General features: G+C 69.0%; 49 protein-coding genes (1 of these 49 only partly in view). 3 read left to right on the top strand and 46 right to left on the bottom strand.

The genetic code is table 11. The annotated features are described in order from the left end of the window. Nucleotides 1-99: 99 nt before the first annotated feature. A complete protein-coding gene (locus ACFVVX_RS26530; RefSeq protein ID WP_387949116.1) occupies nucleotides 100-6,570 on the top strand; it encodes an amino acid adenylation domain-containing protein in 6,471 nt (2,156 codons plus the stop codon). A gap of 127 nt (nucleotides 6,571-6,697) precedes the next feature. Here the strand turns inward: ACFVVX_RS26530 and truA are convergent, their stop codons facing one another. The 39 genes from truA to rfbB all read right to left on the bottom strand — a co-directional run bounded on the left by truA (nucleotide 6,698) and on the right by rfbB (nucleotide 32,566). Continuing rightward, a complete protein-coding gene (truA, locus tag ACFVVX_RS26525) occupies nucleotides 6,698-7,612 on the bottom strand; it encodes a tRNA pseudouridine(38-40) synthase TruA (protein ID WP_387949115.1) in 915 nt (304 codons plus the stop codon). 95 nt (nucleotides 7,613-7,707) lie between these two features. Continuing rightward, entirely contained in the window at nucleotides 7,708-8,187 is a 480-nt protein-coding gene (gene rplQ / locus ACFVVX_RS26520; protein ID WP_387949114.1) for a 50S ribosomal protein L17, read from the bottom strand. A gap of 125 nt (nucleotides 8,188-8,312) precedes the next feature. Then, nucleotides 8,313-9,335 carry a DNA-directed RNA polymerase subunit alpha gene (locus ACFVVX_RS26515; RefSeq protein ID WP_030232516.1) on the bottom strand — a complete coding sequence of 341 codons (1,023 nt, stop codon included), beginning with the start codon at nucleotides 9,333-9,335 and terminating at the stop codon, nucleotides 8,313-8,315. A 140-nt stretch (nucleotides 9,336-9,475) separates the two neighbouring features. Beyond that, entirely contained in the window at nucleotides 9,476-9,883 is a 408-nt protein-coding gene (rpsK, locus tag ACFVVX_RS26510) for a 30S ribosomal protein S11 (protein WP_030232513.1), read from the bottom strand. A gap of 72 nt (nucleotides 9,884-9,955) precedes the next feature. Continuing rightward, nucleotides 9,956-10,336 carry a 30S ribosomal protein S13 gene (gene rpsM / locus ACFVVX_RS26505; protein ID WP_387949113.1) on the bottom strand — a complete coding sequence of 127 codons (381 nt, stop codon included), beginning with the start codon at nucleotides 10,334-10,336 and terminating at the stop codon, nucleotides 9,956-9,958. A gap of 179 nt (nucleotides 10,337-10,515) precedes the next feature. Next, nucleotides 10,516-10,629: a 50S ribosomal protein L36 gene (rpmJ, locus tag ACFVVX_RS26500; RefSeq protein ID WP_003956441.1), complete on the bottom strand. Its 114-nt coding sequence runs from the start codon at nucleotides 10,627-10,629 to the stop codon at nucleotides 10,516-10,518. A 33-nt stretch (nucleotides 10,630-10,662) separates the two neighbouring features. Continuing rightward, complete coding sequence (infA, locus tag ACFVVX_RS26495; protein ID WP_003956442.1) at nucleotides 10,663-10,884, bottom strand: translation initiation factor IF-1; 222 nt, start codon at nucleotides 10,882-10,884, stop codon at nucleotides 10,663-10,665. 169 nt (nucleotides 10,885-11,053) lie between these two features. Continuing rightward, entirely contained in the window at nucleotides 11,054-11,479 is a 426-nt protein-coding gene (mscL, locus tag ACFVVX_RS26490) for a large conductance mechanosensitive channel protein MscL (protein WP_387949112.1), read from the bottom strand. Between the two features lie 108 nt (nucleotides 11,480-11,587). Further along, on the bottom strand, nucleotides 11,588-12,427 hold the full coding sequence (map, locus tag ACFVVX_RS26485) for a type I methionyl aminopeptidase (protein WP_387949111.1): 840 nt from the start codon (nucleotides 12,425-12,427) through the stop codon (nucleotides 11,588-11,590). Nucleotides 12,428-12,553: 126 nt separating this feature from the next. After that, a complete protein-coding gene (locus tag ACFVVX_RS26480) occupies nucleotides 12,554-13,207 on the bottom strand; it encodes an adenylate kinase (RefSeq protein WP_387949110.1) in 654 nt (217 codons plus the stop codon). Beyond that, nucleotides 13,207-14,517 (bottom strand): preprotein translocase subunit SecY, encoded by a 1,311-nt coding sequence (gene secY, locus ACFVVX_RS26475; RefSeq protein ID WP_387949109.1) that lies wholly within the window; start codon nucleotides 14,515-14,517, stop codon nucleotides 13,207-13,209. Before secY ends, ACFVVX_RS26480 begins: the two co-directional genes overlap by 1 nt. A gap of 314 nt (nucleotides 14,518-14,831) precedes the next feature. Further along, nucleotides 14,832-15,284 (bottom strand): 50S ribosomal protein L15, encoded by a 453-nt coding sequence (gene rplO / locus ACFVVX_RS26470; RefSeq protein WP_387949108.1) that lies wholly within the window; start codon nucleotides 15,282-15,284, stop codon nucleotides 14,832-14,834. Nucleotide 15,285: 1 nt separating this feature from the next. Next, entirely contained in the window at nucleotides 15,286-15,468 is a 183-nt protein-coding gene (rpmD, locus tag ACFVVX_RS26465; RefSeq protein WP_030300409.1) for a 50S ribosomal protein L30, read from the bottom strand. Further along, entirely contained in the window at nucleotides 15,468-16,091 is a 624-nt protein-coding gene (gene rpsE, locus ACFVVX_RS26460; protein WP_030055834.1) for a 30S ribosomal protein S5, read from the bottom strand. The genes rpmD and rpsE overlap by 1 nt, the downstream gene beginning before the upstream one ends. Nucleotides 16,092-16,139: 48 nt before the next feature. Continuing rightward, nucleotides 16,140-16,523 (bottom strand): 50S ribosomal protein L18, encoded by a 384-nt coding sequence (gene rplR, locus ACFVVX_RS26455; protein ID WP_360631627.1) that lies wholly within the window; start codon nucleotides 16,521-16,523, stop codon nucleotides 16,140-16,142. 3 nt (nucleotides 16,524-16,526) lie between these two features. After that, the gene (rplF, locus tag ACFVVX_RS26450) at nucleotides 16,527-17,066 is read right to left on the bottom strand and encodes a 50S ribosomal protein L6 (RefSeq protein WP_387949107.1); all 540 of its coding nucleotides are present in this window, start codon (nucleotides 17,064-17,066) and stop codon (nucleotides 16,527-16,529) included. A gap of 22 nt (nucleotides 17,067-17,088) precedes the next feature. Further along, nucleotides 17,089-17,496, bottom strand: coding sequence for a 30S ribosomal protein S8 (gene rpsH / locus ACFVVX_RS26445; protein ID WP_031063036.1), 408 nt, complete (start codon nucleotides 17,494-17,496; stop codon nucleotides 17,089-17,091). 277 nt (nucleotides 17,497-17,773) lie between these two features. Next, complete coding sequence (locus ACFVVX_RS26440; RefSeq protein ID WP_030393303.1) at nucleotides 17,774-17,959, bottom strand: type Z 30S ribosomal protein S14; 186 nt, start codon at nucleotides 17,957-17,959, stop codon at nucleotides 17,774-17,776. Between the two features lie 4 nt (nucleotides 17,960-17,963). Further along, a complete protein-coding gene (gene rplE / locus ACFVVX_RS26435; protein ID WP_030393302.1) occupies nucleotides 17,964-18,533 on the bottom strand; it encodes a 50S ribosomal protein L5 in 570 nt (189 codons plus the stop codon). Beyond that, nucleotides 18,533-18,844: a 50S ribosomal protein L24 gene (gene rplX, locus ACFVVX_RS26430; protein WP_371503333.1), complete on the bottom strand. Its 312-nt coding sequence runs from the start codon at nucleotides 18,842-18,844 to the stop codon at nucleotides 18,533-18,535. The genes rplE and rplX overlap by 1 nt, the downstream gene beginning before the upstream one ends. A 15-nt stretch (nucleotides 18,845-18,859) precedes the next feature. Further along, nucleotides 18,860-19,231, bottom strand: a complete 372-nt coding sequence (rplN, locus tag ACFVVX_RS26425) for a 50S ribosomal protein L14 (RefSeq protein WP_030300391.1) — start codon at nucleotides 19,229-19,231, stop codon at nucleotides 18,860-18,862. A gap of 103 nt (nucleotides 19,232-19,334) precedes the next feature. Beyond that, nucleotides 19,335-19,607: a 30S ribosomal protein S17 gene (gene rpsQ, locus ACFVVX_RS26420; RefSeq protein ID WP_030055826.1), complete on the bottom strand. Its 273-nt coding sequence runs from the start codon at nucleotides 19,605-19,607 to the stop codon at nucleotides 19,335-19,337. Then, entirely contained in the window at nucleotides 19,607-19,831 is a 225-nt protein-coding gene (gene rpmC, locus ACFVVX_RS26415; protein ID WP_030055825.1) for a 50S ribosomal protein L29, read from the bottom strand. The genes rpsQ and rpmC overlap by 1 nt, the downstream gene beginning before the upstream one ends. Further along, the gene (gene rplP, locus ACFVVX_RS26410) at nucleotides 19,831-20,250 is read right to left on the bottom strand and encodes a 50S ribosomal protein L16 (RefSeq protein ID WP_033824227.1); all 420 of its coding nucleotides are present in this window, start codon (nucleotides 20,248-20,250) and stop codon (nucleotides 19,831-19,833) included. The genes rpmC and rplP overlap by 1 nt, the downstream gene beginning before the upstream one ends. Nucleotides 20,251-20,255: 5 nt before the next feature. After that, nucleotides 20,256-21,077, bottom strand: a complete 822-nt coding sequence (rpsC, locus tag ACFVVX_RS26405; RefSeq protein WP_387949106.1) for a 30S ribosomal protein S3 — start codon at nucleotides 21,075-21,077, stop codon at nucleotides 20,256-20,258. Next, nucleotides 21,077-21,424: a 50S ribosomal protein L22 gene (gene rplV, locus ACFVVX_RS26400; RefSeq protein ID WP_033824229.1), complete on the bottom strand. Its 348-nt coding sequence runs from the start codon at nucleotides 21,422-21,424 to the stop codon at nucleotides 21,077-21,079. The genes rpsC and rplV overlap by 1 nt, the downstream gene beginning before the upstream one ends. Before the next feature lie 61 nt (nucleotides 21,425-21,485). Then, complete coding sequence (rpsS, locus tag ACFVVX_RS26395) at nucleotides 21,486-21,767, bottom strand: 30S ribosomal protein S19 (RefSeq protein ID WP_030055821.1); 282 nt, start codon at nucleotides 21,765-21,767, stop codon at nucleotides 21,486-21,488. 11 nt (nucleotides 21,768-21,778) lie between these two features. Then, nucleotides 21,779-22,615, bottom strand: a complete 837-nt coding sequence (rplB, locus tag ACFVVX_RS26390) for a 50S ribosomal protein L2 (RefSeq protein WP_387949105.1) — start codon at nucleotides 22,613-22,615, stop codon at nucleotides 21,779-21,781. Nucleotides 22,616-22,658: 43 nt separating this feature from the next. Further along, nucleotides 22,659-22,979, bottom strand: coding sequence for a 50S ribosomal protein L23 (gene rplW, locus ACFVVX_RS26385; RefSeq protein WP_387949104.1), 321 nt, complete (start codon nucleotides 22,977-22,979; stop codon nucleotides 22,659-22,661). Then, a complete protein-coding gene (gene rplD / locus ACFVVX_RS26380) occupies nucleotides 22,979-23,656 on the bottom strand; it encodes a 50S ribosomal protein L4 (RefSeq protein WP_387949103.1) in 678 nt (225 codons plus the stop codon). Before rplD ends, rplW begins: the two co-directional genes overlap by 1 nt. Nucleotides 23,657-23,660: 4 nt before the next feature. Beyond that, entirely contained in the window at nucleotides 23,661-24,308 is a 648-nt protein-coding gene (rplC, locus tag ACFVVX_RS26375; RefSeq protein WP_387949102.1) for a 50S ribosomal protein L3, read from the bottom strand. Nucleotides 24,309-24,322: 14 nt separating this feature from the next. Next, nucleotides 24,323-24,631, bottom strand: coding sequence for a 30S ribosomal protein S10 (gene rpsJ / locus ACFVVX_RS26370; RefSeq protein WP_012785157.1), 309 nt, complete (start codon nucleotides 24,629-24,631; stop codon nucleotides 24,323-24,325). A gap of 489 nt (nucleotides 24,632-25,120) precedes the next feature. Continuing rightward, complete coding sequence (locus tag ACFVVX_RS26365) at nucleotides 25,121-26,917, bottom strand: hypothetical protein (RefSeq protein WP_387949101.1); 1,797 nt, start codon at nucleotides 26,915-26,917, stop codon at nucleotides 25,121-25,123. Nucleotides 26,918-27,255: 338 nt separating this feature from the next. Further along, nucleotides 27,256-28,164 (bottom strand): glycosyltransferase family 2 protein, encoded by a 909-nt coding sequence (locus tag ACFVVX_RS26360; protein ID WP_387949100.1) that lies wholly within the window; start codon nucleotides 28,162-28,164, stop codon nucleotides 27,256-27,258. Nucleotides 28,165-28,169: 5 nt separating this feature from the next. Then, the gene (locus ACFVVX_RS26355) at nucleotides 28,170-28,568 is read right to left on the bottom strand and encodes a DUF2304 domain-containing protein (RefSeq protein WP_387949099.1); all 399 of its coding nucleotides are present in this window, start codon (nucleotides 28,566-28,568) and stop codon (nucleotides 28,170-28,172) included. After that, nucleotides 28,565-29,254, bottom strand: coding sequence for a glycosyltransferase family 2 protein (locus ACFVVX_RS26350; RefSeq protein ID WP_387949098.1), 690 nt, complete (start codon nucleotides 29,252-29,254; stop codon nucleotides 28,565-28,567). The genes ACFVVX_RS26355 and ACFVVX_RS26350 overlap by 4 nt, the downstream gene beginning before the upstream one ends. Nucleotides 29,255-29,322: 68 nt before the next feature. Then, nucleotides 29,323-30,660 carry a lipopolysaccharide biosynthesis protein gene (locus tag ACFVVX_RS26345; protein ID WP_387949097.1) on the bottom strand — a complete coding sequence of 446 codons (1,338 nt, stop codon included), beginning with the start codon at nucleotides 30,658-30,660 and terminating at the stop codon, nucleotides 29,323-29,325. Continuing rightward, the gene (rfbD, locus tag ACFVVX_RS26340) at nucleotides 30,657-31,592 is read right to left on the bottom strand and encodes a dTDP-4-dehydrorhamnose reductase (RefSeq protein WP_387949096.1); all 936 of its coding nucleotides are present in this window, start codon (nucleotides 31,590-31,592) and stop codon (nucleotides 30,657-30,659) included. Before rfbD ends, ACFVVX_RS26345 begins: the two co-directional genes overlap by 4 nt. Beyond that, nucleotides 31,589-32,566, bottom strand: coding sequence for a dTDP-glucose 4,6-dehydratase (rfbB, locus tag ACFVVX_RS26335; RefSeq protein WP_387949095.1), 978 nt, complete (start codon nucleotides 32,564-32,566; stop codon nucleotides 31,589-31,591). The genes rfbD and rfbB overlap by 4 nt, the downstream gene beginning before the upstream one ends. An 83-nt stretch (nucleotides 32,567-32,649) precedes the next feature. On the opposite strand from rfbB, the gene rfbA reads away from it, so the two are divergent. Both rfbA and rfbC read left to right on the top strand, forming a co-directional pair. Next, nucleotides 32,650-33,525: a glucose-1-phosphate thymidylyltransferase RfbA gene (gene rfbA, locus ACFVVX_RS26330; protein WP_387949094.1), complete on the top strand. Its 876-nt coding sequence runs from the start codon at nucleotides 32,650-32,652 to the stop codon at nucleotides 33,523-33,525. Next, on the top strand, nucleotides 33,522-34,130 hold the full coding sequence (gene rfbC, locus ACFVVX_RS26325) for a dTDP-4-dehydrorhamnose 3,5-epimerase (protein ID WP_387949093.1): 609 nt from the start codon (nucleotides 33,522-33,524) through the stop codon (nucleotides 34,128-34,130). The genes rfbA and rfbC overlap by 4 nt, the downstream gene beginning before the upstream one ends. 79 nt (nucleotides 34,131-34,209) lie before the next feature. On the opposite strand, the gene ACFVVX_RS26320 is transcribed toward rfbC, so the two are convergent. The 7 genes from ACFVVX_RS26320 to ACFVVX_RS26290 form a co-directional block, all read right to left on the bottom strand. Further along, a complete protein-coding gene (locus tag ACFVVX_RS26320; protein ID WP_387949092.1) occupies nucleotides 34,210-34,644 on the bottom strand; it encodes a GtrA family protein in 435 nt (144 codons plus the stop codon). Continuing rightward, nucleotides 34,641-35,600, bottom strand: coding sequence for a glycosyltransferase family 2 protein (locus ACFVVX_RS26315; protein ID WP_387949091.1), 960 nt, complete (start codon nucleotides 35,598-35,600; stop codon nucleotides 34,641-34,643). The genes ACFVVX_RS26320 and ACFVVX_RS26315 overlap by 4 nt, the downstream gene beginning before the upstream one ends. 213 nt (nucleotides 35,601-35,813) lie before the next feature. Then, complete coding sequence (tuf, locus tag ACFVVX_RS26310; RefSeq protein WP_387949090.1) at nucleotides 35,814-37,007, bottom strand: elongation factor Tu; 1,194 nt, start codon at nucleotides 37,005-37,007, stop codon at nucleotides 35,814-35,816. A gap of 221 nt (nucleotides 37,008-37,228) precedes the next feature. Next, nucleotides 37,229-39,334 (bottom strand): elongation factor G, encoded by a 2,106-nt coding sequence (fusA, locus tag ACFVVX_RS26305; RefSeq protein ID WP_387949089.1) that lies wholly within the window; start codon nucleotides 39,332-39,334, stop codon nucleotides 37,229-37,231. Nucleotides 39,335-39,373: 39 nt separating this feature from the next. Then, nucleotides 39,374-39,844, bottom strand: coding sequence for a 30S ribosomal protein S7 (gene rpsG / locus ACFVVX_RS26300; RefSeq protein WP_148644378.1), 471 nt, complete (start codon nucleotides 39,842-39,844; stop codon nucleotides 39,374-39,376). A gap of 2 nt (nucleotides 39,845-39,846) precedes the next feature. Then, entirely contained in the window at nucleotides 39,847-40,218 is a 372-nt protein-coding gene (gene rpsL / locus ACFVVX_RS26295) for a 30S ribosomal protein S12 (RefSeq protein ID WP_014144289.1), read from the bottom strand. A gap of 390 nt (nucleotides 40,219-40,608) precedes the next feature. Then, nucleotides 40,609-41,738, bottom strand: the 3' portion of a protein-coding gene (locus ACFVVX_RS26290; RefSeq protein WP_387949088.1) for a DUF2142 domain-containing protein. The gene runs 454 nt beyond the window's last position; only the last 1,130 of its 1,584 coding nucleotides appear in the window; its start codon lies beyond the right edge, outside the window; its stop codon occupies nucleotides 40,609-40,611.

Here is a 41,738-nt window from a genome sequence, read left to right as displayed (position 1 = left end):
GTCGCCCAAGCCCGCCTCCGCATCCCCCGCGAAGAACACCAGAACTTCTTCACCACCCTCCTCGGCGACATCACCGAACCCACCGCACCCTTCGGCCAGTTGGCCACCCGGGCGGACGAGGCGAGCACCGAGGCCACCGTGCCGATGGACGCCGGACTCTCCCAGCGGTTGAGGGACCAGGCCCGCCGGCTCGGCGTCAGCCCGGCCACCCTGTTCCACCTCGCGTGGGCGCGCGTGGTCGCGGCCACCTCCACCCGTGACGACGTCGTCTTCGGCACCGTCCTGTTCGGACGCATGCAGGCCGGCTCCGGCGCCGACCGCGTCCCCGGGCTGTTCATCAACACCCTCCCGGTCCGCGTCCGCACCGGCGACACGACCGCCATCGAAGCCCTGCGCGCCACCCAGACGCAGCTCGCGGACCTCCTCGTCCACGAGCACGCCCCCCTCGTCCTCGCCCAGCAGGCCAGCGACCTGCCCGCGCAGACGCCGCTGTTCACGTCCTTCCTCAACTACCGCCACAGCAGTGGCGCCGAGCACGGACCCGACTCCGCCCTTGAAGGCGTCGAGCTCCTCCACAGCCAGGAGGGCGCCACCTATCCGCTCGCGGTCTCCGTCGACGACACCGGCACCGGCTTCCTCCTCACCGTCCAGGCCAGCGCGCCCATCGACCCGGCCCTCGTCGCCACCCTGCTCCACACCGCCACCGACAACCTGACCGCGGCGCTCGACACGGCACCCCACACCCCCCTCCACAGCATCGGGATCCTCGACGACGCCGAGCGCCACCGGCTCCTCGCCGAGTGGAACGACACGGCGGCGCACACGCCCGCCGGGACGCTGCACCAGCTGTTCGAGGCCCAGGTGGGGCGCACCCCCGACGCCGTCGCGCTCACCCACCGGGACGACCGGTTCACCTACGCGGAGCTGAACGCCCGCGCCAACCGCCTCGCCCGACTGCTGGCCGGGCACGGCGTCGGCCCCGACAGCCTGGTCGGCGTCCTCATGGAGCGCTCCGCCGACCTGGTCGTCTCCCTGCTGGCGATCCTCAAGGCCGGCGGCGCCTACCTGCCCATCGACACCCGGGCGCCCGCCGACCGGATGAACCTGATCCTCCAGGACACCGCCGCGCGAATCCTGCTGGTCGACCCGGCCATGAGCGGACACGAGTTCGCGGCGACGGCGGCCGAGCAGGGCGTGGCCGTCCTGACCGTCGGGCCCGAGACCGGGAGCGGCATCGAGGACGCCACGGACCTGGCCCTCGCCACCCGGCCGGAGCACCTCGCGTACGTGATGTACACCTCCGGCTCCACCGGGACGCCGAAGGGCATCGCGACCACGCACCGTGATGTCGTGGAGCTGGCGTCGGACCGCTGCTGGCACCTCGGCCACACGGACCGGGTCCTCCTGCACGCCCCGCACGCCTTCGACGCCTCGACCTACGAGCTGTGGGTTCCGCTGCTCGCGGGCGGCGAGGTCGCGGTCGCCCCGGCCGGCGACCTGGACGCCGCTGCCGTGCGCTCGCTGATCGTGCGGCACGGGATCACCCACATCCACGTCACGGCCGGCCTGTTCCGGGTGATGGCCGAGGAGGACCCGGGGTCCTTCGCCGGCGTGCGCGAGGTCCTCACCGGAGGGGACGTCGTACCCTCCGGAGCCGTCCGACGCGTACTGGAGGCCAACGCCGGGATCGTCGTACGCCACCTGTACGGGCCGACGGAGGTGACGCTCTGCGCGACCCAGCACTCCGTGGACGCCGCCGCGAACGTCGGCAGCACCCTGCCGATCGGCCGCCCGCTGGACAACACCGCCGTCTACGTCCTCGACGGCGGGCTGCAGCTGGTCCCGGCCGGCGCCGTGGGTGAGCTGTACGTGGCGGGTGCGGGTCTGGCCCGCGGCTACCTGAACCGTCCGGAGCTGACGGCCGAGCGCTTCGTCGCCGACCCCTTCGGCGAGGCCGGCGAGCGGATGTACCGCACGGGTGACCTGGTGCGCTGGCGCGCGGACGGCAGCCTGGAGTTCGCCGGCCGTGCCGACGACCAGGTGAAGATCCGCGGCTTCCGCATCGAGCTCGGCGAGGTCGAGTCGGTGCTGGCCGGCCACCCGGCCGTGGCCCAGGCCACCGTCCTCGTCCGCGAGGACAACCCCGGCGACAAGCGCCTGATCGGCTACGTCGTCCCGGTCTCACCGGAGGCCGTGGACACCGAGCAGCTGCGCGAGCACCTCGCCTCGGGGCTCCCCGACTACATGGTCCCCAGCGCGATCGTGCTGCTGGAGACCCTGCCGCTGACGGCCAACGGCAAGCTCGACCGCAAGGCCCTGCCCGCACCGGAGTTCACGGCGGCCGGCTCCGGCCGCGCACCCCGCACCGAGCAGGAAGAAGCCCTCTGCGCCGTCTTCGCCGAGGTCCTCGGTGTCACCTCCGTGACCATCGACGACAGCTTCTTCGAGCTCGGCGGCCACTCCCTGCTGGCGACGCGGCTGGTCAGCCGCATCCGTACCGCGCTGGGCATCGAGGTCGGCATCCGCGCCCTGTTCGAGGCGCCGACCGTCGCCGGTCTGGCCGCCCGTCTGGGCGGGGCCGGTGCTGCCCGGCCCGCGCTGACCGCGGGCGAGCGCCCGGACGCGGTGCCGCTGTCCGCCGCCCAGCGCCGACTGTGGTTCCTCGGCGAACTCGAAGGCCCCAGCGCCACCTACAACATCCCGGCGGCCCTGCGGCTCAGCGGCGCCCTGGACCGTGAGGCCCTGCGGGCCGCGCTCGGCGACGTCATCGGGCGCCACGAGGTGCTGCGCACGGTGTTCCGCACCGCCGACGGCCGACCGCACCAGCACGTCCTCGACCCGGCGGCGGTCGCCTTCGAGCTGCCCGTCACCGAGGTCGCGGAGGCCGCGCTGGAGCAGGCCCTCGCCGACGCGGCCGGGTACGTCTTCGACCTGTCCGCCCAGGTGCCGCTGCGCGCCGAGCTGTTCAGCACCTCCGCGAACGAGCACGTGCTCGTTCTGGTCGTGCACCACATCGCGGGCGACGGCTGGTCCATGGGCCCGCTCGCCCGCGACATCTCCCAGGCCTACGCGGCCCGACTCAACGACAACGCGCCGGTGTGGCAGCCGCTGCCGGTGCAGTACGCCGACTACACCCTGTGGCAGCAGAAGCTCCTCGGGGACGACACCGACCCCGAGAGCGTCCTGTCCCAGCAGCTCGCCCACTGGCGCGAGGCCCTGGCCGGCCTCCCGGAAGAGCTCCAGCTGCCCACCGACCGGCCCCGCCCGGCCATGGCCACCCACCACGGCGCCACCCTGCCCGTCGAGGTGCCCGCCGACCTGCACCAGCAGCTCGCCGACCTCGCCCGCTCCCGCGGCGTCACCATGTTCATGGTCCTCCAGGCAGCCCTGGCCACCCTGCTCTCCCGCCTCGGCGCCGGCACCGACATCCCCGTCGGCACCCCCATCGCCGGACGCACCGACGAAGCCCTCGACGACCTGGTCGGGTTCTTCATCAACACCCTCGTCATGCGAACCGACCTGGACGGCGACCCGACCTTCGACGAGCTCCTCGGCCGCGTCCAGGACAGCGGCCTCGGCGCCTTCGCCAACCAGGACATCCCCTTCGAGCGCCTCGTCGAGGACCTCGCCCCCACCCGCTCCATGGCCCGGCACCCGCTGTTCCAGGTCATGCTCACCCTCCAGAACAACACCACCACCCAGCTCCACCTCCCCGGCCTCACCGCCACGGCGCTGCCCAGCGGTGAGCTCCCCGCGAAGTTCGACCTGGACTTCCAGTTCGGCGAACTCTTCGACGGACAGGGCCGGCCCGCCGGCCTCCAGGGAGCCATCACCTTCGCCGTCGACCTCTTCGACCGCGCGACCGTCACCGTCATGGGCCGACGCCTCACCCGCGTCCTGCGCGCCGCCGTCGCGGACCCGCAGCAGCCGGTCAGCCGGATCGAGATCCTGGACCCGGCCGAGCGCGAGCTGATCCTCACCGGCTGGAACGACACCGCCCGGGACCTGCCCGCCGCGACGCTGCCCGCGCTGTTCCAGGCCCAGGCCGCCCGCACCCCCGACGCCACCGCCCTCGTCCACCAGGGCACCGAGTCGACCTACGCGGAGCTGAACGAGCGCGCCAACCGCCTCGCCCACCTGCTGACCGAGCACGGCGTCGGCCCGGAGACCCTGGTCGCCGTCCACCTGGAGCGCTCCACCGACCTCGTCACCGCGCTCCTCGCGGTCCTCAAGGCCGGCGGCGCCTACCTCCCCATCGACCCCAACTACCCCACCGACCGCATCGGCTACATGCTGGCCGACGCCCGACCCGCCCTGGTCATCACCAGCGAGCGCACGCAGCAGACCCTGCCCGGGGCCACCACCCGGATCGTCCTCGACGACCCGGACACCCTCACCCGCCTCGCCGACCTCGACACCGGAAACCCCGAGACCGCCCTCCTGCCCCACCACCCCGCCTACGTCATCTACACCTCCGGCTCCACCGGCCGCCCCAAGGGCGTCGTGATCGAGCACAGCGCCCTGGCCCACTACCTGCGGTGGAGCGTCGAGGCCTATCCGTCCGTCCGGGGCGGGACCCTGCTGCACTCCTCGGTCGCCTTCGACCTCGCCGTGACGACGCTGTACGCACCGCTGATCAGCGGCGGCTGCATCGAGATCGCCCCCCTGGAGGACGGCGCGCGCGTCCGGGGCAGCGAGCGGCTGACCTTCCTCAAGGGCACGCCCAGCCACATACCCCTGCTCTCCGTGCTCCCCGAGGGCTTCTCGCCGAGCGGCGAGCTGGTCGTCGGCGGCGAGCAGCTGCTCGGCGAGGTCCTCGACGCCTGGCGCACCGTCCGCCCGGGGGCCACCGTGGTGAACGAGTACGGTCCGACCGAGGCGACGGTCGGGTGCATGGAGTACCGGGTCCTTACCTCGGACGCGGTACCGGACCGGGCCGTCCCCATCGGGCACCCGATCTGGAACACCCGGGTCTTCGTGCTGGACACGCGGCTCCAGCCCGTCCCGCCCGGCACCGTCGGCGAGCTCTACCTCGCCGGCACCCAGCTCGCCCGCGGCTACCTGGGCCGTCCGGGCCTGTCCGCCGAGCGCTTCGTCGCCAACCCGTACGGCCAGGCCGGCGAGCGGATGTACCGCACCGGCGACCTGGTGCGCTGGCGCGCCGACGGCAACCTGGAGTACGTGAGCCGCACCGACGACCAGGTCAAGATCCGCGGCTTCCGCATCGAGCTCGGCGAGGTCGAGTCGGTCCTGGCCGCACACACCTCCATCGCCCAGGCCACCGCCGTCGCCCGCGAGGACAACCCCGGCGACAAGCGCCTCGTCGCCTACGTCGTCCCCACCACACCGCACACCCTGGACACCGAGCTGCTGCGCAAGCACATCGCCTCGGAGCTCCCCGACTACATGGTCCCCAGCGCCATCGTGCAGCTGGAGGCCCTGCCGCTCACCGCCAACGGCAAGCTCGACCACCGGGCGCTGCCCGCACCGGACTACGCGGCCGGCGCCTCCGGACGGGCGCCCCGCACCGCCCAGGAAGAAGTCCTCTGCACGGTCTTCGCCGAGGTCCTCGGTCTGCCGGGCGTCGGCATCGACGACAACTTCTTCGAGCTCGGCGGGCACTCCCTCCTCGCGACCCGGTTGGTCAGCCGGATCCGTACCGTGCTGGGCATCGAGGTCGGCATCCGCGCCCTGTTCGAGGCACCCACCATCGCCGGTCTCGGCGCCCGGCTGGGCCTCGGCTCGACCCGGGACGCCATCGGCATGCTCCTGCCGATCCGGCCGCACGGGGAGCGCGCGCCCCTGTTCTGCATCCACCCCGGCGGGGGGCTGAGCTGGTGCTACTCGCCGCTGGCCCGCATCGTGCCGACGGAGCACCCGCTCTACGGGGTGCAGGCCCGGGGCCTCGACGGTTCGCCCGAGCTGCCCGGCTCCATCGCGGAGATGGCGGCGGAGTACGTCGAGCAGATCCGCACCGTCCAGGCGTCCGGCCCGTACCACCTCCTGGGCTGGTCCTTCGGCGGCGTGGTCGCGCACGAGATGGCGGCACAGCTCAGGGCCGACGGCGAGGAGGTGGCGGGGCTGACCCTGCTGGACTCCTACCCGTTGAACCTGCTGGAGACCATGGTGTCCGTCTCCCCGGACGGGACGCCGCTCGCGCCGCCGAGCGATTCCAGCGACCCGGCCGACCAGGCCGACCAGGCCGACCAGGCCGAGATGGCCGAGATGGCCGACCTCGCGGACATCATCCGCCAGGGGGGTGACTCGGCCATCGAGCTCACCGACGAGGAGGTGGAGACGGCCGCCCGGGTGATCCGGAACAACGCCAGGCTGATGCGCGAGCACACGCCCCGCACCTTCGACGGGGAGCTGCTGCTCGTCGTCGCGACCGACGACAAGCGGGAGAGTGCCCGCCCGGTCGAGATCTGGGAGCCCTACGCGGCCGGCGGGGTCCGGGAGCACCGGATCCCCTGCACCCACGCGGAGCTGGTCGAGCCCGACCGGCTGCTCGAAGCGTGGAACGCCATGGCGGGGCGGCCGGAGTCGGACGGCGAGGGGATCCTCGGCTGACCTGACACCGCGGACGGGGGTCGGCGAAGGCCGCCGGCCCTTGTCCGGGAACGACTGAAGGGTTCCGCCCGGTCGACCGGACCGGGCGGAACCCTTCGTTGCTAACCCCGGCCCTCGGCAGCCCCGGTCAGCCCGCCACCCGGTCGGCACCGGGCAGCGTCCGCATCCGCCGGGCGGCCCGGTTGCGCGCGGCGAGCTGGTCGTCCGGCGGGTAGCCGACCTCCTCCAGCGTCAGCCCGTACGGCCGGATCACGTTGACCGCGGAGTTGCGCACCCCGCCGGCGAGCACCTCCCCGGGGAAGTCCACCGGCCGGTGCCCGTCGCCGACCAGCAGCATCGCGCCGACCAGGGCCCGGACCATGTTGTGGCAGAAGGCGTCGGCCCGGACGGTGGCGACCGCGAGCGAGCCCTCCTGCGTCGCGTAGGCGTCCACCGGGACCCGGTCCCAGTGCAGCTCCAGCAGGGTGCGGATGGTGGTCGCGCCCTCGCGCTTCTTGCAGTACGCCGCGAAGTCGTGCTCGCCGAGCAGCAGCTCGGCGGCCTCGTTCATCCGGTCGACGTCCAGCGGCCGGTCGTGCCAGAGCACGTGCCCGCGCAGCAGCGGGTCGACCCCGCCGGGGTGGTCGGCGACCCGGTAGGCGTACCGGCGCCAGATCGCCGAGAACCGGGCGTCGAAGCCGGCCGGCGCCTCGCCCACCCGGTAGATCCGGATGTCGCCGGGCAGCCGCCCGGCCAGCCTGCGCAGCAGCTTCCCGCCGTGCTCGGCCCAGAGCTCGTCCGGGAGGTCGACGTGGGCGACCTGGCCGCGCGCGTGCACCCCGGCGTCGGTGCGGCCGGCGACCGTCAGCGGGTACGACTCGGCGCTGCGGGTGACGATCTGCAGCGCGCTCTCGATCTCCTCCTGCACGGTCCGGCGGCCACCGCGCTGGCGGGCCCAGCCGGAGAACTCGGCGCCGTGGTAGGCGAGGTCGAGCCGGATCCGGACGTACCCGTCGGCCGGGCCGTCCTTCACGGGGGGCTGCTCCACGCAATCGTTGGCCACTGCTACTACTCCCGGGGCTGCTTCTTCTGTCCAAGAACAACGAACGGGCCCGCTCTCCCACGAAGGGGAGAACGGGCCCGCAACACCTGAAGGTGTCAGGCCTGCTCGGCCTCGACAGCCTCGTCGGCCTTGGTCTCCTCGACCTTGGCCGCCTCGGCCTCCTTGACGGCGCGCTTGGTGGCGCCCTCGGCCTCGCCGACGGCGGTCTGCGCGACGGTCAGCGCCTCGACCAGCTCGATCACGGCCATCGGGGCGTTGTCGCCACGACGGGGACCGATCTTGGTGATACGGGTGTAACCACCCGGGCGGTTCTCGTAGCGCGGCGCGATCTCGGTGAAGAGGGTGTGCAGCACGGAGATGTCGGTGATCGTCTTGCGAACCAGGCGACGGTTGTGGATGTCGCCCTTCTTCGCCTTGGTGATCAGCTTCTCCGCCAGCGGGCGCATCCGACGGGCCTTGGCCTCGGTCGTGGTGATGCGGCCGTACTGGAACAGCTCCCGGCACAGACCGGCGAGCAGCAGCGGCTCGTGGTGCGGGCCGCCGCCGAGGCGGGCACCCTTGGTGGGACGCGGCATGGATTACTCCTTGAATCTCCGACTACGGCCGTATCAGGTACCGCAGCGGGCGTACGGGCACTGTTGCCCGCACGACTTTCCTGGTGGCGGGGGCGGCTCCGGGGAGCCGCCCCCGCCCCAAACTCTTAGTACTGCTCGGTCTCCGCGTAACCCGCGTCGTCCAGGTCGTCGGCGCCGAAGGCGTCGGCGGCGGCGGTCGGGTCGAACCCGGGCGGGCTGTCCTTGAGGGCCAGGCCCATGCCGGCCAGCTTCGCCTTGACCTCGTCGATCGACTTCGCACCAAAGTTGCGGATGTCGAGCAGGTCGGCCTCGGAGCGGGCGACGAGCTCACCCACGGTGTGGATGCCCTCGCGCTTGAGGCAGTTGTACGACCGAACGGTGAGCTCCAGCTCCTCGATCGGCAGCGCCAGGTCGGCGGCCAGGGCGGCGTCCGTCGGGGACGGGCCCATGTCGATGCCCTCGGCGTCGATGTTCAGCTCGCGGGCGAGACCGAACAGCTCGACCAGGGTCTTGCCGGCCGAGGCCATGGCGTCACGCGGGCGCATGGCGGGCTTGGTCTCGACGTCGACGATCAGCTTGTCGAAGTCGGTCCGCTGCTCGACACGGGTGGCCTCGACCTTGTAGGTGACCTTCAGCACGGGGCTGTAGATCGAGTCGACCGGGATGCGGCCGATCTCCTGGCCGGAGGCCTTGTTCTGGACCGCGGAGACGTAGCCGCGACCGCGCTCGACGGTCAGCTCCATCTCCAGCTTGCCCTTGCCGTTCAGCGTGGCGAGGACCAGCTCGGGGTTGTGCACCTCGACACCGGCCGGCGGCGCGATGTCGGCGGCGGTGACCACGCCCGGGCCCTGCTTGCGCAGGTACATCACGACCGGCTCGTCGTGCTCCGAGGAGACGACCAGCTGCTTGATGTTGAGGATGAGGTCGGTGACGTCCTCCTTGACGCCCGGCACGGTGGTGAACTCGTGCAGGACGCCGTCGACGCGGATGCTGGTGACAGCGGCACCCGGGATCGAGGACAGGAGGGTACGGCGCAGGGAGTTGCCGAGGGTGTAGCCGAAGCCCGGCTCCAGCGGCTCGATCACGAACCGCGAGCGGAATTCGTCGACGACCTCTTCGGTCAGCGAGGGGCGCTGAGCGATCAGCATGTTCAGATCCTCCAGTTGTCTTCGGCACCCACTATTTGATGCCGAACAGAACCAGCGTACGGGGTCCCGCCCGCAGCGACGTGCGCTGCGCGGGACCCCGTACGTGGTTTAAAGCAATACCGGTGCCCGAAGGCGCTGCGTCAGACGCGGCGGCGCTTCGGCGGACGGCAGCCGTTGTGCGGGGTGGGGGTGACGTCCTGGATCGAGCCGACCTCCAGGCCGGTGGCCTGGAGCGAACGGATCGCGGTCTCGCGGCCGGAGCCCGGACCCTTGACGAAGACGTCAACCTTGCGCATGCCGTGCTCCTGCGCGCGACGGGCAGCGGCCTCGGCGGCCATCTGCGCGGCGAACGGGGTGGACTTGCGCGAGCCCTTGAAGCCGACGTGACCGGCGGAGGCCCAGGAGATCACGTTGCCCGCGGGGTCGGTGATCGAAACGATGGTGTTGTTGAACGTGCTCTTGATGTGCGCGTGGCCGTGAGCGACGTTCTTCTTTTCCTTGCGGCGGATCTTCTTCGCGCCGGCAGCCTGACGACCCTTGGGGGGCATAAGTCTGTTCTCCTACTGAGGTGGTCGGTCCGCTGACCCGCGGGCCGGAGGGATGTCCGGTTACGGGACGGACTACTTCTTGCCCGGCTTCTTCTTGCCGGCAATCGCGCGACGCGGGCCCTTGCGGGTACGCGCGTTGGTGTGGGTGCGCTGACCGCGGACCGGCAGGCCGCGGCGGTGACGCAGACCCTCGTAGCAGCCGATCTCGACCTTGCGGCGGATGTCGGCGGCCACCTCACGGCGGAGGTCACCCTCGACCGTGTAGTTGGCGTCGATGTACTGGCCGAGCTTCACGAGGTCTTCCTCGGAGATGTCGCGAACGCGGACATCCGGGTTGACACCGGTCTCGGACAGGGTCTGCAGAGCGCGGGTACGGCCGATGCCGTACACGTACGTAAGGGCGATCTCGATCCGCTTCTCACGGGGGAGATCAACGCCGGCGAGGCGTGCCATTCATGGCTCCTGTGTTTCTTCAGAGGTCTTGCGTGCTACCTACTCCGACACCTCACGGTGAGGGAGCCCCGGCCTCTGACCGGGGGCGGCAGTCCGTCCTTCGTGGGACGGATCGGGCAGCCCGCTTATGACGTTTTCGCGTCGCGCGAAGTACTACGAGAAATGCTGGGGGAGAGCAATCAGCCCTGGCGCTGCTTGTGGCGCAGGTTGTCGCAGATCACCATGACCCGGCCGTGACGGCGGATCACCTTGCACTTGTCGCAGATCTTCTTGACGCTCGGCTTGACCTTCATGTCTCAGGTTCTCCGGGTCTAGATCTGGCGTTGTTACTTGTAGCGGTAGACGATCCGGCCGCGCGTGAGGTCGTAGGGGCTGAGCTCCACGACGACCCGGTCGTCCGGCAGGATGCGGATGTAGTGCATGCGCATCTTGCCGCTGATGTGCGCGAGGACCTTGTGACCGTTCTGCAGCTCGACCTTGAACATCGCGTTCGGAAGAGACTCGATCACGGTGCCCTCGATCTCAATGGCGCCTTGCTTCTTAGCCATGAACTGCGAGATCCACCTTCCGGGACCGGCTACCGTATGCGGCACGCTCGTGCGAACCTGGGTTCACCCCGACCCGCGAGGGAAGAGGGCGTGCTGAAGCACGCTACGAGTGAGCCGACGGTCCATCCTACGCCAGCGCGTCGGATGCACCAAAACGGAGCCCGCAGGCTCAGCGCTGGGCCGCGAACGCCACCGGCTCGACGTGGGCGGTGCAGGCCGAGCAGCGGCGGGCCGCCTCCGGGATCTCGGTCAGGCACTCCGGGCACGGGCGCTTCGGGGTCTTCGGCTTCTTCGGCAGGTAGCGGGCGGTCGCCTTGGTCACCGGCAGCACCACGCAGAAGTACAGCACCGCGGCGGTCATGACGAACGCGATCAGCACGTTCAGGAACTGCCCGTACGGGAAGGTGACCCCGGCCACGGTCGCCTTGTACGAGCTGAAGTCGCCGGCCGCGCCGACCACGACACCCACCAGCGGGGTGAGGAACGCCGACACGAAGCCGGTCACCACACCGGTGAAGGCGGCGCCGATGACGACACCGACCGCCATGTCGACGACGTTGCCGCGCATCATGAAGTCGCGGAATCCCTTGAACACTGCTGTCTCCTGGTCGTTCGAAGCCACTGCCAGCCGATAAAAATAGGACAAAAGCCCTGGAGGTCCAAACCTCCAGGGCCCTGATCCCTTGTCAGACGCGGCCTTCGGCTAGCCGAGGGGGTCCGGAGCTGCGGTGATGCCCAGCTTGGCCAGTTCGGCCCGGCCGCCGTCGAAGGAGGTCAGGACCAGCGGTCCCTCCTCGGTGACGGCCACCGAGTGCTCCCAGTGCGAGGCCCAGGTGCCGTCGTTGGTGACGACGGTCCAGTCGTCCTCCAGCACGGCGGTGTGCGGGGTGCCCAGCGAGACCATGGGCTCGATCGCCAGGACGGTGCCCGGGACCAGCTTGGGGCCCTTGCCGCGGCCGCGCTCGACGTAGTTCAGGACGTGCGGCTCCATGTGCATGGCCGTGCCGATGCCGTGGCCGCCGTAGCCCTCGGTGATGCCCCACTTGCCCTTGGGGGGCAGCGGCTGGCGGCGGATGAAGCCCTCGATCGCCTTGGAGACGTCGACCAGCCGGTTGTTCTTCTTCATCTGGGCGATGCCGGCCCACATCGAGCCCTCGGTGACCCGGCTGAGCATCTCCACCTCGGGGCGGACCTCGCCGACCGTGACGGAGATCGCCGCGTCGCCGTGCCAGCCGTCCACGATGGCGCCGCAGTCGATCGAGATGAGGTCGCCCTCCTGGAGCACCCGCTCCCCCGGGATGCCGTGCACGACCTCGTTGTTCACCGAGGCGCAGATCACCCCCGGGAACCAGAGGCCGCCGTGGTGGGCGCGGAAGTTGGAGGTGGCGCCGTGGCCGGTGATGACCTTGTCCGCGATGTCGTTGAGCTCCTGGGTGGTCACCCCCGGAGCGACCGCCTCCCGGCAGGCCTTCAGCGCCTCGGCGACGACCAGCCCGGCCACTCGCATCTTCGCGATCTGCTCGGGGGTCTTGATCTCCACCATCTGGTCACGCCTTCCTTGGGTTCCCGCCCGGTCCTTGCCGGGCGGCCGTGCACTCGTTCCACCGTACGACGCCGTACGGCCGCGCTGCCCCGGAGGGCGTGCGCGGCCGTACGTACGTTGTGTTGCTCAGCTGTTCTGCTTCAGCGCCTCGATCGCGCGCTGGGTGACCTCGCCCACCTTGCCGAGGGCCGGGATCGTCTCGACCAGGCCCTGCTGGCGGTAGTAGTCGATGATCGGCTCGGTCTCGGTGTGGTACACCTCGAGGCGCGTGCGCACCTTCTCCTCGGTGTCGTCCGAGCGCTGGTACAGCTCGCCGCCGCACTCGTCGCAGACGCCCTCGGTCTTCGGCGGGTTGTAGTCCACGTGGAAGACGTGGCCCCCGTCGTTGCGGCACAGCCGCCGACCGGCGATCCGGCGGACCACCTCGTCCTCGGGGACCTCCAGGTCCAGCACGCCGTCCAGCGCAATGCCGTGCTCGGCGAGGAACTCGTCCAGCGCCTTGGCCTGGCCGAGGTTGCGCGGGAAGCCGTCCAGCAGGAAGCCGTTGGCGGCGTCCGGCTGGAGCATGCGGTCCTTGGCCATCCCGATCGTGACCTCGTCCGGCACCAGCCGGCCCGCGTCCATGTAGCTCTTGGCCTCGAGCCCCAGAGGGGTGCCCTGGCCGATGTTGGCGCGGAAGAGGTCGCCGGTGGAGATGTGGGGGATGGACAGGGTCTTGGCGAGCAGGTGCGCCTGAGTACCCTTCCCGGCCCCGGGAGGCCCGACGAGGACGATACGCATCAGCGGAGGAACCCTTCGTAATTGCGCTGCTGGAGCTGGCTCTCGATCTGCTTCACAGTTTCGAGTCCGACGCCGACGACGATGAGCACGCTGGTGCCGCCGAACGGGAAGTTGGTCTGCTGTCCGAAGGCGACCAGGGCGATCATCGGGATCAACGCGATCAGGCCCAGGTAGAGCGAACCCGGCCACGTGATGCGGGTGAGCACGTAGTTCAGGTACTCGGCCGTCGGCCGGCCGGCCCGGATGCCCGGGATGAACCCACCATACTTCTTCATATTGTCGGCAACTTCTTCGGGGTTGAAGGAGATGGCCACGTAGAAGAAGGCGAAGAAGACGATCAGCAGGAAGTAGGTGAGCATGTAGACCGGGTGGTCACCCTTGACGAAGTTGGTCCTGATCCACGTCGCCCAGCCCGCCTGGCTGTTGGTCAGCTGGACCGCCAGGGCCGGAATGTACAGCAGCGACGAGGCGAAGATGACCGGGATGACACCGGCCTGGTTCACCTTGAGCGGGATGTACGTCGAGGTGCCGCCGAACGCCTTGCGGCCGATCATCCGCTTCGCGTACTGCACCGGAATCCGGCGCTGCGCCTGCTCCACGAAGATGACCAGCATCACAACGATGATTCCGACCGCGACCACGGAGAGGAACTCGACCCAGCCGCCGCCGATGGTGCCGGAGGTCTTGATCGCCCACATCGAACCCGGGAAGCCCGAGGCGATCGAGGTGAAGATCAGGATCGACATGCCGTTGCCGATGCCGCGGTCCGTGATCAGCTCGCCGAGCCACATGATGCACGTGGTACCGGCGGTCATCGTGATCACCATGACGGCGATCCGGAAGACCGACTGGTCCGGCACGATCTGGTTGGCGTAGACGCAGCCCGAGAACAGCGCCCCACTGGAGGCCGTCGCCACGATGCCGGTGCCCTGCAGGACTGCGAGGGCGATGGTCAGGTAGCGCGTGTACTGGGTGATCTTCGCCGTACCGGCCTGACCCTCCTTCTTCAGCGCCTCGAGTCGCGGGATCACGACGGTGAGGAGCTGGAGGATGATGCTGGCCGTGATGTACGGCATGATGCCGAGCGCGAAGATCGTCAGCTGAAGGAGCGCGTTACCGCTGAAAAGATTTACCAGCGCGAAGAGGCCGCTGTTCTTGGTGTCCTTCACACAAGCATTGACGGCCTCGAAGCTGACCCCCGGTACGGGAATGTGCGAGCCCAGGCGGAACAGCACCATGATGCCCAGCGTGAACAGCAGCTTCTTGCGCAGGTCGGGCGTCTGGAACGCCCGCGCGAACGCACTGAGCACGGTGCCTCCTGCGCCTCCCGCACGTCGTCGGCGGGAGGGTCGGTCCTGAATGGGGAGTTTGCGGTTCGGGCTCCCGTACAGACGGCACAGGCGAGCCTAAGCGCAGCCTACAAGGGAACTCCACGGACTCTAACAGTGCGCAGCCACTCGAAAGAAGCGCGTACGGCCCCTCCCCCACGCATGGGGTACGGGATGCCCGGGTTTGCCACACAAAAGAACGAGGCCCGTACCCGTTCGGGGGCCGCGGGGGAGAAAACACACGAGCCCCGCACCTCCCGAAGGGGAGGTGCGGGGCTCGTGGGAGGTCAGCGGGCTCAGACGAGCTCGGTGACGGTACCGCCGGCGGCGGTGATCTTCTCGGCGGCGGAGCCGGAGACGGCGTCCACCGTCACCTGCAGCGCAACCGAGATCTCGCCGGTGCCGAGCACCTTGACGAGGGAGTTCTTGCGAACCGCGCCCTTGGCGACCAGGTCCTCGACAGTGACCGCGCCACCCTGCGGGTAGAGCTCGGCCAGCTTGTCGAGGTTGACAACCTGGAACGTGATCTTGAACGGGTTCTTGAAGCCCTTCAGCTTCGGCAGGCGCATGTGGAGGGGCATCTGGCCACCCTCGAAGCGCTGCGGAACCTGGTAGCGGGCCTTGGTGCCCTTGGTACCACGACCGGCGGTCTTACCCTTGGAGCCTTCACCACGGCCGACACGGATCTTGTCGGTCTTGGCACCCGGGGCGGGACGCAGGTTGTGGATCTTGATCGGCGAGTCAGCCATCTCAGTCCACCTCCTCGACCGTGACGAGGTGACGCACGGTCTGGGCCATCCCGCGGATCTCGGGACGGTCCTCCTTGACGACCACATCGTGCATGCGCTTCAGACCCAGCGAGCGCAGCGTCTCGCGGTGGTTCTGCTTGCTGCCGATGTAGGACTTGGTCTGCGTGATCTTCAGGCGAGCCATCAGGCGCTCACCCCTGCAGCACGAGCCCGCAGCAGAGCGGCGGGAGCCACGTCCTCCAGCGGCAGGCCACGACGCGCGGCGATCTCCTCGGGGCGCACGAGGCCCTTCAGAGCAGCCACGGTGGCGTGCACGATGTTGATCGCGTTGTCGGAGCCGAGCGACTTCGACAGGATGTCGTGGATGCCGGCGCACTCCAGCACGGCACGCACCGGGCCACCGGCGATAACACCGGTACCGGGGGCAGCCGGCTTCAGGAGCACGACGCCGGCAGCCTTCTCGCCCTGGATCGGGTGAGGGATGGTGCCCTGGATACGGGGGACCTTGAAGAAGTTCTTCTTGGCCTCCTCAACACCCTTGGCGATGGCGGCCGGAACCTCCTTCGCCTTCCCGTAGCCGACACCTACGGTGCCGTCACCGTCGCCCACCACGACCAGCGCGGTGAAGCTGAAACGACGACCACCCTTGACAACCTTGGCGACACGGTTGATCGCAACGACACGCTCGACGTAAGCGGTCTTCTCGACGGCGGGGGCGTTGCCCCGGTCGTCACGCTTACGGTCGCGCCGCTCGCCACCGCCGGTGCCGCCGCCGGCGCCGCTACCGCGGCGCTGGGGTCCAGCCATTGGAATTACCTCTCTCGATTACGTCCGTCGACTGAGCCGACGAGCGGCTTAGAAGTCGAGCCCGGCCTCACGGGCAGCATCGGCCAGAGCGGCGATGCGGCCTGCGTACCGGTTGCCCGCGCGGTCGAAGACGACCGACTCGATGCCGGCGGCCTTGGCGCGCTCGGCGACCAGGCTCCCGACCTTCTTGGCCAGCTCGGTCTTGTCGCCCTCGACGCCCTTGATGGACACGTCGAGGGTGGACGCCGACGCCAGGGTGTGACCCTTGGCGTCGTCGATGACCTGGGCGACCATGTGGCGGTTCGAGCGGGTCACGACGAGGCGCGGACGCACCTCGGTGCCGGTGACGCGCTTGCGAACACGGATCGCGCGGCGCTTGCGAGCGGCGCTCTTGTAGGCGTTGCCCTTGCCGATCTTGACAGAGACGCTCATCGCTTACTTACCACTCTTTCCGACCTTGCGGCGGATGACCTCGCCCGCGTACTTGACGCCCTTGGCCTTGTACGGGTCGGGCTTGCGCAGCTTGCGGATCTTTGCGGCGACCTCGCCGACCTTCTGCTTGTCGATGCCGTCCACGTGGAACTTGGTGGCCGACTCGACGACGAAGGTGATGCCCTCAGGGGCCTCGACCAGGATCGGGTGGCTGTAGCCGAGCTGGAACTCCATGTCGGAGCCCTTCGCCAGGACTCGATAGCCAACACCGCTGATCTCCAGCGACTTGCGGTAGCCCGCGGTCACGCCGGTGATCATGTTCGCCACCAGCGTGCGGGAAAGGCCGTGCAGGGCCTTCGACAGACGCTCGTCGTTGGGGCGGGTGACGAGCAGCGTGCCGTCCTCGCCCTTGCCGATCTCGATCGGCGCGGCGACATGGTGGGTGAGGGACCCCTTCGGGCCCTTCACCGAGACCGCCTGGCCATCGATGGTGACGTCCACGCCGGCGGGAACCGGGATGGGCAGCCGTCCAATGCGCGACATTGCTGTACCTCCGTTTCCCGAATTACCAGACGTAGGCGAGAACTTCTCCGCCTACGCCCTTCTTGGCAGCCTGCTTGTCGGTGAGGAGACCCGAGGACGTGGAGATGATCGCCACGCCCAGGCCGCCGAGCACCTTCGGCAGGTTGGTGGACTTTGCGTAGACCCGCAGGCCCGGCTTGCTGATCCGCTTGATGCCAGCGATCGAGCGCTCACGGTTGGGGCCGAACTTGAGCTCGATGGTCAGCTTCTTGCCGACCTCGCCCTCGACGGGCTCCTCAACCTTGTAGGAGGAGATGTACCCCTCCTGCTGCAGGATCTGGGCGACGTGCGCCTTGATCTTGCTGGCCGGCATCGCCACGGAGTCGTGGTACGCCGAGTTCGCGTTACGCAGACGCGTGAGCATGTCTGCGATGGGGTCGGTCATGGTCATGATGGCCTCAGGCCTCTCTCGCCGTGGTTTCTCCGCGCGAGGTCCCCCGCACTCCGAGGAGTGCGGGGCACAGGCGCAGGGGACCTACGACGTAGTAAGTCTGGGTGCGAGCCCTCCGAAGAGGATCAGCGGTCGCTACGGAGCAACCGTGACAGGGGGCCCGACCCCACTACCTTACGGGATTCCGTACGGGAGCCCAAAAGCGGGCGATGTGGGATCGGGCACCTCTGCTTCGCTTGGTGTGCCTTCAAGCTCTGGAGCTCTTACGGGAAGAGGACTACCAGGAGCTCTTGGTCACGCCCGGCAGCTCGCCGCGGTGCGCCATCTCACGGAGGCACACACGGCACAGGCCGAACTTGCGGTACACCGAGTGCGGACGGCCGCAGCGCTGGCACCGGGTGTAGGCCCGAACGCCGAACTTCGGCTTACGCTCGGCCTTCGCGATGAGGGACTTCTTCGCCATTGGCTCACGCCTCCTTGAACGGGAAGCCCAGAGCGCGCAGGAGCGCACGGCCCTCGTCGTCGGTCTGAGCGGTGGTCACGACGGTGATGTCCATACCGCGCTGACGGTCGACCTTGTCCTGGTCGATCTCGTGGAACATAACCTGCTCGGTCAGACCGAAGGTGTAGTTGCCACGGCCGTCGAACTGCTTGGGGGAGAGGCCACGGAAGTCGCGGATACGCGGCAGGGCCAGCGACACCAGACGGTCCAGGAACTCCCACATGCGGTCACCGCGAAGGGTGACGTGGGTGCCGATCGGCTGGCCCTCGCGCAGCTTGAACTGCGCGATGGACTTACGAGCCTTGGTCACGGCCGGCTTCTGACCAGTGATGGCGGTCAGGTCGCGGATCGCGCCCTCGATCAGCTTGCTGTCACGGGCGGCCTCGCCGACACCCATGTTGACCACGACCTTGACCAGGCCGGGGGTCAGCATGACGTTCTCGTACGAGAACTGCTCCTGCAGCTGCCCCTTGATCTCGGAGTTGTAACGCTCCTTGAGACGCGGGGTCACCTTCTCAACAGTCGTCTCAGACATCAGATGTCCTCACCGGTTCGCTTGGCAACGCGGATCTTGTTGCCCTCGTCGTCGAAGCGGTAGCCAACGCGGGTGACGACCTTCTTGCCGTCCTTCTCCACGACCAGCTGGACGTTGGAGACGTGCACCGGGGCCTCGACGGTGACAATGCCACCCTGAGTACCCGGGCCCGGCTTGGTGTGCTTCTTGACCCGGTTCACACCCTCGACCAGGACCTTGTTCTCGGCGGGGATGGCCTGGATGACCTTGCCCTGCTTGCCGCGGTCCTTGCCGGTGATGACCTGAACCAGGTCACCCTTCTTGATCTTCATGCTGTTCGCCATGGGTTAGAGCACCTCCGGCGCCAGCGAGATGATCTTCATGAACTTCTTGTCACGCAGCTCGCGGCCCACCGGGCCGAAGATGCGGGTGCCACGGGGGTCACCGTCGGTGTTCTTCAGAACGACCGCAGCGTTCTCGTCGAAACGGATGTACGAGCCATCCGGACGACGACGCTCCTTGACGGTGCGGACGACGACGCACTTGACGACGTCACCCTTCTTCACCGAACCACCGGGGATCGCGTCCTTGACGGTGGCGACGATGACGTCCCCGATACCGGCGTAGCGGCGACCGGAACCACCGAGAACACGGATGCAAAGGATTTCCTTGGCACCAGTGTTGTCGGCGACACGCAGTCGCGACTCCTGCTGGATCACAGCTTTCTCCTGATCGTCAACGAGAGTCGACGGGCCGGCCGCTGCTCACACCGGCGTCCCCTGGGGGACCCGATGCACATACGGCCGTACCTCATCGGCTTCGTTACTTGGCCTTCTCGAGGATCTCGACGACGCGCCAGCGCTTCGTCGCGGACAGCGGGCGGGTCTCCGCGAGGAGGACCCGGTCGCCGATGCCGCAGGCGTTGGCCTCGTCGTGCGCCTTCAGCTTGTTCGTACGGCGGATGACCTTGCCGTACAGAGCGTGCTTGACGCGGTCCTCGACGGCGACGACGACGGTCTTGTCCATCTTGTCGCTGACGACGAGACCCTCACGGGTCTTGCGGAAACCGCGCGTCTCGTTGGTGTTCTCAGTCATCAGGCGTTCTCCACCGTCTCGATGCCCAGCTCGCGCTCGCGCATCAGGGTGTAGATCCGCGCGATGTCCTTACGGACGAGCTTGAGCCGTCCGTGGTTGTCGAGCTGCCCGGTCGCCGCCTGGAAGCGGAGGTTGAACAGCTCCTCCTTGGCCTCACGGAGCTTGGCAACGAGACCCTCGTTGTCCAGCTCACGAAGCTCAGCAGCCTTGGTGCCGGCCGACATCAGCTCTCACCTGCCTCGCGCCGGACAATCCGGCACTTCATCGGGAGCTTGTGAGCTGCGCGGGTCAGCGCCTCACGAGCCACCTTCTCGTTGGGGTACGACAGCTCGAACATGACCCGACCCGGGTGCACGTTCGCGATCCACCACTCGGGCGAACCCTTACCGGAACCCATGCGGGTCTCGGCCGGCTTCTTGGTGAGCGGACGGTCCGGGTAGATGTTGATCCAGACCTTGCCGCCACGGCGGATGTGACGGGTGATCGCGATACGAGCGGACTCGATCTGGCGGTTCGTCACGTAGGCCGGGGTGACGGCCTGGATACCGTACTCGCCGAAGGCGAGCTCGGTGCCACCCTTGGCAGCGCCACGGCGCTTGGGGTGGTGCTGCTTGCGGTGCTTGACCCGACGGGGGATCAGCATGTCGGTCAGGCCTCCGTTCCGGTGTTCTCAGCAGCCGGAGCCTCGCTCGCCGCGGCCGCGGGGGCCTCGGAGGCGGGACGACGGCCACGGCCACCGCGCTCGCCACCGCGGCGCTCGCCACCGCGGGCGGGACGACCACCCTCGGGGCGGGCCGGGCGGTTGCCCGAGCGGGCGGCGGCGTTCTCAGCGCGGACCTCGGCGATGTTCTTGACGTCGCCCTTGTAGATCCAGACCTTCACGCCGATGCGGCCGAAGGTGGTCTTGGCCTCGAAGAAGCCGTAGTCGACGTTCGCACGAAGGGTGTGCAGCGGCACACGACCCTCGCGGTAGAACTCCGAACGGCTCATCTCGGCGCCGCCGAGACGACCGGAGCACTGGACCTTGATGCCCTTGGCGCCGGACTTCATGGTGCCCTGCATGCTCTTGCGCATGGCACGACGGAAGGAGACGCGCGAGGACAGCTGCTCCGCGACGCCCTGAGCCACGAGCTGGGCGTCCAGCTCGGGGTTCTTGACCTCGAGGATGTTCAGCTGGACCTGCTTGCCGGTCAGCTTCTCGAGGTCGCCGCGGATGCGGTCGGCCTCGGTGCCACGGCGGCCGATGACGATGCCGGGGCGAGCGGTGTGGATGTCGACGCGGACGCGGTCGCGGGTGCGCTCGATCTCAACCTTCGAGATGCCGGCGCGCTCCATGCCCTTCGTCATCATGCGACGAATGGCAACGTCTTCCTTGACGTAGTCCTTGTACAGCTTGTCGGCGTACCAGCGGGACTTGAAGTCCGTGCTGATGCCGAGACGGAACCCGTGCGGGTTAACCTTCTGGCCCATTACCGGGTCCCTTCCTTGCTGCTGACGACCACGGTGATGTGGCTGGTCCGCTTGCGGATCCGGTAGGCACGGCCCTGGGCACGCGGGCGGAACCGCTTCAGGGTCGGGCCCTCGTCAACGTACGCCTCGCTGATGACGAGGTCGTCCACGTTGTTGTGGTTGTAGTTGTGCACGGCGTTGGCAATGGCGCTGTCGAGCACCTTGCCGACCGGCACGGTAGCGGCCTGCGGAGCGAAACGCAGGACCGCCTGGGCCTCCGTGGCGTTCAGGCCACGGATGAGGTCCACCACGCGGCGGGCCTTCATGGGCGTGACGCGGATGTACCGCGCCTGGGCCCTGGCTTCCATGGTTGTCCCCTTAATGGAGTAAGTCACTTGAGTCGTCGTTCTGGCGCTGAAGCTCAGGCGACTAGCGACGCTTCGACTTGCGGTCGTCCTTGACGTGGCCGCGGAAGGTGCGGGTCGGAGCGAACTCGCCGAGCTTGTGGCCGACCATCGACTCGGTGACGAACACCGGGACGTGCTTGCGGCCATCGTGAACCGCGATCGTGTGGCCGAGCATGGCCGGGAAGATCACGGAACGACGGGACCAGGTCTTGATGACGTTCTGGGTACCCGCCTCGTTCTGCGCGTCCACCTTCTTGAGAAGGTGGCCGTCAATGAAGGGGCCCTTCTTGAGACTGCGCGGCATCTGACCTGCTCCTAGCGCTTCTTGTTGGTCTTGCGGCGGCGCACGATGAGGGCGTTCGAAGCCTTCTTCGGGCTACGAGTGCGACCCTCCTTCTGGCCCCACGGCGAGACCGGGTGGCGACCACCGGAGGTCTTACCCTCACCACCACCGTGCGGGTGGTCGATCGGGTTCATGGCCACACCACGCACGGTCGGGCGAACGCCCTTCCAGCGCATACGGCCGGCCTTGCCCCAGTTGATGTTCGACTGCTCGGCGTTGCCGACCTCGCCGACGGTCGCGCGGCAGCGCGCGTCCACCAGGCGGATCTCACCGGAGGGCATGCGCAGGTGCGCCATCTTGCCCTCACGCGCCAGCAGCTGGATGCCGGCACCGGCGGAGCGGGCCATCTTGGCACCGCCGCCGGGACGCAGCTCCACCGCGTGGATGGTGGTACCGACCGGGATGTTGCGCAGCGGCAGGTTGTTGCCCGGCTTGATGTCGGCGCCAGGGCCGTTCTCAATCCGGTCACCCTGCGCGATGCCGCGGGGGGCGATGATGTAGCGCTTCTCGCCGTCCACGTAGTGCAGGAGCGCGATGCGCGCAGTGCGGTTCGGGTCGTACTCGATGTGAGCGACCTTGGCCGGCACGCCGTCCTTGTCGTGACGACGGAAGTCGATCACGCGGTAGGCGCGCTTGTGGCCGCCACCCTGGTGGCGAGCGGTGATACGACCGGCGTTGTTACGGCCGCCCTTGCTGTGCAGGGGGCGAACCAGCGACTTCTCCGGCGTGGACCGCGTGATCTCTACGAAGTCGGCCACGCTGGAGCCACGACGGCCCGGCGTAGTCGGCTTGTACTTGCGGATGCCCATTTGGCTCTCTCGTCCTCGTCCTTATCGACGATCACGATCCCCGTTAGGAGACCGGACCACCGAAGATGTCGATGCGGTTGCCCTCAGCCAGCGTCACGATGGCGCGCTTGGTGTCCTTGCGCTTGCCAAAGCCCGTCTTGGAGCGCTTGCGCTTGCCCTGACGGTTGAGCGTGTTGACGGACTCGACCTTGACCGAGAAGACCGCCTCGACGGCCTGCTTGATCTGGGTCTTGTTGGCACCCGGCGACACGACGAACGTGTACTTGTTCTCGTCGAGGAGCGAGTAGCTCTTCTCGGAGATGACCGGCTTCACCAGGACGTCACGGGGGTCCGTGAACGTCTTGCTCGTGATCTGTGCAGCCATCAGGCGGCGCTCCCTTCGAGCTCGCCCTCAGCAGCCACAGCCTTGGCGGACGCGGCGGGACCCGCCACGAAACGCTCGAAAGCAGCCTGGGTGAAGACCACATCGTCGGAGACGAGCACGTCGTAGGTGTTCAGCTGACCGGCGTCCAGGATGTGCACGTTCGGCAGGTTGCGAGCGGACTTGAGGCCCAGCTCGTCCGCGCGCTCGACGACCAGGAGGACGTTCTTGCGCTCGGTGATCTTGCCGAACAGGCTCTTGGCGGCCTTGGTCGACGGCGCCTCGGCCGCGATCACGTCGGTGACGACGTGGATGCGGTCATGGCGGGCCCGGTCGGTGAGCGCACCGCGCAGAGCGGCGGCGATCATCTTCTTCGGGGTCCGCTGCGAGTAGTCGCGCGGCACGGGACCGTGCACAACGCCACCGCCGGCGAACTGCGGCGCACGGGTCGAGCCCTGACGGGCGCGGCCGGTGCCCTTCTGGCGGTACGGCTTCTTGCCGCCACCGCGGACCTCGCCACGAGTCTTGGTCTTGTGGGTGCCCTGACGGGCCGCAGCGAGCTGCGCCACGACGACCTGGTGCATCAGCGGAACGCTGACCTTCGCGTCGAAGATCTCGGCCGGCAGCTCGAGGCTGCCGGTCTTGTCGCCAGCCGGCGACAGGATGTCAATGGTGCTCATTTGCTCACAGCCCCTTCGCCGCGGTGCGGACGAGGACGAGGCCGCCGTTCGGACCCGGGACAGCGCCCTTGATCAGGAGCAGGCCCTTCTCCGCGTCGACCGCGTGCACGGTCAGGTTCTGGGTGGTCACCCGCTCGTGACCCATCCGACCAGCCATGCGCATGCCCTTGAACACACGGCCCGGGGTGGCGCAGCCACCGATGGAACCGGGGGAACGGTGCTTGCGCTGGGTGCCGTGACCGGCGCCGAGGCCCTTGAAGTTGTGACGCTTCATGACACCGGCGAAGCCCTTGCCCTTGGAGGTGCCGGTCACGTCGACCTTGACACCCGCCTCGAACAGCTCGGCGGTGATCTCCTGGCCCAGCGTGTACTCGGACGCGTCCGAGGTACGCAGCTCGACCAGGTGACGGCGCGGGGTGACACCGGCCTTGGCGAAGTGACCCGCGAGGGGCTTGTTCACCTTGCGGGGGTCGATCTCGCCGAAGCCGATCTGCACGGCGTCGTAGCCGCTCGCGCTGTCGGCGGTGTGGACCTGGGTCACGACATTGGGCCCAGCCTTGACGACGGTCACCGGAACGATCCGGTTGTTCTCGTCCCAGACCTGGGTCATGCCGAGCTTCTCGCCCAGGATGCCCTTAATCTGCTTAGCCATCTTCGGTGCGCCTCTCAGAGCTTGATCTCGATGTCGACACCAGCCGGCAGGTCGAGACGCATGAGCGAGTCAACCGTCTTCGGCGTGGGGTCGAGGATGTCGATCAGACGCTTGTGAGTACGCATCTCGAAGTGCTCGCGCGAGTCCTTGTACTTGTGCGGCGAGCGGATGACGCAGTACACGTTCTTCTCAGTGGGCAGCGGCACCGGGCCCGCGACCTGCGCACCAGTGCGAATGACAGTCTCGACGATCTTCTTCGCCGAGGAGTCAATCACCTCGTGGTCGTAGGCCTTGAGCCGGATGCGGATCTTCTGTCCCGCCATGGCTACTCAGTAGTCCTTCGTGTCGTCTGCTGCTTCTGCGGCCGGATTCATCCAGGTGGACTGTGTCCGGTGGCGCCCCCGGGTGTTACCTCCGACCCCCGCGCTCGGGCGTGTCGCCCTCTCGCTTGCAAAAAATCCGACACGAGGTTTCCCTCTGCGGATTTCCCACGGGATCGGTGAGGTCTTGCACCCACCAGGCGCCGGATCGAGGCCCTGTCCACGCTTCCCGGAAGATTCCCGTACGTCCGCCCCGCAGCTGCCGCGGTGTCGACTTCACACCACTGCGTTCACATACGACACGTGAACGCATGAACGGCCATCACGGGAACGACGAGTACATGGGACTCGCTTCCGGTCCTCCCGGCGGGAGGCGCGCAGCATCGGCACTCAACCGAGCAACTTGGACATACTGCCACATGGAGCAGCCGAAAAGCCAATCGGGGCCGATGAGGTCTCCCCCACCGGCCCCGATCGAAACCCGCGGAGCTGCTACTTCTGTTCCTTCAGCCAGGGCGCCTCACGGCCGCAGACCGCCGGCCAGTCCTCGGTGCGCACGTTGGCGCACCAGATGAACTTCTTGTCGTCCGGGGTGGGCTTCCAGTCCTTGGTGATGATGTCCGCGCACTTGGCCACCGGGGAGAACTTCGGGCAGGTGCCGTCCTTCTTCTTGATGGTGTGCGCCCGCCAGGCGTCCAGGCCCATCGAGTTGGTGGTCTCGGCCTGCGGCATGTAGCGGTCCACCGACCAGGAGGCGCCCATCGTGGCGAACAGCGCGAGGGCGCAGACCAGTCCGGCGGCCAGCTGCTGGGTGACCCGGCGCGGGATGGCGGGCCCCTCCGCGGTGCGGCCCGCCGAGCGCAGCGTGCGCTCCAGCCAGCCGGTCCCCCGCTCCAGGCCGGCCATCAGGCCGACCACGGCCAGGATCAGCAGGCAGTACATGATGATCCAGGTGGTCCGCGGGTAGAGCTGGACCATCTGGGAGTGGGCCATGTGCGAGGCGAAGTAGAACCTCAGCAGCCAGGCGCCGGCCAGCACCGCGGCCGCCGTGCGGACCACGATGTTGCGCAGGCCCAGGCCCACGCCGATGCCCACCGCGGTGATCAGCATGATCGCGAAGCCGGTCTGGCCGGCCAGCTCGCCGGCCTGCGGCCAGTTGTGGTAGGTCAGGTCGCCGTTGCGGTCGGACATCCAGCCGAGCACGTAGGCCGGGTCGACGTAGTTGACGATGTAGGCGTACCGGTCCGGGGTGTCGGCGCCGAGCTTGAGGATCTGGTACAGCAGCGGGGAGCCGATGGCCGCGGCGGTGACCACGGTCGCGGCGAGGAAGAGCAGGCCCCGGCGGACGGCCTCGCGGCCGCGGCGCCACGGGAAGACGAAGAGGGTGAGCAGGAACACGCCCGGCGCCGACCACAGGTACCAGCCGGAGTACCAGAGGAACAGCACGCCGAAGATGACGCCGAAGCCCAGGCCGCGCAGCAGCGCCGACCGGGTCGGGAGCTCCCCCACCCGGCGCAGCTCGCGCAGGCAGGCCGCCAGCAGCGGCACCAGGACGATCATCGTGACGTGGCTGTACGGGCGGATCGGGTCCAGGAACACCAGCGCCGAGGGCACCGCGATGGCCAGCGCCCAGAACGGCCGCAGCACGAGGCGCCAGGCCAGGTAGCTCATCGGTCCGACCAGGGCGCTGCAGATGATCTGCAGGTCGTGCAGGGCGAAGCCGGCGCCGCCGACCCCGCCGTAGTGGAGCTCGGACCAGAGCGCGACGGCCGCCGGGAAGAGCGGCGGGTAGACGCCGGGCAGGCCCTTGTCGTGCATCATCGACGTCGCCATGTCGACCAGCTGGCTCGGGTCGCCCTCCTGCCCGCCGAGCGGCCAGGGGGTGCCCCGCAGGGCGACCACGACGCCGCCGGCGACCACGCCGGTCGCCAGGCCCGCCAGGGCCGCGCAGACCAGCCGCTGGGTCAGCCGGTGGCGGCGAAGTCCGCCGCGGTAGGCCGTGTAGACCAGCACCGCCAGGATCGGCAGGCCCACCAGGGCCGCGTACTGCTGGATCTTGGCCAGGCCGCTGACCTGCCCGATCCGGTTCAGCGGGTTCACGCTGATGTGTCGGCACAGCAGGGTGAAGCCGAGTGCGGCCACCACGCTGACCACGATTTCCGCGGTCACCAGCACCCAGCGGCGCTCGCTCCAGCCGGTGCCCCCCGCCGTGCCGTCGGAGCGGGCGGCGCCGTCCCGGTCAGGGGACAGGTCCGATGTGCTGGGCCGGTCGGTTGCCAGGTCGGTCATGTCGCTTCACTTCCGTAGGACTGCGGACGTCTGCTGAACGGTGCCAGGCGGGTCGGCTTCTGGTGGACACTACCCCGCGGTACGGCCGCGCCCGGCCACCGGACCGGTGCGGCAGAGGCCTGGACCACCGGGGGCGGGACGCTCCCGGAGCCGGGCCGGGCGGGTGTGCCGCGCGGGCACGCCACACCTGCCGAAGACGAGCATATATAGTCCACCGTCATATTGCGCCACTCCCGGCGCGAGATGCGGCGAGCCCGGCCCCGCTGCCTGAGCAGCCGGGCCGGGCTTGCGTCATCCGCCCTGCCCCGAGCACCGGGGCGGCGGCTCGGGGCCGGGGTTCAGCCCTCGTGACGCTGCCCTGAGGTGAAGGCGTGCCGGGCCAGGGTGCGCACACCGTCGCGCTGGCCCCGGCGCAGGGCCCCGGGGATCATCGTGATGGCGTGGAAGCGCGAGGCGCTGCGGACCTTGGCCGCGCGCGCCGCCTTCGGCCACCCGCGCGCCTCCATCCGCTCGGCCACCGCGTTGAAGTAGCGCTCGGCCTCGGTGAACCGGGTACCGGAGAAGGCCTGCACCGAGGACTCGCTGACCGCGTGCCGGCGGTACTGGAAGACGGTGGTGGTGTTGTCCACCATCATCTGCTCGCCCCGCTCCAGCAGGTCGACCACCAGGGCCAGGTCCTGGATCACCGAGTACTCGTCGCGGAAGTTGACCGCGCGCAGGGCCTCGCCCCGCCAGCAGATCGACGGGAAGTACATCCAGTTGCCGCGCAGCACGCTGGCGGCCAGCTCCTCGCCGCCCATCAGCCGACGGCCGTTGACGCTCGGCGCGTAGATCCGCCCCTTGACGTTGTCGGCCAGGCCGGCGGTCACCACGCCCTCGCCGTCGATCACCTCGACGCCCGGCTGGACCATGCCCAGGTCCGGGTTGGCCTTGAGGATCGCCCGGACGGTCTCCAGGTAGTGCGGGTGCAGCAGGTCGTCGCAGCCCATGATGACGACGTGGTCCGCCGTCGAGAGCTCCACGCACTTCTGGAAGTTCCGGGTGATCCCGAGGTTGTGCTCGTTGCGCAGGTAGCGGACCCGGTCGTCGCCGAGCTCGGCGAACCAGCCCGGGACGTCCGGCTCCTTGCCGTCGTCGACGACGGTCAGCCGGAGGTCCGGGTCGGTCTGCCCCAGGATGCTGCGCACCGCGGCCTGCATCAGACCCACGTCGCCGTAGTACGGCAGCATGAACTCGAAGGTGGCCATGGTGCTCAGACCCCGCTGCGGTCGACCGGGGCCGACACCGGCAGGTCCAGGTCGAAGCGCTCCTCGTTCAGCCGGGCGCCCTCGTTGATCGCGACGGTCCGGGCGAGGTCGGTGAGCTTCTTCTCCAGCGAGCGGAAGCGCAGGAAGGTGTTGAGGGTCAGGAAGCCCATCGCCAGCACCATCACGTACAGCACCAGGTCGGTGCCGCGGCCGACGCCGAGCTTGTGCGCGATCCAGGTGACATCGGTCGGCCGGAGCACGGCGTAGATGTTCACCACCACGAACACCGAGAAGGCGATGCGCTTCCAGGCCCGGGTGTTCGCGGCGTCCCAGCGCCGGATGAACGTGAAGGCCAGAATGACCGAGCCCAGGATGAGGACGAGCTGGATCCAGAAGTAGTTCATCGGCGGCCACGCTCCCGCAGCGAGATGTCGAAGATGATGTTGACGCCGTTGATCAGGGACTGACCCTTGGCGCGTGAGTAGTCGGTGTACAGGATGTCCACCGGCAGCTCGGCGACCCGCAGGTCGGAACCGGCCAGGAAGCTGACGATCTCCGACGCGTGGGCCATGCCGTTCATGGTGATCCGCAGCCGGCCGGCCGCCTCGCGGTTGAGCACGCGAAGGCCGTTGTGCGAGTCGGTGAGCTTGAGCTTGCGCGCGGTCGGGCTGACCGTCGCGGCGGTGCGCAGGACGACCCGCTTGATCCAGGGCACCTGGCCGTTCTGCTCGATGAAGCGCGAGCCCAGGACGACGTCGGCCTCGCCGGCGCGCAGGAACTCGACCATCTTCTCGACGTCGGCGGTCTGGTGCTGCCCGTCCGCGTCGAAGGTGGCGAAGTACTGGGCGCCCGGCTGGGCGAGCGCGTAGGCCAGGCCGGTCTGCAGGGCAGCACCCTGGCCGAGGTTGACCGGGTGCCGCACCAGGTGGGCACCGGTGGACATGATGTGCTTGGCGGAGTCGTCCGCACTGCCGTCATCGACCACGACGATGTTGGGGAACGTCTTGCGCGCTCCCTCCACAACGTCAGCGATCACCTGGCCTTCGTTGTAGGCCGGGATCACCAGCCAGACATCGTCGTACTGGGACACGGGGGCTCCATGTTCGGGGTGTCTCCCGCGCTCGTGCGCGGCAATCCGTATGTCGGGGGCCGATGCGGTCATTCGCCGACCACCCCGGCACTCAGGGTAGGCATGCTCCGCTCCGATGCGCTCTGCGCGGGAGCGGCCTGCTTCGCGGGCGAACCGGGGAAGCTGCGCCTGAGGGCGGCCAGCATACCGAGCACGGTGGCCACGGAGCCCGCCGCATAGGCCAGGATCACACGGGTGGCCACCTCGCCCGGCAGGAAGGTGACGCCCGCGAGGACGCCGGTGCCCACCGCCCAGCAGAGCAGCTGGAGGTTGTGCCGCTTGAATACCATCAGCGCCTGTCCGAGCACCATCGCGAACATGTACGCCACGGTTCCTGCGGACAGCCAGAAGAAGTCGAGGCAGCCGAGCACCGGCTTCGCGCCGAACAGCACCTGGATCAGCCAGGGCCCGAGGGCCACGGCGGGGATCCCGCCGAGCACGCCGAGCAGGCCCACCACGGCGCCGATCCGGCGGAGCATGCCGCTGAACGCCGCCCGGTCGCCGACCGCGATCGCCGCGGAGAGCCCGTTGAGCAACGAGGCCTGCAGCGAGCCGAACACGAACAGCGGCACCCGGGCCAGCACCAGCGCGTTGAGCAGCGCGGCGATCAGGGCCGAGTCGGACGGCGCGAGCAGCTTGGTGCTCACCACCGCGGCGTTCACCACGACCTGGGAGAGCAGGGTCGAGCAGATCAGCAGGCCCAGCCCGGAGCAGAGCTCGGACCACGGGATCCGCGGGCCCGGCTTGACCACCCGCAGCAGCGCGGGCAGCGTCACCACGGTCGCCGCGATCGGTGCGGCGGCGAGGATCAGGCTGAACGCCAGCGCGGAGTGCACGCCGGCCAGGCCGCAGCCGAAGGCCAGTCCGATCCGCAGGCCGCCATCGATGCCCAGCTGGGTCCCGTAGGCGCCGAACCGGCCGAGGCCGGCCAGCACGCCGCGGGTGAGGTAGCAGACGGCCATGCCGGCGAAGGCGCCGCCCAGGGCGAACACCAGCGAGCGGTCGCCGTGGAACATCAGGTCGGCGATCCGCCCGGAGCCGACGCCGATCACCAGCAGCACCGCGCCGAGGATGGCGCCGGTCAGCAGGGTGGCCCGGCGCAGGACCGGCCCCGCGCCGTGGCCGAGCGCGGCCCGGGCGGCAACGATCCGGGTGAGCTCCTGCTCGATCGGGAAGAACACGCCGATGCCGACGGACATCACGATCGTCCAGAGCAGTGAGACGTTCGCCATGTCGTCGACGGACAGGCTGTGACCCGCCACACCGAGGTGGATGTACGCCGCCGCGCCGAGCACGACGGTGCCGCCCGCCACCGCCAGGGTTCCCGGCGGTAGCGCGGCGGCCACCTTCGTCAGCGGATTCTTCACTGAGGTCTGTCGCTCTCGGTCGCCTGGGCCGCAGCGGCCAGTTCGGTGAACACGGGCGTGCCCAGCGCCTCACCGAGCTGCTCGCGCCAGTCGGCCGGCGGCGTCAGGCCGGCGGCGGACCAGCGGTCGTGGCCCAGCACGCTGAACGCGGGCCGCACCGCCGGACGGACGAAGGCCGCCGAGGTGGTGGGGCGGATCCGCTCGGGGTCGAGGCCGCTCAGCCGGTAGGTCTCGCGGGCCAGCCCGAACCAGGTGGTCCGGCCGGTCGCCGTGCCGTGGTAGACGCCGGCCGGCGCCCGGCCGGCGAGCGCGGCGTGACCGAGCGCGACGAGCTGCCGGGCGAGCGCGTACGACCAGGTCGGCTGGCCCTGCTGGTCGTCGACCACGTCCAGGCTGGGCCGCTGGGCGGCGAGCTTGAGCATGGTGGCGACGAAGTTCGGGCCGTGCTCGCCGTACAGCCAGGCGGTGCGCACGGTGTAGCCGTGCTCCGGCAGCAGGTCGGCGACGGCCTGCTCCCCCACCAGCTTGCTGCGGCCGTAGGCGTTGACCGGGGAGGTCGGCGCGTCCTCCGGGTACGGCTGGTCGGCGTCGCCGGCCAGGACGTAGTCGGTGGAGACGTGCAGCAGCCGGGCGCCGGCCTTGGCGCAGGCGGCGGCCAGGTGGGCCACACCGGTGCCGTTGACGGCGGTGGCGGCCTCCTCGGCCGTCTCGGCGCCGTCGACGTCCGTCCAGGCCGCGCAGTTGACCACGATGTCGTGGCCGTCGACGGCGGCCTGCACGGCCGCCGCGTCGGTGATGTCCAGGCCGGTCCGGCCGAGGGCGGTGACCTCGGCCGTCGCGTCGGCGGCGAGCACCGTCAGCAGGTCCCGGCCGAGCATGCCGGCCGCGCCGGTGACGAGCCAGCGGACCTGCCCCGAGGCGTTGGCGGTCACTTGGCCAGGGCCGCCTTCGTCTTCAGGGGCTCCCACCAGGCGCGGTTGTCGCGGTACCACTGGATGGTCGCGGCGAGGCCGTCCTCGAAGCGGACCTGCGGCTCGTAGCCGAGCTCCTCGCGGATCTTGCTGATGTCGATCGAGTAGCGCAGGTCGTGGCCCTTGCGGTCCTCGACGTGCTCGACCATGTCCCAGCCGACGCCGGCGGCCTCCAGGAGCAGACCGGTCAGCTCCTTGTTGGTCACCTCGGTGCCGCCGCCGATGTTGTAGACCTGGCCGGCCCGGCCGTTGCGCATGGCCAGCTCGATGCCCCGGCAGTGGTCGGAGACGTGCAGCCAGTCACGGATGTTGCCGCCGTCGCCGTACAGCGGCACCTTCCGGCCGTCGATCAGGTTGGTCGTGAAGAGCGGGATGACCTTCTCGGGGAACTGGTAGTGCCCGTAGTTGTTCGAGCACCGGGTCACCACGACGTCCATCCCGTGGGTGCGGTGGTAGGCCAGCGCCAGCAGGTCCGAGGAGGCCTTCGAGGCGGAGTACGGGGAGTTCGGCTCCAGCGGCCACTCCTCCGTCCAGGAGCCCTCGTTGATCGAGCCGTACACCTCGTCGGTGGAGATGTGCACGAAGCGGCCCACGCCGTGCTTGCGGGCCGCGTCCAGCAGGACCTGGGTGCCGACGACGTTGGTCAGCACGAACGGGCCGGCGCCCGCGATCGAGCGGTCGACGTGCGACTCGGCCGCGAAGTGGACGACCACGTCGTGGCCGGGCATGACCTGGTCGACGGCGTCGACGTCGCAGATGTCGCCACGGACGAAGGTGTAGCCGCTGTGGCCCGCCACCGGCGCCAGGTTGGCCTCGACGCCCGAGTACGTGAGCTTGTCGAAGACCGTGATCTGGTCAGTGGTGTCGGCGCCCAGCAGCTGGCGGACGAATTCAGAACCGATGAAGCCGGCACCGCCGGTCACGAGGATGCGCATAGTGCGCCGTAGTCTACCGTCGCGCCGGTACCCCCACCGACCCGGGCCTCACCTGCCCGCCCGGACTCGAATAAGGTGCACGCATGCGTGGAATCCTTCTGGCCGGCGGCACCGGCTCGCGGCTCTGGCCGCTGACCCGGGCGGTGTCGAAGCAGCTCCTCCCGGTCTTCGACAAGCCGATGATCTACTACCCCCTCTCGACCCTGGTGATGGCGGGGATCAGCGAGATCCTGATCATCACCACCCCGAACGACAGGGAGCAGTTCGAGCGCCTCCTGGGCGACGGCTCCCAGTTCGGCCTCCGCCTGGAGTACGCCGTCCAGGAGCGCCCCGAGGGCATCGCCCAGGCCTTCGTGCTGGGCGCCGACTTCATCGGCGACGAGCCCGTCGCGCTCATCCTCGGCGACAACATCTTCCACGGCAGCGGCCTCGGCACCCGGCTCTCCGAGCACACCGGTGCCAAGGGCGGCCGGGTCTTCGCCTACCCGGTGGCCGACCCGACCGCGTACGGCGTGGTCGAGTTCGACGAGGACGGCCAGGTCATCTCCATCGAGGAGAAGCCGACCGAGCCCAAGTCCCGTTACGCCGTCCCCGGCCTGTACTTCTACGACAACCGCGTGGTCGAGATCGCCCGCGGCCTGAAGCCCAGCGCCCGCGGCGAGCTGGAGATCACCGCGGTCAACGAGGCCTACCTGCAGGCCGGCGACCTGCACGTGACGATCCTCGACCGGGGCACCGCCTGGCTGGACACCGGCACGTTCGTCTCGATGGTGCAGGCCTCCGAGTTCGTCCGGGTCATCGAGGAGCGCCAGGGCTTCAAGATCGGCTGCATCGAGGAGGCGGTCTGGCGGGCCGGCCTGATCGACGACGCGCAGCTGCGCGAGCTCGCCGAGCCGCTGCTCAAGAGCGGCTACGGCCAGTACCTGGTGGCGCTGCTGGACGAGGAGGGCTCCCGGTGAAGTTCGACGAGCTGTCCATCGAGGGCGCCTGGGAGATCACCCCGCAGCTGCACGGCGACCCGCGCGGCCTGTTCACCGAGTGGTTCCGCTTCGACAAGCTGGCCGAGGTCGTCGGCCACCCGCTGCGGCTGGCCCAGGCGAACCTCTCGGTCTCCAGCCGGGGCGTCGTGCGCGGCATCCACTTCGCCGACGTCCCGCCCGGCCAGGCCAAGTACGTGACCTGCGTGCGCGGCGCGGTGCTGGACGTCATCGTGGACCTGCGGGTCGGCTCGCCGACCTTCGGCCGCTGGGAGGGCGTGCGCCTCGACGAGACCGAGCGCAAGGCCGTCTACATCTCGGAGGGCCTGGGCCACGGCTTCTGCGCGCTCAGTGACGACGCGACGCTGTCCTACCTCTGCTCCGAGACGTTCAACCCGACCGGCGAGCACGGGGTGCACCCGCTCGACCCGGACCTCGGCATCGAGTGGCCGGCCGACGTGCCGCAGCTCTCCGCCAAGGACTCCGACGCCCCGTCGCTGGCCGACGCCCTGGCGAGCGGCCTGCTGCCGGACTACCAGGCCGTCAAGGCCTTCACCGCGGGCCTGAGCGCCGCCTACGACGCCTGACCCGACCGCTCCCGTACCAGGGGCCCGGCCGCATCGACCGCGGCCGGGCCCCTGTGCGTCGCCGGCCGCCGACGGACCGTCAGCGGCCCCGGAAGACCCAGGTCTTCAGCAGCAGGAAGCGGGCCACCGTGGCGAGGCCGTTGGCCACGATCAGACCGGCCAGCTCGACCGGCCGGGAGGCGTCCGGCACGAACGCGCCGAGCAGGGCGAGCGCCCCGCTGCTGAGGCCCAGCCCGATCAGGAAGGCCACCGCGCCCTGCAGTTGGTGCCGCAGCGCACCCTCGCTGCCGGTGATCCCGAAGGTGAAGCGGCGGTTGGCGGCCGTGTTGGCGACCGCACTGACCGCGAGGGCGATCAGGTTGGCGGCCTGCGCGCCGGTGAACCAGCGCGCGAGGACGAACAGCCCCAGGTAGAAGAGCGTGCTCAGGACGCCGATGACCAGGAACGAGGGCAGTTGACGCAGGAGCGCCCGGCGCTGCCCCGGCGGCCGGGTCGGTTCGCCGGTGAACGTCATCGGGATTTTCCCTGCCATTCGTCCTCGGCCGAGTCGTAGCCGACGAAGTACGCCGGACGCGCCTGGACCGCGGAGTAGATCCGCCCGATGTACTCGCCCAGCAGGCCGACGCAGACCAGCTGGACGGCGCCGATGAAGAGCATCGCGATGAACAGCGAGGACCAGCCGGGCACCGTCGAGCCGAACGCGTACGCGGCCGTGGAGTAGACCGCCAGGCCGAGGCAGACCACGAAGCTCAGCAGGCCGAGCCAGGTGGCGAGCCGCAGCGGGCTGGCCGAGAAGTTGGTGATGCTGTCCAGGGCCAGGTTGACCATCTTGGACAGCGGGTACTTGGTGCTGCCGGCGACCCGCTCCTCGCGGACGTAGACGACCTCGCCGCTGGGGAAGCCGAGCCACGGGACCAGCAGGCGGTACACCGGCTGGTGCTCGGGCATCGCCTTCAGCGCGTCGACGGCGGCCCGGCTGAGCAGGCGGAAGTCCCCGGCCTGGTTGGGCATCTTCTTGCCGACCAGGCGGCGCATCAGCCAGTAGTAGGCGCCGGCGGTGCGCCGCTTGAAGAAGGTGTCGGTGCCCCGGTCCCCGCGGACCCCGTAGACGATGTCGAGGTTCTCCTCGCGGGCGAGCGCGAGCATCTCCGGGATCTTCTCCGGCGGGTCCTGGAGGTCGGCGTCGATGGAGACCACGTAGTCGCCCAGCGCCCGGTGGATGCCCGCGGTCAGCGCCGCCTGGTGCCCGGAGTTGCGGGCGAGCCGCACGGTGCGCAGTTGCGGCCAGTCCTGCCGCAGCTTCTGCATGATGACGGGCGTGGCGTCCGTACTGCCGTCGTCGACCCCCACGACCTCGTAGTCGATCCCGAGCCCGTCCAGGATCGGACGCAGTCTGCTGGCGGTCAGCGGCAGCGCTTCCTGCTCGTTGTAGATCGGCATGACGACCGACAACCGGGGCGCTGTAGGCATGGGGTGGTCCCGCTTTCCACTGCTGGGGCTGGATCGTGGCCCGACGATAGCAGCCGGTCCTGAGGCGTCCGTGAGAGGCCGTGAGAGGCGACTGAGAGGCCGTCCGACCTGGCCGTACTCCCCCGCGGCGGGGGATGCCGAAGGGCCCCGCACACCGGAGTGTGCGGGGCCCTTCGGTTCGCCTGTGCGGTACAGGCAGGTCTAGAGCGTCAATTACTTGACGATCTTGGTGACCTGGCCGGCGCCGACGGTGCGGCCACCCTCACGGATGGCGAACTTCAGGCCCTCCTCCATGGCGATCGGCTGGATCAGCACGACCGTCATGGCGGTGTTGTCGCCCGGCATGACCATCTCGGTGCCCTCGGGGAGGGTCACGACGCCGGTCACGTCCGTGGTACGGAAGTAGAACTGCGGGCGGTAGTTGTTGAAGAACGGGGTGTGACGACCACCCTCGTCCTTCGACAGGATGTAGGACTGGGCCTCGAACTCGGTGTGCGGGGTGACCGAACCGGGCTTGATGATGACCTGGCCGCGCTCGACGTCCTCGCGCTTGATGCCACGGAGGAGCAGACCGACGTTCTCACCGGCCTGGCCCTCGTCGAGCAGCTTGCGGAACATCTCGATGCCGGTGACCGTGGTGGTGGTCTTGGTCTCCTTGATGCCGATGATGTCGACAGTCTCGTTGACCTTGAGGATGCCACGCTCGATACGACCGGTGACGACGGTGCCACGACCGGTGATCGTGAAGACGTCCTCGATCGGCATCAGGAACGGCTGGTCCACGGCGCGGGCCGGGGTCGGGATGGCCTCGTCGACCGCGTGCATGAGGCCGAGGAGCTTCTCGCCCCACTCCTTGTCGCCCTCGAGCGCCTTGAGCGCCGAGACGCGCACGACCGGCAGGTCGTCGCCCGGGAACTCGTACTCGGAGAGGAGCTCACGGACCTCGAGCTCGACGAGCTCCAGGATCTCCTCGTCGTCCACCATGTCGGCCTTGTTCAGGGCGACGACGATGTAGGGGACGCCGACCTGGCGGGCCAGGAGGACGTGCTCCTTGGTCTGCGGCATCGGGCCGTCGGTGGCGGCGACGACGAGGATCGCACCGTCCATCTGGGCCGCACCGGTGATCATGTTCTTGATGTAGTCCGCGTGACCCGGGCAGTCGACGTGGGCGTAGTGACGCGCCTCGGTCTGGTACTCGACGTGCGCGATCGAGATGGTGATACCGCGCTGCCGCTCCTCCGGCGCCTTGTCGATCTGGTCGAACGGCGTGAAGGGGTTGATGTCCGGGTACGCGTCGTGCAGCACCTTGGTGATCGCCGCGGTAAGAGTGGTCTTACCGTGGTCGATGTGACCGATGGTGCCGATGTTGACGTGGGGCTTCGTCCGCTCGAACTTCGCCTTCGCCACTGCAGTCCTCCTGAGGACAGTTCTGTACGCCGTGCTGACGTCAGTTGGTCTTTGATCGGGTTGGGAACGGGGCACCGAAGCACCCCATGCCGTCCCGCGGGTGGGGGGGCCGGAGGGCCCCGGGAGAATCCGGCCGGATTCTCCCGGAACGCCTCCTACAAGCCTAAGGGTTCGTAATCATCCCGAATGTCGGGATGAACGACTACCGGCAGGAGCCGGAGCTACTCGCCCTTGGCCTTGGCGATGATGTCGTCCGCCACGTTCCGCGGAACCTCGGCGTACGAGTCGAACTGCATCGAGTAGCTCGCGCGACCAGAGGTCTTGCTGCGCAGGTCACCGACGTAGCCGAACATCTCGGAGAGCGGCACCAGCGCCGAAACGACGCGGGCACCGTAACGCTCGTCCATGGACCGGATCTGGCCACGGCGAGCGTTGATGTCGCCGATCACATCGCCCATGTAGTCCTCGGGCGTGGTGACCTCGACGGCCATCATCGGCTCGAGCAGAGCCGGGGACGCCTTGCGAGCGCCCTCCTTGAAGGCCATCGAACCGGCGATCTTGAACGCCAGCTCGGAGGAGTCGACGTCGTGCGAGGCACCGTCGAGCAGCGTCACGCGGACACCCTGGAGGGCGTAGCCGGCGAGCACGCCGAACTCCATGGCCTCCTGGCAACCGGCGTCGACCGAGGGGATGTACTCCTTCGGAACGCGGCCACCGGTGACCTTGTTCACGAACTCGTAGCCCTCGCCGGACTCGATCGGCTCGATCGCGATCTGGATCTTCGCGAACTGGCCGGAGCCACCGGTCTGCTTCTTGTGCGTGTAGTCGATGCGCTCGACGGCCTTGCGGATCGTCTCGCGGTAGGCGACCTGCGGCTTGCCGACGTTGGCCTCGACCTTGAACTCACGCTTCATACGGTCGACCAGCACCTCGAGGTGCAGCTCGCCCATACCCGCGATGATGGTCTGGCCGGTCTCTTCGTCGGTGTTGACCTGGAAGGACGGGTCCTCCTCGGCCAGCCGCTGGATCGCGGTGCCCAGACGCTCCTGGTCACCCTTCGACTTCGGCTCGATCGCGACGCGGATGACCGGGGCCGGGAAGTCCATGGACTCCAGGATGACCGGGTGCTTCTCGTCGCTCAGGGTCTCGCCGGTGGTGGTCTGCTTGAGACCCATGACGGCGACGATGTCGCCGGCGCCCACCGAGTCGATCTCCTCACGCTTGTTCGCGTGCATGCGGTAGATCTTGCCGATGCGCTCCTTGCGGCCCTTCACCGCGTTGAGGACGGCGGTGCCGGCCTCAAGGCGCCCGGAGTAGATCCGGACGAAGGTGAGCTTGCCCAGGTGCGGGTCGGACATGATCTTGAACGCCAGAGCCGCGAGCGGCTCCTCGTCCGACGCCTTGCGGGAGATCTTGACCGTGTCGTCGCCGGGCTTGGTGCCCTCGATGGACTCGATGTCCAGCGGCGACGGCAGGTAGTTGACCACCGCGTCGAGCAGGGGCTGAACGCCCTTGTTCTTGAAGGCGGTACCACAGAAGATCGGCGTGAAGTCCGAGTTCAGCGTGCCCTTGCGGATCGCGGAGATCAGCAGCGCCTCGGGGACGTCCTCGCCCTCCATGGCGAGCTCCATCACCTCGTCGCTGACGTTCGACACGGTGTCCAGCAGCTTCTCGCGGTACTCCGCGGCCTGCTCGGCCAGCTCGGCCGGGATGTCGACGATGTCGTACATCTCGCCCTTGGCGGCCTCGGCCGTCCAGACCAGCGCCTTCATGCGGACCAGGTCGACAACGCCCTGGAAGTCCGCCTCGGCACCGATCGGGAGCTGCATCACCAGCGGGGTCGCGCCGAGGCGGTCCACGATGGTGTCGACGCAGAAGAAGAAGTTCGCGCCCGTGCGGTCCAGCTTGTTGATGAAGCAGATGCGCGGGACGCCGTAGCGGTCAGCCTGCCGCCACACGGTCTCGGACTGGGGCTCGACACCGGCGACACCGTCGAACACCGTGACGGCACCGTCGAGGACGCGCAGCGAACGCTCCACCTCGACGGTGAAGTCGACGTGGCCCGGGGTGTCGATGATGTTGATCGTGTTGTCAACGCCGTCGAGCGTCCAGTGACAGGTCGTCGCGGCCGACGTGATCGTGATGCCGCGCTCCTGCTCCTGCTCCATCCAGTCCATGGTGGCAGCGCCATCGTGGACCTCACCGATCTTGTACGAGACACCGGTGTAGAACAGGATCCGCTCGGTGGTGGTGGTCTTGCCCGCGTCGATGTGCGCCATGATCCCGATGTTGCGGACCCTGGCAAGGTCAAGGGAGGTTGCAGCCATGGTGGCTCGTTCTCTCTCTGTCTAGTGACGGGGTTAGGACTACCAGCGGTAGTGCGCGAAGGCCTTGTTCGACTCGGCCATCTTGTGAGTGTCCTCGCGACGCTTCACCGAAGCGCCCAGACCGTTGCTGGCGTCGAGGATCTCGTTCATCAGGCGCTCGGTCATGGTCTTCTCGCGACGGGCGCGGGAGTAACCGACCATCCAGCGCAGCGCCAGGGTGCTGGCGCGGCCCGGACGGACCTCGACCGGGACCTGGTAGGTCGCGCCACCGACACGGCGGGACTTGACCTCGAGGGCCGGCTTGACGTTCTCCAGCGCGCGCTTCAGCGCCACGACCGGGTCGGAGCCGGTCTTCTCACGGACGCCCTCGAGGGCGCCGTAGACGATCCGCTCGGCGGTGGAGCGCTTGCCGTGCAGCAGGATCTTGTTGACCAGCTGGGTGACGACCGGGGAGCCGTAAACCGGGTCGATGATGACCGGGCGCTTCGGGGCGGGGCCCTTACGAGGCATTCTTACTTCTCCTTCTTGGCGCCGTAGCGGCTGCGAGCCTGCTTGCGGTTCTTGACACCCTGGGTGTCAAGCGAACCGCGGATGATCTTGTAGCGGACACCAGGAAGGTCCTTCACACGACCACCGCGCACCAGCACGATGGAGTGCTCCTGCAGGTTGTGGCCCTCGCCCGGGATGTAAGCGGTGACCTCGATCCCGCTGGTGAGGCGCACACGGGCGACCTTACGAAGCGCCGAGTTCGGCTTCTTCGGGGTGGTCGTGTACACACGCGTGCAGACCCCACGGCGCTGCGGGGAACCCTTCAGCGCGGGAGTCTTGTTCTTCTCGACCTTGTCCTGCCGGCCCTTTCGGACCAGCTGCTGGATCGTAGGCACCGTTTCTCCGTTTTCTGTGTGCCAAGGCTTGGTGAAACTAACCTGCGGTGTTCCCATCGCACACGGCCCCGTGGTCGACCCACGCGGTCGGGTGTGTTGGGCTTATTCCGGTACGGAATCCCATGGGCTGCTGTACAGCGACGGCGCTCACGCGCGGCGCGCCGAAAAGGCGCTCCGGCTTGGCGCGGCGACCGGTGTGCATGCACGCACAAGGACCCGGGGACACCCCAGGCACAAGGTCAGAGCGTACCTAGCGCATCGGGCTCGGTCAAAACAAATGTAACGCCGCAGGTCGTGGCGGTTGTGACGGAAGCGCGACCGGAGCGGGCCGGGGATCTCCCCGGCTCCCGCTCCGCATACCACACATCCCGGGTGCCCGCAGTCCCGACCCTACGCGTCCGCCGGTATCGCCGCGAGCGGGCGGTGCCGGCCGCGCGGCTCGCGCGCGCCCTTCCCGGCGGGCGCGGCGTCCGGGTCCTCCCGGTCGGTCACCACCACCAGCAGGGCCAGGACCAGGGCCGCCGCGGTGTACACGACCACCCAGAGCGGCCAGCCGCCGGGCGGCGCCCACAGCGCCGGGCGCATCAGGAACGGCCCGGTCGTGCCCACGGTGTTGCGGCGCAGCGCCCAGACGAAGGCCGCCGCGTTGGCGACCGAGAGCGTGAACGAGGACAGCACCAGCAGCCGGCGCCAGGGCATCCCCGGCCGCCACGACTGCCGGGCGCAGATCACCGTGGCCATGATGGGCAGGCCCACCGCGAAGGGCAGCAGGTAGCGGCCCTGCCAGATCATCCCCAGCGTGCTCGCCTGCATCGCCTGGGCCACCACCGGGATCATCACGATGCCGATCAGGGCGCCGACGATGGCCAGCACCTCGCGGGGGCGGGCGAAGCAGAGCGCGAGCAGGCCCAGCATCACCACGATCCCGGCCCACAGCAGGATCGTGGCGGCCGGCGGAGCGGTGTCCAGCCAGCCGAAGACGCCGACCATCTGCTGGATGTAGGTGAACGTGTTGTCGAAGGTCTTGCGGGCCGCGGTCAGCGCGGTGAGGGTGTCCGGCGTGCGGATGACGGAGTTGTCCGGGTGCGCCGAGGACCAGAGCAGCGCGGCGACCGAGGCGGCGACGACGGCGGCGGCCCAGAGCCAGGCCGAACGGCGGCGCAGCACCTCGCGCAGGGCCCCGCGTTCCTGCAGCAGCAGGGCGAACACCACCGCTCCGGCGAACCAGATCAGGCCCAGCGGACGGATGCTGATCAGCACGATCGCGCCGATGCCCAGCCGGGCCAGCCGGCGGGTCAGCAGCGTCGGTTCGGGCGACATGAGTATCGGCAGCCCGGCGCTCCAGGCCAGGATGCCGGCCGCGATCTCCGGGCCGCTGGGGTTGACCATGCCGGCCATGAACAGCGCCATCGGGGTGGCCGAGGCCAGCACGCCGAGCATCGGCAGCGAGCGGCGGCGCCACTCGGCGGCCGAGACCACCGCGCTCGCCAGCAGTGCGGCGCAGATCACGGCCGACATCA

The sequence above is a fragment of the Kitasatospora sp. NPDC058170 genome, from assembly GCF_042883905.1.
Classification (GTDB): Bacteria; Actinomycetota; Actinomycetes; order Streptomycetales; family Streptomycetaceae; genus Kitasatospora.
The sequence above is the reverse complement of the archived record's forward strand: the minus strand, read 5'-3'. Positions and strand labels throughout refer to the sequence as shown.

Excerpts from the sequence above, each read along its gene's own strand:
- rplQ (WP_387949114.1), bottom strand. The coding sequence starts at position 8,187 with ATGCCGCGTCCCACCAAGGGTGCCCGCCTCGGCGGCGGCCCGCACCAC.
- ACFVVX_RS26515 (WP_030232516.1), bottom strand. The coding sequence starts at position 9,335 with ATGCTGATCGCTCAGCGCCCCTCGCTGACCGAAGAGGTCGTCGACGAA.
- rpsK (WP_030232513.1), bottom strand. The coding sequence starts at position 9,883 with ATGCCCCCCAAGGGTCGTCAGGCTGCCGGCGCGAAGAAGATCCGCCGC.
- rpsM (WP_387949113.1), bottom strand. The coding sequence starts at position 10,336 with ATGGCACGCCTCGCCGGCGTTGATCTCCCCCGTGAGAAGCGGATCGAG.
- rpmJ (WP_003956441.1), bottom strand. The coding sequence starts at position 10,629 with ATGAAGGTCAAGCCGAGCGTCAAGAAGATCTGCGACAAGTGCAAGGTG.
- infA (WP_003956442.1), bottom strand. The coding sequence starts at position 10,884 with ATGGCTAAGAAGCAAGGCGCCATTGAGATCGAGGGCACCGTGATCGAG.
- map (WP_387949111.1), bottom strand. The coding sequence starts at position 12,427 with ATGGTGGAGATCAAGACCCCCGAGCAGATCGCGAAGATGCGAGTGGCC.
- ACFVVX_RS26480 (WP_387949110.1), bottom strand. The coding sequence starts at position 13,207 with ATGCGTATCGTCCTCGTCGGGCCTCCCGGGGCCGGGAAGGGTACTCAG.
- rplO (WP_387949108.1), bottom strand. The coding sequence starts at position 15,284 with ATGGCTGACTCGCCGATCAAGATCCACAACCTGCGTCCCGCCCCGGGT.
- rpmD (WP_030300409.1), bottom strand. The coding sequence starts at position 15,468 with ATGGCTCGCCTGAAGATCACGCAGACCAAGTCCTACATCGGCAGCAAG.
- rpsE (WP_030055834.1), bottom strand. The coding sequence starts at position 16,091 with ATGGCTGGACCCCAGCGCCGCGGTAGCGGCGCCGGCGGCGGCACCGGC.
- rplR (WP_360631627.1), bottom strand. The coding sequence starts at position 16,523 with ATGAGCGTCTCTGTCAAGATCGGCAAGGGCAACGCCTACAAGAGCGCC.
- rplF (WP_387949107.1), bottom strand. The coding sequence starts at position 17,066 with ATGTCGCGCATTGGACGGCTGCCCATCCCGGTTCCCGCCGGCGTGGAC.
- rpsH (WP_031063036.1), bottom strand. The coding sequence starts at position 17,496 with ATGACCATGACCGACCCCATCGCAGACATGCTCACGCGTCTGCGTAAC.
- ACFVVX_RS26440 (WP_030393303.1), bottom strand. The coding sequence starts at position 17,959 with ATGGCGAAGAAGTCCCTCATCGCGAAGGCCGAGCGTAAGCCGAAGTTC.
- rplE (WP_030393302.1), bottom strand. The coding sequence starts at position 18,533 with ATGTCTGAGACGACTGTTGAGAAGGTGACCCCGCGTCTCAAGGAGCGT.
- rplX (WP_371503333.1), bottom strand. The coding sequence starts at position 18,844 with ATGAAGATCAAGAAGGGTGACCTGGTTCAGGTCATCACCGGCAAGGAC.
- rpsQ (WP_030055826.1), bottom strand. The coding sequence starts at position 19,607 with ATGACTGAGAACACCAACGAGACGCGCGGTTTCCGCAAGACCCGTGAG.
- rpmC (WP_030055825.1), bottom strand. The coding sequence starts at position 19,831 with ATGTCGGCCGGCACCAAGGCTGCTGAGCTTCGTGAGCTGGACAACGAG.
- rplP (WP_033824227.1), bottom strand. The coding sequence starts at position 20,250 with ATGCTGATCCCCCGTCGGGTCAAGCACCGCAAGCAGCACCACCCCAAG.
- rpsC (WP_387949106.1), bottom strand. The coding sequence starts at position 21,077 with ATGGGCCAGAAGGTTAACCCGCACGGGTTCCGTCTCGGCATCAGCACG.
- rplV (WP_033824229.1), bottom strand. The coding sequence starts at position 21,424 with ATGGAAGCCAGGGCCCAGGCGCGGTACATCCGCGTCACGCCCATGAAG.
- rpsS (WP_030055821.1), bottom strand. The coding sequence starts at position 21,767 with ATGCCGCGCAGTCTCAAGAAGGGCCCCTTCATTGACGGCCACCTTCTC.
- rplB (WP_387949105.1), bottom strand. The coding sequence starts at position 22,615 with ATGGGCATCCGCAAGTACAAGCCGACTACGCCGGGCCGTCGTGGCTCC.
- rplW (WP_387949104.1), bottom strand. The coding sequence starts at position 22,979 with ATGGCTGCACAGATCACGAGCAAGACGTTCACGGACCCCCGTGACGTC.
- rplD (WP_387949103.1), bottom strand. The coding sequence starts at position 23,656 with ATGAGCACCATTGACATCCTGTCGCCGGCTGGCGACAAGACCGGCAGC.
- rplC (WP_387949102.1), bottom strand. The coding sequence starts at position 24,308 with ATGGCTAAGCAGATTAAGGGCATCCTGGGCGAGAAGCTCGGCATGACC.
- rpsJ (WP_012785157.1), bottom strand. The coding sequence starts at position 24,631 with ATGGCGGGACAGAAGATCCGCATCCGGCTCAAGGCCTACGACCACGAG.
- ACFVVX_RS26365 (WP_387949101.1), bottom strand. The coding sequence starts at position 26,917 with ATGACCGACCTGGCAACCGACCGGCCCAGCACATCGGACCTGTCCCCT.
- ACFVVX_RS26360 (WP_387949100.1), bottom strand. The coding sequence starts at position 28,164 with ATGGCCACCTTCGAGTTCATGCTGCCGTACTACGGCGACGTGGGTCTG.
- ACFVVX_RS26355 (WP_387949099.1), bottom strand. The coding sequence starts at position 28,568 with ATGAACTACTTCTGGATCCAGCTCGTCCTCATCCTGGGCTCGGTCATT.
- rfbB (WP_387949095.1), bottom strand. The coding sequence starts at position 32,566 with ATGCGCATCCTCGTGACCGGCGGTGCCGGCTTCATCGGTTCTGAATTC.
- rfbA (WP_387949094.1), top strand. The coding sequence starts at position 32,650 with ATGCGTGGAATCCTTCTGGCCGGCGGCACCGGCTCGCGGCTCTGGCCG.
- ACFVVX_RS26320 (WP_387949092.1), bottom strand. The coding sequence starts at position 34,644 with ATGACGTTCACCGGCGAACCGACCCGGCCGCCGGGGCAGCGCCGGGCG.
- ACFVVX_RS26315 (WP_387949091.1), bottom strand. The coding sequence starts at position 35,600 with ATGCCTACAGCGCCCCGGTTGTCGGTCGTCATGCCGATCTACAACGAG.
- fusA (WP_387949089.1), bottom strand. The coding sequence starts at position 39,334 with ATGGCTGCAACCTCCCTTGACCTTGCCAGGGTCCGCAACATCGGGATC.
- rpsG (WP_148644378.1), bottom strand. The coding sequence starts at position 39,844 with ATGCCTCGTAAGGGCCCCGCCCCGAAGCGCCCGGTCATCATCGACCCG.